General features: G+C 51.4%; 64 protein-coding genes, 1 tRNA gene and 3 pseudogenes (2 of these 68 cut by a window edge). 15 read left to right on the top strand and 53 right to left on the bottom strand.

The window, feature by feature from the left end; all coding sequences use genetic code 11:
* The 3 genes from rpsU to rpoD form a co-directional block, all read left to right on the top strand.
* Positions 1-145, top strand: the 3' portion of a protein-coding gene (gene rpsU, locus K5Y30_RS10015; RefSeq protein WP_008103436.1) for a 30S ribosomal protein S21. The gene continues 71 nt to the left of window position 1, outside the view; 145 of the gene's 216 nt are visible here — the last part of the coding sequence; its start codon lies beyond the left edge, outside the window; it ends in the stop codon at positions 143-145.
* 118 nt (positions 146-263) lie between these two features.
* Positions 264-2,009 carry a DNA primase gene (dnaG, locus tag K5Y30_RS10020; RefSeq protein WP_222211231.1) on the top strand — a complete coding sequence of 582 codons (1,746 nt, stop codon included), beginning with the start codon at positions 264-266 and terminating at the stop codon, positions 2,007-2,009.
* 379 nt (positions 2,010-2,388) lie between these two features.
* A complete protein-coding gene (gene rpoD / locus K5Y30_RS10025) occupies positions 2,389-4,230 on the top strand; it encodes an RNA polymerase sigma factor RpoD (RefSeq protein WP_064738465.1) in 1,842 nt (613 codons plus the stop codon).
* Between the two features lie 63 nt (positions 4,231-4,293).
* On the opposite strand, the gene mug is transcribed toward rpoD, so the two are convergent.
* Both mug and K5Y30_RS10035 read right to left on the bottom strand, forming a co-directional pair.
* Positions 4,294-4,809 carry a G/U mismatch-specific DNA glycosylase gene (gene mug, locus K5Y30_RS10030; RefSeq protein ID WP_222211233.1) on the bottom strand — a complete coding sequence of 172 codons (516 nt, stop codon included), beginning with the start codon at positions 4,807-4,809 and terminating at the stop codon, positions 4,294-4,296.
* Complete coding sequence (locus K5Y30_RS10035) at positions 4,806-5,393, bottom strand: TetR/AcrR family transcriptional regulator (protein WP_222211399.1); 588 nt, start codon at positions 5,391-5,393, stop codon at positions 4,806-4,808. Before K5Y30_RS10035 ends, mug begins: the two co-directional genes overlap by 4 nt.
* A gap of 134 nt (positions 5,394-5,527) precedes the next feature.
* Here K5Y30_RS10035 and K5Y30_RS10040 point away from each other — a divergent pair, with 134 nt between their 5' ends.
* Together K5Y30_RS10040 and K5Y30_RS10045 are read left to right on the top strand one after the other, a co-directional pair.
* Positions 5,528-6,310 carry an SDR family oxidoreductase gene (locus K5Y30_RS10040; RefSeq protein WP_222211235.1) on the top strand — a complete coding sequence of 261 codons (783 nt, stop codon included), beginning with the start codon at positions 5,528-5,530 and terminating at the stop codon, positions 6,308-6,310.
* Positions 6,311-6,499: 189 nt separating this feature from the next.
* Positions 6,500-6,575 (top strand) — tRNA-Ile (locus K5Y30_RS10045).
* A 176-nt stretch (positions 6,576-6,751) separates the two neighbouring features.
* Here the strand turns inward: K5Y30_RS10045 and K5Y30_RS10050 are convergent.
* The 14 genes from K5Y30_RS10050 to K5Y30_RS10115 all read right to left on the bottom strand — a co-directional run bounded on the left by K5Y30_RS10050 (position 6,752) and on the right by K5Y30_RS10115 (position 18,402).
* Positions 6,752-6,970 (bottom strand): ogr/Delta-like zinc finger family protein, encoded by a 219-nt coding sequence (locus K5Y30_RS10050; RefSeq protein WP_101762977.1) that lies wholly within the window; start codon positions 6,968-6,970, stop codon positions 6,752-6,754.
* Positions 6,971-7,029: 59 nt separating this feature from the next.
* Positions 7,030-8,130, bottom strand: coding sequence for a phage late control D family protein (locus K5Y30_RS10055; protein ID WP_222211237.1), 1,101 nt, complete (start codon positions 8,128-8,130; stop codon positions 7,030-7,032).
* On the bottom strand, positions 8,127-8,612 hold the full coding sequence (locus K5Y30_RS10060; protein ID WP_222211239.1) for a phage tail protein: 486 nt from the start codon (positions 8,610-8,612) through the stop codon (positions 8,127-8,129). Before K5Y30_RS10060 ends, K5Y30_RS10055 begins: the two co-directional genes overlap by 4 nt.
* A complete protein-coding gene (locus tag K5Y30_RS10065; protein WP_222211241.1) occupies positions 8,609-11,761 on the bottom strand; it encodes a phage tail tape measure protein in 3,153 nt (1,050 codons plus the stop codon). Before K5Y30_RS10065 ends, K5Y30_RS10060 begins: the two co-directional genes overlap by 4 nt.
* Positions 11,754-11,873, bottom strand: a complete 120-nt coding sequence (locus K5Y30_RS10070) for a GpE family phage tail protein (protein WP_071531062.1) — start codon at positions 11,871-11,873, stop codon at positions 11,754-11,756. The genes K5Y30_RS10065 and K5Y30_RS10070 overlap by 8 nt, the downstream gene beginning before the upstream one ends.
* A 14-nt stretch (positions 11,874-11,887) precedes the next feature.
* Entirely contained in the window at positions 11,888-12,190 is a 303-nt protein-coding gene (locus tag K5Y30_RS10075) for a phage tail assembly protein (RefSeq protein ID WP_179452110.1), read from the bottom strand.
* A 61-nt stretch (positions 12,191-12,251) separates the two neighbouring features.
* Positions 12,252-12,767, bottom strand: coding sequence for a phage major tail tube protein (locus tag K5Y30_RS10080; RefSeq protein WP_222211243.1), 516 nt, complete (start codon positions 12,765-12,767; stop codon positions 12,252-12,254).
* Positions 12,768-12,779: 12 nt separating this feature from the next.
* Positions 12,780-13,949 carry a phage tail sheath protein gene (locus tag K5Y30_RS10085; RefSeq protein ID WP_222211245.1) on the bottom strand — a complete coding sequence of 390 codons (1,170 nt, stop codon included), beginning with the start codon at positions 13,947-13,949 and terminating at the stop codon, positions 12,780-12,782.
* Positions 13,950-14,080: 131 nt separating this feature from the next.
* Positions 14,081-14,542 (bottom strand): tail fiber assembly protein, encoded by a 462-nt coding sequence (locus K5Y30_RS24920; RefSeq protein WP_304623899.1) that lies wholly within the window; start codon positions 14,540-14,542, stop codon positions 14,081-14,083.
* 4 nt (positions 14,543-14,546) lie between these two features.
* Positions 14,547-15,968 (bottom strand): phage tail protein, encoded by a 1,422-nt coding sequence (locus tag K5Y30_RS10095; RefSeq protein WP_222211249.1) that lies wholly within the window; start codon positions 15,966-15,968, stop codon positions 14,547-14,549.
* Positions 15,965-16,573: a phage tail protein I gene (locus K5Y30_RS10100; protein WP_222211251.1), complete on the bottom strand. Its 609-nt coding sequence runs from the start codon at positions 16,571-16,573 to the stop codon at positions 15,965-15,967. The genes K5Y30_RS10095 and K5Y30_RS10100 overlap by 4 nt, the downstream gene beginning before the upstream one ends.
* Entirely contained in the window at positions 16,570-17,484 is a 915-nt protein-coding gene (locus tag K5Y30_RS10105) for a baseplate J/gp47 family protein (RefSeq protein ID WP_222211253.1), read from the bottom strand. Before K5Y30_RS10105 ends, K5Y30_RS10100 begins: the two co-directional genes overlap by 4 nt.
* On the bottom strand, positions 17,471-17,824 hold the full coding sequence (locus tag K5Y30_RS10110) for a GPW/gp25 family protein (RefSeq protein WP_222211402.1): 354 nt from the start codon (positions 17,822-17,824) through the stop codon (positions 17,471-17,473). Before K5Y30_RS10110 ends, K5Y30_RS10105 begins: the two co-directional genes overlap by 14 nt.
* The gene (locus tag K5Y30_RS10115) at positions 17,824-18,402 is read right to left on the bottom strand and encodes a phage baseplate assembly protein V (RefSeq protein WP_222211255.1); all 579 of its coding nucleotides are present in this window, start codon (positions 18,400-18,402) and stop codon (positions 17,824-17,826) included. Before K5Y30_RS10115 ends, K5Y30_RS10110 begins: the two co-directional genes overlap by 1 nt.
* A 97-nt stretch (positions 18,403-18,499) precedes the next feature.
* Between K5Y30_RS10115 and K5Y30_RS10120 the strand changes: the two genes are divergently transcribed.
* Positions 18,500-19,423, top strand: a complete 924-nt coding sequence (locus tag K5Y30_RS10120; RefSeq protein ID WP_255606616.1) for a hypothetical protein — start codon at positions 18,500-18,502, stop codon at positions 19,421-19,423.
* 105 nt (positions 19,424-19,528) lie between these two features.
* On the opposite strand, the gene K5Y30_RS10125 is transcribed toward K5Y30_RS10120, so the two are convergent.
* The 11 genes from K5Y30_RS10125 to K5Y30_RS10170 all read right to left on the bottom strand — a co-directional run bounded on the left by K5Y30_RS10125 (position 19,529) and on the right by K5Y30_RS10170 (position 25,022).
* Entirely contained in the window at positions 19,529-19,978 is a 450-nt protein-coding gene (locus tag K5Y30_RS10125) for a phage virion morphogenesis protein (RefSeq protein ID WP_222211256.1), read from the bottom strand.
* Positions 19,971-20,411 carry a phage tail protein gene (locus tag K5Y30_RS10130; protein ID WP_222211257.1) on the bottom strand — a complete coding sequence of 147 codons (441 nt, stop codon included), beginning with the start codon at positions 20,409-20,411 and terminating at the stop codon, positions 19,971-19,973. Before K5Y30_RS10130 ends, K5Y30_RS10125 begins: the two co-directional genes overlap by 8 nt.
* Entirely contained in the window at positions 20,374-20,622 is a 249-nt protein-coding gene (lysC, locus tag K5Y30_RS24855; protein ID WP_255606643.1) for an Rz1-like lysis system protein LysC, read from the bottom strand. The genes K5Y30_RS10130 and lysC overlap by 38 nt, the downstream gene beginning before the upstream one ends.
* Positions 20,507-20,935, bottom strand: a complete 429-nt coding sequence (gene lysB, locus K5Y30_RS10135) for an Rz-like lysis system protein LysB (RefSeq protein ID WP_222211258.1) — start codon at positions 20,933-20,935, stop codon at positions 20,507-20,509. Before lysB ends, lysC begins: the two co-directional genes overlap by 116 nt.
* Positions 20,932-21,447 carry a lysozyme gene (locus K5Y30_RS10140; protein ID WP_061720351.1) on the bottom strand — a complete coding sequence of 172 codons (516 nt, stop codon included), beginning with the start codon at positions 21,445-21,447 and terminating at the stop codon, positions 20,932-20,934. Before K5Y30_RS10140 ends, lysB begins: the two co-directional genes overlap by 4 nt.
* Entirely contained in the window at positions 21,428-21,640 is a 213-nt protein-coding gene (locus K5Y30_RS10145) for an HP1 family phage holin (protein WP_039390631.1), read from the bottom strand. Before K5Y30_RS10145 ends, K5Y30_RS10140 begins: the two co-directional genes overlap by 20 nt.
* 3 nt (positions 21,641-21,643) lie before the next feature.
* Complete coding sequence (locus K5Y30_RS10150; protein ID WP_061720352.1) at positions 21,644-21,847, bottom strand: tail protein X; 204 nt, start codon at positions 21,845-21,847, stop codon at positions 21,644-21,646.
* Positions 21,847-22,311, bottom strand: a complete 465-nt coding sequence (locus K5Y30_RS10155; protein ID WP_222211259.1) for a head completion/stabilization protein — start codon at positions 22,309-22,311, stop codon at positions 21,847-21,849. The genes K5Y30_RS10150 and K5Y30_RS10155 overlap by 1 nt, the downstream gene beginning before the upstream one ends.
* Positions 22,312-22,409: 98 nt before the next feature.
* The gene (locus K5Y30_RS10160; protein ID WP_222211261.1) at positions 22,410-23,060 is read right to left on the bottom strand and encodes a terminase endonuclease subunit; all 651 of its coding nucleotides are present in this window, start codon (positions 23,058-23,060) and stop codon (positions 22,410-22,412) included.
* Positions 23,061-23,062: 2 nt separating this feature from the next.
* Positions 23,063-24,124 carry a phage major capsid protein, P2 family gene (locus K5Y30_RS10165; RefSeq protein WP_222211263.1) on the bottom strand — a complete coding sequence of 354 codons (1,062 nt, stop codon included), beginning with the start codon at positions 24,122-24,124 and terminating at the stop codon, positions 23,063-23,065.
* 46 nt (positions 24,125-24,170) lie between these two features.
* Positions 24,171-25,022 carry a GPO family capsid scaffolding protein gene (locus tag K5Y30_RS10170; protein ID WP_222211265.1) on the bottom strand — a complete coding sequence of 284 codons (852 nt, stop codon included), beginning with the start codon at positions 25,020-25,022 and terminating at the stop codon, positions 24,171-24,173.
* A 142-nt stretch (positions 25,023-25,164) separates the two neighbouring features.
* Between K5Y30_RS10170 and K5Y30_RS10175 the strand changes: the two genes are divergently transcribed.
* Together K5Y30_RS10175 and K5Y30_RS10180 are read left to right on the top strand one after the other, a co-directional pair.
* Positions 25,165-26,931: a terminase ATPase subunit family protein gene (locus tag K5Y30_RS10175; protein WP_222211267.1), complete on the top strand. Its 1,767-nt coding sequence runs from the start codon at positions 25,165-25,167 to the stop codon at positions 26,929-26,931.
* Positions 26,932-27,960 (top strand): phage portal protein, encoded by a 1,029-nt coding sequence (locus tag K5Y30_RS10180; protein ID WP_222211269.1) that lies wholly within the window; start codon positions 26,932-26,934, stop codon positions 27,958-27,960.
* A gap of 28 nt (positions 27,961-27,988) precedes the next feature.
* Here K5Y30_RS10180 and K5Y30_RS10185 read toward each other — a convergent pair whose 3' ends face one another.
* The 14 genes from K5Y30_RS10185 to K5Y30_RS10250 all read right to left on the bottom strand — a co-directional run bounded on the left by K5Y30_RS10185 (position 27,989) and on the right by K5Y30_RS10250 (position 37,708).
* Positions 27,989-29,731, bottom strand: coding sequence for an AIPR family protein (locus K5Y30_RS10185; protein WP_222211271.1), 1,743 nt, complete (start codon positions 29,729-29,731; stop codon positions 27,989-27,991).
* Positions 29,732-29,961: 230 nt separating this feature from the next.
* Positions 29,962-30,219: a hypothetical protein gene (locus K5Y30_RS10190; RefSeq protein ID WP_222211273.1), complete on the bottom strand. Its 258-nt coding sequence runs from the start codon at positions 30,217-30,219 to the stop codon at positions 29,962-29,964.
* A gap of 106 nt (positions 30,220-30,325) precedes the next feature.
* Positions 30,326-31,147 (bottom strand): DUF2971 domain-containing protein, encoded by an 822-nt coding sequence (locus K5Y30_RS10195; RefSeq protein WP_222211275.1) that lies wholly within the window; start codon positions 31,145-31,147, stop codon positions 30,326-30,328.
* 126 nt (positions 31,148-31,273) lie between these two features.
* A complete protein-coding gene (locus K5Y30_RS10200; RefSeq protein WP_222211276.1) occupies positions 31,274-31,507 on the bottom strand; it encodes a DinI-like family protein in 234 nt (77 codons plus the stop codon).
* A 17-nt stretch (positions 31,508-31,524) separates the two neighbouring features.
* Positions 31,525-31,716: a hypothetical protein gene (locus K5Y30_RS10205; protein WP_370634192.1), complete on the bottom strand. Its 192-nt coding sequence runs from the start codon at positions 31,714-31,716 to the stop codon at positions 31,525-31,527.
* Between the two features lie 202 nt (positions 31,717-31,918).
* Positions 31,919-34,237: a replication endonuclease gene (locus K5Y30_RS10210; RefSeq protein WP_255606619.1), complete on the bottom strand. Its 2,319-nt coding sequence runs from the start codon at positions 34,235-34,237 to the stop codon at positions 31,919-31,921.
* On the bottom strand, positions 34,234-34,986 hold the full coding sequence (locus tag K5Y30_RS10215) for a hypothetical protein (protein WP_222211280.1): 753 nt from the start codon (positions 34,984-34,986) through the stop codon (positions 34,234-34,236). Before K5Y30_RS10215 ends, K5Y30_RS10210 begins: the two co-directional genes overlap by 4 nt.
* Complete coding sequence (locus K5Y30_RS10220; protein ID WP_222211282.1) at positions 34,983-35,846, bottom strand: DNA adenine methylase; 864 nt, start codon at positions 35,844-35,846, stop codon at positions 34,983-34,985. Before K5Y30_RS10220 ends, K5Y30_RS10215 begins: the two co-directional genes overlap by 4 nt.
* Positions 35,843-36,070, bottom strand: a complete 228-nt coding sequence (locus K5Y30_RS10225; RefSeq protein WP_101762944.1) for a TraR/DksA family transcriptional regulator — start codon at positions 36,068-36,070, stop codon at positions 35,843-35,845. The genes K5Y30_RS10220 and K5Y30_RS10225 overlap by 4 nt, the downstream gene beginning before the upstream one ends.
* Positions 36,070-36,300, bottom strand: a complete 231-nt coding sequence (locus K5Y30_RS10230; protein ID WP_222211284.1) for a DUF2732 family protein — start codon at positions 36,298-36,300, stop codon at positions 36,070-36,072. The genes K5Y30_RS10225 and K5Y30_RS10230 overlap by 1 nt, the downstream gene beginning before the upstream one ends.
* A gap of 68 nt (positions 36,301-36,368) precedes the next feature.
* Entirely contained in the window at positions 36,369-36,686 is a 318-nt protein-coding gene (locus K5Y30_RS10235; RefSeq protein WP_240632915.1) for a hypothetical protein, read from the bottom strand.
* Between the two features lie 67 nt (positions 36,687-36,753).
* Positions 36,754-36,936, bottom strand: coding sequence for a phage filamentation protein Fil family protein (locus K5Y30_RS10240; protein WP_222211286.1), 183 nt, complete (start codon positions 36,934-36,936; stop codon positions 36,754-36,756).
* A gap of 10 nt (positions 36,937-36,946) precedes the next feature.
* Positions 36,947-37,456, bottom strand: a complete 510-nt coding sequence (locus K5Y30_RS10245) for a phage regulatory CII family protein (protein ID WP_222211288.1) — start codon at positions 37,454-37,456, stop codon at positions 36,947-36,949.
* A gap of 30 nt (positions 37,457-37,486) precedes the next feature.
* Complete coding sequence (locus K5Y30_RS10250) at positions 37,487-37,708, bottom strand: regulator (RefSeq protein ID WP_222211290.1); 222 nt, start codon at positions 37,706-37,708, stop codon at positions 37,487-37,489.
* A 114-nt stretch (positions 37,709-37,822) separates the two neighbouring features.
* Between K5Y30_RS10250 and K5Y30_RS10255 the strand changes: the two genes are divergently transcribed.
* From K5Y30_RS10255 to K5Y30_RS10265, 3 genes are all read left to right on the top strand, one after another.
* Entirely contained in the window at positions 37,823-38,407 is a 585-nt protein-coding gene (locus K5Y30_RS10255; protein ID WP_222211292.1) for a phage repressor protein CI, read from the top strand.
* A gap of 1 nt (position 38,408) precedes the next feature.
* Complete coding sequence (locus K5Y30_RS10260) at positions 38,409-39,440, top strand: tyrosine-type recombinase/integrase (protein ID WP_222211294.1); 1,032 nt, start codon at positions 38,409-38,411, stop codon at positions 39,438-39,440.
* Positions 39,441-39,729: 289 nt separating this feature from the next.
* Complete coding sequence (locus K5Y30_RS10265; protein ID WP_255606620.1) at positions 39,730-40,596, top strand: benzoate transporter; 867 nt, start codon at positions 39,730-39,732, stop codon at positions 40,594-40,596.
* Between the two features lie 633 nt (positions 40,597-41,229).
* On the opposite strand, the gene K5Y30_RS10270 is transcribed toward K5Y30_RS10265, so the two are convergent.
* Positions 41,230-41,730, bottom strand: a complete 501-nt coding sequence (locus K5Y30_RS10270; RefSeq protein WP_255606621.1) for a hypothetical protein — start codon at positions 41,728-41,730, stop codon at positions 41,230-41,232.
* A gap of 7 nt (positions 41,731-41,737) precedes the next feature.
* A pseudogene (locus K5Y30_RS10275) lies at positions 41,738-41,926 on the bottom strand (GPO family capsid scaffolding protein); the annotation flags it as partial.
* 142 nt (positions 41,927-42,068) lie between these two features.
* Here K5Y30_RS10275 and K5Y30_RS10280 point away from each other — a divergent pair.
* Positions 42,069-43,835 (top strand): terminase ATPase subunit family protein, encoded by a 1,767-nt coding sequence (locus K5Y30_RS10280; protein WP_222211296.1) that lies wholly within the window; start codon positions 42,069-42,071, stop codon positions 43,833-43,835.
* Positions 43,836-44,867: a phage portal protein gene (locus tag K5Y30_RS10285; RefSeq protein WP_222211306.1), complete on the top strand. Its 1,032-nt coding sequence runs from the start codon at positions 43,836-43,838 to the stop codon at positions 44,865-44,867.
* 37 nt (positions 44,868-44,904) lie between these two features.
* Here the strand turns inward: K5Y30_RS10285 and K5Y30_RS10290 are convergent, their stop codons facing one another.
* The 7 genes and pseudogenes from K5Y30_RS10290 to K5Y30_RS10320 all read right to left on the bottom strand — a co-directional run.
* Complete coding sequence (locus K5Y30_RS10290; RefSeq protein ID WP_222211308.1) at positions 44,905-45,900, bottom strand: GTP pyrophosphokinase family protein; 996 nt, start codon at positions 45,898-45,900, stop codon at positions 44,905-44,907.
* Positions 45,901-45,960: 60 nt separating this feature from the next.
* The gene (locus tag K5Y30_RS10295; protein ID WP_222211310.1) at positions 45,961-47,895 is read right to left on the bottom strand and encodes a hypothetical protein; all 1,935 of its coding nucleotides are present in this window, start codon (positions 47,893-47,895) and stop codon (positions 45,961-45,963) included.
* The gene (locus K5Y30_RS10300; protein ID WP_222211312.1) at positions 47,814-48,341 is read right to left on the bottom strand and encodes a DUF4062 domain-containing protein; all 528 of its coding nucleotides are present in this window, start codon (positions 48,339-48,341) and stop codon (positions 47,814-47,816) included. The genes K5Y30_RS10295 and K5Y30_RS10300 overlap by 82 nt, the downstream gene beginning before the upstream one ends.
* 249 nt (positions 48,342-48,590) lie before the next feature.
* A complete protein-coding gene (locus K5Y30_RS10305) occupies positions 48,591-48,848 on the bottom strand; it encodes a hypothetical protein (RefSeq protein WP_061720362.1) in 258 nt (85 codons plus the stop codon).
* Positions 48,849-48,960: 112 nt separating this feature from the next.
* Positions 48,961-49,149 (bottom strand): hypothetical protein, encoded by a 189-nt coding sequence (locus K5Y30_RS10310; RefSeq protein WP_049850574.1) that lies wholly within the window; start codon positions 49,147-49,149, stop codon positions 48,961-48,963.
* A 101-nt stretch (positions 49,150-49,250) separates the two neighbouring features.
* Positions 49,251-49,970: pseudogene (locus tag K5Y30_RS10315) on the bottom strand (replication endonuclease); the annotation flags it as partial.
* Positions 49,964-50,467 (bottom strand): annotated as a pseudogene (locus K5Y30_RS10320) (phage regulatory CII family protein); the annotation flags it as partial. The pseudogenes K5Y30_RS10315 and K5Y30_RS10320, both read right to left, overlap by 7 nt.
* A gap of 12 nt (positions 50,468-50,479) precedes the next feature.
* Between K5Y30_RS10320 and K5Y30_RS10325 the strand changes: the two are divergent.
* Both K5Y30_RS10325 and K5Y30_RS10330 read left to right on the top strand, forming a co-directional pair.
* Complete coding sequence (locus K5Y30_RS10325; protein ID WP_255606644.1) at positions 50,480-50,743, top strand: hypothetical protein; 264 nt, start codon at positions 50,480-50,482, stop codon at positions 50,741-50,743.
* 8 nt (positions 50,744-50,751) lie between these two features.
* A complete protein-coding gene (locus K5Y30_RS10330; RefSeq protein WP_222211314.1) occupies positions 50,752-51,765 on the top strand; it encodes a tyrosine-type recombinase/integrase in 1,014 nt (337 codons plus the stop codon).
* A 96-nt stretch (positions 51,766-51,861) separates the two neighbouring features.
* On the opposite strand, the gene K5Y30_RS10335 is transcribed toward K5Y30_RS10330, so the two are convergent.
* The 3 genes from K5Y30_RS10335 to K5Y30_RS10345 form a co-directional block, all read right to left on the bottom strand.
* On the bottom strand, positions 51,862-52,530 hold the full coding sequence (locus tag K5Y30_RS10335; RefSeq protein ID WP_222211316.1) for a hypothetical protein: 669 nt from the start codon (positions 52,528-52,530) through the stop codon (positions 51,862-51,864).
* Between the two features lie 64 nt (positions 52,531-52,594).
* The gene (locus tag K5Y30_RS10340) at positions 52,595-53,509 is read right to left on the bottom strand and encodes a hypothetical protein (protein ID WP_222211318.1); all 915 of its coding nucleotides are present in this window, start codon (positions 53,507-53,509) and stop codon (positions 52,595-52,597) included.
* 397 nt (positions 53,510-53,906) lie between these two features.
* Positions 53,907-54,577, bottom strand: the 3' portion of a protein-coding gene (locus tag K5Y30_RS10345) for an MgtC/SapB family protein (RefSeq protein WP_222185374.1). Its footprint extends 34 nt past the window's final position; only the last 671 of its 705 coding nucleotides appear in the window; the start codon falls outside the window, past its right edge; its stop codon occupies positions 53,907-53,909.

A 54,577-nucleotide genomic window follows, 5' to 3' on the forward strand; every position in this document is an offset into this window, starting at 1 on the left:
GAAAGCAGGTGTTTTGGCAGAAGTTCGTAGCCGTGAGTTCTACGAGAAGCCTACCACTGAGCGTAAGCGCGCTAAAGCATCTGCAGTTAAGCGTCATGCCAAGAAACTGGCTCGCGAAAACGCACGCCGCACTCGTCTGTACTAATTTCTTGCGGAAGCTTGCTTCCGCCGCGTGATAAACGCAGACAGAGTCAAGTAAAAGGCCGTGCTTTCCGAAAGGAAGCGCGGCTTGTTGTCGTTTATGAGCTGAAAAATCGGGGCTTATGGCTGGACGAATTCCACGCATATTTATCAACGACTTACTTGCCCGCACGGACATCGTGGATATTATCGATGCCCGCGTTAAGCTGAAAAAGCAGGGTAAGAACTATCACGCGTGCTGTCCTTTTCATAACGAGAAAACCCCCTCTTTCACCGTAAGCGGTGAGAAGCAGTTCTATTACTGCTTCGGCTGTGGCGCCAAAGGCAACGCCATCGACTTCCTGATGAATCACGATCGTCTGGAATTTGTTGAGAGCGTTGAGGAGCTCGCCACGCTTCATGGCTTAGAAGTGCCGTATGAAGCGGGCAACGGTCCTAGCCAGATGGAGCGCCATCAACGTCAAAGTCTTTATCAGTTGCTGGATGGCCTGAACGGCTTCTATCAACAGAGCCTGCGTAATCCACAAGCGCAATCTGCGCAGAACTATCTCGCCACGCGCGGTCTTAGTCAGGAAGTGATCGATCACTTCGCTATCGGCTATGCGCCTGCGGGTTGGGATAATGCTCTGAAGCGCTTTGGGCAGCAGAAAGACGATCGCGAATCGCTGATGGAAGCGGGCATGTTGGTCAGCAATGACTCTGGCCGCACCTACGATCGCTTCCGCGATCGTGTGATGTTCCCTATTCGTGATAAGCGTGGCCGCGTGATTGGTTTTGGTGGCCGCGTGCTGGGCAACGATACGCCGAAGTATCTGAACTCACCGGAAACACCGATTTTCCATAAAGGCCGCCAGTTATACGGGCTTTATGAAGCGCAAAAAAATCATCCGCAACCCGCGCGTTTGCTGGTTGTCGAAGGTTATATGGACGTGGTGGCGCTGGCGCAGTTTGGCATCGATTATGCCGTAGCTTCGTTGGGCACGTCGACCACCGCTGAACACGTTCAGCTGCTTTATCGCTCAACGGATACCGTGATTTGCTGTTACGACGGTGACCGCGCCGGACGTGAAGCAGCATGGCGTACGCTCGAAACCGCATTGCCTTACATGAATGATGGTCGTCAGCTACGCTTTATGTTTTTGCCCGATGGCGAGGATCCGGACACGCTGGTACGCAAAGAGGGCAAAGAAGCCTTTGAAGCGCGGATGGAGCAGGCTACACCGCTCTCCACATTTTTGTTCGACAGCCTGATGCCGCAAGTGGATTTGAGTACACGCGATGGCAAGACCAAGCTGGCGACCTTGGCGTTACCGCTGATTAGTCAAATTCCCGGTGAAACGCTGCGCATTTATATGCGTCAAACCTTGGGTAATAAACTCGGGATTCTTGACGATAACCAGTTAGACAAGCTGATGCCGAAGCTGGCAGAAAGCGGAGTGCTGCCAACTGCCCCACCGTTGAAGCGCACCACCATGCGCGTATTGATCGCGTTATTAGTGCAGAATCCGCAATTTGCCTCCATCGTGCCTACACTGGATGGACTGGAGCAGTCAAAAATGGCGGGTTTACCGCTATTTGTGGAGTTAGTCAGCCGTTGTACAGAGAATCCTGGCCTGACCACCGGACAGCTACTAGAGTTATATCGCGGAACAAATTTTAGCCAGCCCCTTGAAACACTGGCCACCTGGAACCACATGATAGTGGATGAAGAGGCGGAAGAAGTGTTCCAGGATTCACTGGCGAGCATTTACGATTCCGCACTCGAACAGCGCCTTGAAGCGCTGATCGCACGCGAGCGAACTGAAGGCCTAAGCGCCGTCGAACGCCGTGAATTCTGGGCTTTAAGCCAGGCATTAGCGAAAAAATAAGATTTTAACGGGATCAGAACTGCAAGTACGTTAAAAACAGCATTCTGGTTCAGTGATTTCCGGAATGATAGACGCGATAAGCGAAGCCGGAAACACACAGCACAAATTTAGAGGCGTCAACGTCGCAGCCAGTTTCAGTGCTGCCAGCGCACAGCAACCGGAGCGTACTGAAGTACGTGAGGATTGCGAGCACTGCCAGCACTGAAAATGGCAAGTAAGTTAGCCTCGGAAAGAACACAAGCGGCTTAAGTGCCGATTATAGATGGGCTTCAGCCCTGGCCGCGATGTAGGCAGCGGCAAAAACACAACGCCTTCACTGTTATAGTTGGCTCGCGCCGACCGACACCAATCTAATTAACAGAAGTGTGGATACCGTCTTATGGAGCAAAACCCGCAGTCACAGCTTAAGCTACTTGTCACCCGTGGTAAGGAGCAAGGCTATTTGACCTATGCTGAGGTCAATGACCATCTGCCGGAAGATATCGTCGACTCCGATCAGATCGAAGACATCATCCAGATGATTAATGACATGGGTATTCAGGTTGTTGAAGAAGCGCCTGATGCTGATGATCTGATACTGAATGAAAACAGCTCCGATACTGACGAAGATGCCGCAGAAGCCGCCGCTCAGGTTTTATCCAGTGTTGAATCTGAAATTGGCCGCACCACCGACCCGGTGCGCATGTACATGCGCGAAATGGGTACCGTTGAACTGCTGACGCGCGAAGGCGAAATTGACATCGCTAAGCGCATCGAAGACGGTATCAACCAGGTCCAATGCTCTGTAGCCGAATATCCGGAAGCGATCACCTATCTGCTCGATCAATACGATCGCGTAGAAGCGGGCGACTATCGCCTGTCTGACTTGATCATCGGCTTCATCGATCCTAACGCCGAAGAAGATATCGCGCCGACCGCCACGCACGTGGGTTCTGAGTTATCTCAGGAAGATCGTAACGACGATGAAGAAGAAGATGAAGAGGATGACGACAGCTCTGACGACGATAATTCTATCGATCCAGAACTGGCTCGCGAGAAGTTTGGCGACCTGCGTACGCAGTATGAAACCACGCGTACCGTCATCAAAGCTAAAGGCCGCAGCCATGCTGACGCCGTAGCCGAAATCCAGAATCTTTCTGAAGTGTTCAAGCAGTTCCGCCTGGTACCGAAGCAGTTCGACTACCTGGTAAACAATATGCGTGAAATGATGGAGCGCGTGCGTACGCAAGAGCGCCTGATCATGAAGCTGTGTATTGAACTGTGCAAAATGCCGAAGAAAAACTTCATCACGCTGTTCACCGGCAACGAAACCAACCCAAGCTGGTTCAAAGCCGCGCTGGCAATGAACAAGCCATGGTCTGAGAAGCTGCTGGAAGTTGAAGATGATGTAAATCGTTCGCTGTACAAACTGCAGCAGATCGAAGAAGAAACCGGCTTGACCATCGAGCAGGTGAAGGACATTAACCGTCGCATGTCTATCGGCGAAGCGAAAGCGCGCCGTGCGAAGAAAGAGATGGTTGAAGCAAACTTACGTCTGGTTATCTCTATCGCCAAGAAATACACCAACCGTGGTCTGCAGTTCCTCGATCTGATTCAGGAAGGCAACATCGGTCTGATGAAAGCCGTTGATAAGTTTGAATATCGTCGTGGTTATAAGTTCTCAACTTACGCCACATGGTGGATCCGTCAGGCTATCACCCGCTCTATCGCTGACCAGGCGCGCACCATCCGTATTCCGGTGCATATGATTGAGACCATCAACAAACTCAACCGTATTTCGCGTCAGATGCTGCAGGAGATGGGGCGCGAACCGACGCCGGAAGAGCTGGCTGAACGTATGCTGATGCCTGAAGATAAGATCCGCAAAGTGCTGAAAATCGCTAAAGAGCCGATCTCTATGGAGACGCCGATTGGTGATGATGAAGATTCGCATCTGGGCGATTTTATCGAAGACACCACGCTTGAGCTGCCGCTGGATTCCGCAACCTCGGAAAGCCTGCGCTCAGCAACCCACGACGTGTTGGCTGGCCTGACCGCGCGTGAAGCGAAAGTGCTGCGTATGCGTTTCGGTATCGACATGAACACCGACCACACGCTGGAAGAGGTTGGCAAACAGTTTGATGTAACGCGTGAGCGTATTCGTCAGATCGAAGCCAAGGCGCTGCGTAAGCTGCGTCACCCAAGCCGCTCCGAAGTACTGCGTAGCTTCCTCGACGATTAATCGTTGTCGAGACGAAAAAACCCCGGCTTGCCGGGGTTTTTTATTGCCTGAAGAGTCGCTCTATCATGCGTTGCGCTGCAGCCAATCATTCAGTTGGCGATAGGATGCAGCCATCTCTTCCAGCGTCGCACGATTTAACCCGCTCGGATTAGGCAGCACCCACAAGCGCGTTTCACCCAGCGTTTTCGGCTGCTCGCCCCACTCAACTTTGCGCTGACGAAACGCTTTCTGAAAGGCATCCTTGCCCAACACCGCCAGCGCACGCGGCTGATAATGCAGAATCTTTTGCTGCAGGCGTGAACCACCGTCGCGTAATTCATCGCCGTCCAACTCGTTAGCCTGCACCGTCGGACGCTCCACCAGCATTGTGATGCCACAGCCGGTTTCCAGCAGCCGCTGCTCCTGCTCGGGCTTAAGTAACTCGCGCGTAAAGCCGGCCTGGTAAATCACTTTCCAAAAGCGATTGCCGGGATGCGCAAAGTGAAATCCGGTGTGCGCCGACGACTTGCCCGGATTGATGCCACAAAACAGCACCTGTAAATCAGGCGCAATAATGTCGCGGATATCGTGCTCGCTCATGCCATCTCCAGTCCGGCGCGTTGTTTTACCGACCGACGACTGCTCGCCAGCATGGTGCGTGCTTCCTCGTCGTCCGGACAAGCACGTGCCATTGCCACCGCGCCAACCATTTCAGCCAACATGGTGGTCGCGGCGTCATCCGCATGCGGATGGTTAAGTTCGCGCAGCGTCAATGCTAAACGCTGACGCATCGCTTCACGCCGCTGCGAAAACAGCGTGCGTGCTTCCACTGGCAAATGCGCCATCTCACTCACCAGCGCAGGCAGCGGACAGCCTTCACCCGGCATACTGCAATGCTGCTCGGATAAATAGCTATCAATCAATTGATTGAGTCGTTCAGCGGGATCTTCAATTGAGGTGATATCCGCAAAGCGACGCGCCGAATCGGCAAACATCTCAGCGATCACCGCTTGCACCAAATCTTCGCGCGAAGCGAAGTGGGCATAAAAGCCGCCGTGCGTTAATCCCACTCGCTTCATCAGCGCCGCGACGCCGATGCTTTCAGTGCCGTTCTCGCGCATCACTACAGAGGCTTCATCCAGAATGCGCTGTCGTGTGCGCGCTTTATGGCTCAGCTTTTCCATCTTCATTGACTCCGACATCGTTGATGGCAATCAGTGTAATTATTACAACCATCATATTCTAGCTTGCCGATAAATATTATGACCGTCATATTAAACCTCGTAAATATGATAACCATCATTTAGAGGAACATACCATGTCACAACAACTGGCTTTGATCACCGGCGCATCAAGCGGAATTGGCGCTACCTATGCAAAACAGCTGGCAGCACGCGGCACAAACCTGATTCTGGTGGCGCGTGATGAAGCCCGGCTCAATCTGTTGGCGCAATCTCTGCGTGAAGCGCATAACGTTGAAGTCAGCGTGTTAGCGGCCGACCTCACCAACCCCGATGATTTGCAAAGAGTCGCTCACGAAATCGAGCAAAATAAAAAGATTACTCTGCTGGTAAACAATGCGGGCATGACTGTAGAAGGTGAATTCATCGACGGTGACATCGCGAAAATTCAAACGATGCTGACGTTAAATATCGTGGCACTGACGCAGCTGGCCCACACTGCTGCGCAGGCATTTCGTGCGCGTCGCAATGGTACGATTGTGAATATTGCTTCAGTGCTAGCGCTAGTAAACGAATCGGCCAATGGCGCGTACAACGCCAGCAAAGCGTATGTGCTTTCACTGACTCGTAATCTTCATCGAGAATTAGTTGAAAGCGGTGTGCGTATGCAAGCTGTGCTGCCCGGCTTAACGCGTACCGAGATCTTTGAGCGCGCAGGAAAATCCATCAACGAACTTCCCGCTGAGATGCTGATGGAAGTGAATGATTTAGTCTCGGCAGCGCTACGTGGGCTTGATGCCGGCGAGTTGGTGACCATCCCGTCTGTGGAAGATGTGCAGCTTTGGCAGAGTTACGAAGAGGCACGCATCGCCATATTGCCTTTCATCTCTCTCAATAAGCCCGCCTCGCGCTATTTGTAGCATCAGCAAACTTTCGAATGAGCCTGGTCTCAAAAACCAATGATGATTGGGCGCTTAATAAGTGATAAAGCGTGGGATAATAGATTTTTCTTTTTGAGATCAAAGAGTCAGCTATTGCTGTAATTTTCACCATCCAAATGGCGAACTCTGGATCACCCTAACAAGATACTCTATAATCCCCGCTCCGCTGGCCCCTTAGCTCAGTGGTTAGAGCAGGCGACTCATAATCGCTTGGTCGCTGGTTCAAACCCAGCAGGGGCCACCAAATTTAGTTATTAGAATCATGTATTTAAGCCACCTTTCAGGGTGGCTTTTTTGTTGTCCAAAGTGGCAGTGTCGCAAAAGTGTCGCACGACTTTTAGGGTTGCGACACTCTCAAGTAAAGCGGGCGACCATTAGGCATAAAAAAACCCGCCTAAGCGGGTAATGGAAATACAACGCTCACATCCAAAGTGAGCCCTGCAGCGAACGATCTGGGTGAGGAGGAACGGGTTTAACTTTTCCGGGACTCATGATTATTTCTGAAACCGTTTCGTGAGATTTAAACGTACAACTGCAATTGATGTTCTGGCATTGGTTGTAACGCTCTTTTGTTTCCTTTGATACCTGGAAACTACTTCGGGTATGTGCAGCATTGCCACACAAAGGACAGTTCATCATACGCGCCTCCGGCTTAGCTTTTTTGCTAATGCTACAATTAAAATTAGATTAAACCTAATTTATTCCATCTCTAATGAGTCAATTTGAACTTCAAGCTCAATACTTGTTGTAAATCCGTTCTCTGCAGTTAGTCCATGCGTCAGCGTCGTGATAATCCACTCCCCCGCATCAATCTGCTGTTTGAACCCGCTCACCTTCACCGGCATTTCCGTGTAGAGATCCGCACGGCCACGCGCCAGCTGAATAGAGAATGTCGCCACCCCGCGCTGCAGCCGCTCCCACTGCATTTTGGCAGCCCGCTCAGCGTTGGCCCGGTTCGCATAGGTGCGGCTCAGCACCAGGACGTTTTCATCTGTTCCGATCAGGTAGTCGCCCTGCTTCGCCTCCGGCTCCTTCTTCTGCGCAGCAGGCTTGGGGCGCTTGCGCTTCACCGTGGTTTCTGGCTTTTTCTGCGGCTCGCGGGTGTGCAGCCAGCTCGCGATCACGCCGGTGTAGGCGTCGCGGTCAGCCAGCGTAAAGCGATGGCCGTCGCCGTCTTTACGCACGAGGGTGATGGCGGGCAGCACTTTGCCGCTGGCCGTTTTGCCCTGCCCCTGACGGATAAACAGCAGATTGCCGTTTTTGATGCAGGCCACCGCGCCGCACTGTTTCGCCAGCCGCATCAGGAAACTGGCGTCTGACTCGTTGGTCTGGTCGATATGGTCCAGCGCCATCTTCGCCACGTCGTCGCCTATCGCCGTTTTGAGCTTGTGCCGCCCGGCAATCTCTTTCACCACCGCGCCCACGCTGGTCTGATGCCACGACTTTTCGCGCTTCGTGTTCAGCGTCTGGCGGAAGTCCGCGCTGCGCGCGCGCAGGGTCAGCCGGTCCGGCGTACCGCTGTGCTCGATTTCGTCCACGGTATAGGTGCCTTTCGGGAAAAGCGCCTCCCCTTTCCAGCCCAGCGCCAGCGACAGCTCAACGCCCCGGCGCGGCATCATCAGCTGCCCGTCCGCGTCGTCCAGCTCAATGTCAAGCTGGTCCGCTTCAAAGCCGCGGTTATCGGTCAGCGTCAGGCTGATAAGCCGCTGCTCTATCTTCTGCGTAACGTCCGCACCGGCAAGCGTCAGGCGAAACGCGGGCGCGTTTGCCTGGCCGTTAATCCAGCTGCCCGCCATCATGAGAACAGCCCGCAAACTGCCGAGCCGACTTTACCGGCGGCGTCGGTGGCCGCGCCCTGCATAGCCGACAGCTGATCGCTGAGGCTGCCGAACATTTCACCCAGCGATTCATCGGTGCGCTTCAGCGTCAGCGTGAACTCAATGCGCCGGCACACGCCGTCGCTGAAGAACTCCGCTTTGGTCTGGCTCAGGCTCTCGATCACGAACATGCCGTAAATCGTGCCGCTGCCCTCAATCAGCGGCCACGCGCGGCCCAGCTCGGCAATCTGCTCCAGCGCGAACAGCGACAGCCTGCCGCCGGTGATTTCAGGCAGCAGCACGCCCGATAGCGTGATCGTATCGTTATCCGGGCCGAGGAACTGCAGCGCGGGACGCACGCCCACGCGGCTGTTCGACGGGAAGCGCCAGCTGCGCTGCAGCTGCAATTCCTGATACGGCACCGTCTTGAGCATGAAAACAAACAGGCCCAGCGTCATCATCATGATTCAAATCCTCCACGGTCTCGGTAACTGCTGCGGGCGCGGGACTGCGCCTGCCGCTCTTTCGCCTCCAGCCTGCGCATCACCTCGTCCACCACTTCCTGCGCGTTCTGTCCCGGCTGCTGCACGATGGTGATCGGCGCGTGAATGCTTACGGGCGCGGTAGTTGCTGCGGACTGCTGGCGCGGCGCGTCCTGCCGGTAGCTCTGTGCGGGCAGGCTCAGCGGGTGCAGCGGCTTCGCCTCCGCCGTTCCGGCCGCCATGCCAAGCGTCATTGCCGCCATCGCCGCCAGCTGCGCGGTGCGCCTGCGGCTGGTTACGCTCACCGGGCCGCCGACGATTTCCGGGCCGTTCTCACCCACGACGCCAAACTGGCCTGCCGGAATGTTGCCGCCGGTGTCGTACATGCCCGCAAACGCCGGGAAGCCGCCCGCAGGCAGCGTGACTTTTCCGCCTGGACTGACGCTGGCGGCCTGCGGCGGCACCGGCAGCTTCGTGCCCGCCGCAGCCTTATTAACGAGGCCGAACTTATCCAGCAGCTCGCCGATCCCGGCCTTCAGGCTGTCCAGCGGATGCATCACCATGTTCAGCCCCTCGGCCAGCGCCTGCCCGAACGCTTTACCCTTCGCGGCGGCGCTGTCCAGCTCGGCCGCCGTGGAATGCACCGGCGTCAGCAGCTCTTTAAACCAGCCGAACAGCGCCTGCACTTTGTCACCGATCCACTGGAAAACCGGCTGCAGCGGTGAAAACGCCTCGCTGATGGGTCCGGCTGCCGCCCGGAATCCGTCCACCACGCTGCCTAAATACGCTTTAATCGGCGCCCAGTATTTCCAGATAACCAGCGCCACACCGGCCAGTGCCGCCACGGCCAGCCCGACGGGACTCAGCAGCGCGCCGAGCGCCCAAATCACGCCCGTCAGCACCGTGCGCAGCAGCGCAAACGGCGACTTCACCAGCCACATCAGCGCGCCACCGGCATCGCGCACCGACGCAGCCAGCGGCGCAAGGGCGGCACCGGCCAGCCCGCGCACCTGCGCGCCCAGCGCCCGCACACCGGCCATCGGATTACGGAATGATGCAACCAGCGTCTGCCCGGCGTCCTGCGCCTTCTCCTTGATTTTCTCCAGCGCGCCCTCGCGGAAGGCGTTCAGAATGCCGCCGCCCTCGTCCTCATCGTCACCACCGCGCAGGGACGCCAGCGCGTCGCGGATTTTCTCCAGCCAGTTCACTGACTCCCCGGCCTCGCCGCCGCTGAACAGTGAGAACAGCTTTTTGATGCCATCGCCGGATGACACTAAACCGGGCGCCAGTTTGGAGAATGCCTTACCCAGCCCGCCCAGCAGCGGCGAGAGCTTCGCCAGCCCTTTCAGGCCGAGCATGCTTAATCCAAAGCGCAACATCAGGATCGGACCGAGCACGGCGGCCATGCCCACGGCAAGCGTGCCGAGCGCCAGCGTTACCGTTGCCACCACGGCGGCGATTTTCATCAGCCTGCCTACCAGCTCCGGGTTGGACTCCACCCAGCGGCGCATGGTGCCGGTGACGCGCTTCACCGCGTCCATGATTTCCATCAGCGGCGCGCGCAGCGTGTCGCCCAGGCTGCTCAGCGTGTTGGCCGCGCCGGTTTTCACCAGCAGCCACTGCGCGGACAGCGAGTCCTTGTTGATGTCCGATTCTTTCTGCATGGAGCCGCTGGCCGCGTTGCCCTGAGTCAGCTGCAGCTGGCGTCGCAGCTCCGGCATGTTGTTGGCGAGCTTCGCCGCGTCCTTGCCGAACTCCTTGCCAAACACCATGGTCATCGCGGTAAGACGTTTGTCGGCGGGCAGGTTGTTCACTTTCTCCAGCACGCGCTGGATGGTGCCCATCGCATCCGTGGTCATCTGCTTTTCAATGGCTTTCGGGTCCAGCTTCAGCATCTCCATGCCGCCCATAAAGGTCTTGCCCTGCATGGTGGCGACGGAGAGTTCACGCACCATGGCGTTTGCCGCGCTGGCGGCGGTTTCCGACGTTGCGCCGAGGCTCAGGAACGTGGAGCCGAGCGCCGCCGCCTTGCGGTAGTCCAGCCTGTCCGCCACGCCGCCCATGCGCTGCAGCACGTCGATAATGTCCGATCCCTTGGACATCGCGTTGTCGTCCAGGTAGTTCAGCGCGTCGCCCAACTGCTCGATGTTGCGCGTGGGGATTTTGTAGAGCTGCGCAATCTTGCCCAGCCCCTCGGCCAGCTCACCGGCGGGCAGTTCAAACGCCGTGGACGCCTTCGCCGCCGTGGTGGCAAACGCCAGCAGGTCGCGCTTCTGGTCCTCGTAGGAGTCGTTCTGGTTGGTCACGCCCATGCGCGCGCCGCCCTCAACCAGCGCGGCGTAGTCAATCGCGCCGTTGTCCATCGGCAGCTGCTCGCTCGCGGCCTTGATGGCGGCCTGCATGTCGTAGAACTGCGCCGTGCGGTTGCCGTCGTTGTCGCGCAGGCCGTTAACCTGCTTTGCCACGCCCTTCATGGCGTCTTCCATATCCGCAGAGGATTTTACGGCGGCCAGCACCGGCGCACCCATCGCCAGCCCGGCGACGGTGGTCGCCGCACCGGCACCGGCAATTTTATCGCGCACCTCAAGCGAACGGGCGTGACGCTCGCGCAGCGCATTGATTTTCGCCTGCTGCTCGCCGAGCCGCTTCAGCGACTTTTGCTGGCGGTCAATCGCTGCTCGCGCGTCGTCCGCGCGGCTTTTAAGGTCACGCTGCGCCTGACTGAGTTTTTTAGTATCAATGCCGGATTCAGTGAGCGCGGCGCGCTGGCGCTGCACCGAACCCAGCAGGCCGTTGTAGCTCTGCTGCAGCTCGCGCACGCGGTTCTTCGCCTGCTCCAGCACCCTCGCCTGCGCGGCGGTGGGCCGGTTGGTGGCGCTGAACTGCGTCGCCAGCTTCGCCGCCTCTTCGCGCGCGCCCTTGAGGTTGTTCGCGGTGATGGCAAGCTGCGAGCGGGCTTTACGGAAGCCGTCGATGCGCGCGGCCTGCGCGTCGAGGTCCTTCAGGCTGGCGCGCGCGGTGCGCAGGGAGTCGGCCAGCTCGCGGGTGCTGGCCCTGGCAGAACGGAAGGGGCGGGTCAGTTTGTCTACCGCGTTAAGAACAACCTGCAGGCGCAAGTCTTTATCACTCATCGCTGGTCCCGTGTCGCATTATCGCCTTATGCCGCCACTCCAGTACCTCGGTCAGCGTCATGAACTCGGTAACGGACGGCGGCCAGTGAAAGACGGTGGCGATGTCCGCCACCAGATCGTCAACCGTCAGGCCGTCGCTAAATCCGACAGCACCGACTTCTTCAGTAAAAAAGTGACCACCTCAACGGACAGGCTCACCAGATCGGCGGGGTCCATCTCGGTGATTTCCTGCGTGGTCAGCGCCGGGGTGGTGACGCGCGGCAGGACGGTGATCATGGCGTTCACGTCCATGTCCATCAGCGCCTGAAGGCGGGTGCCGCGCAGCGCGCCGGACTGCGGCTTGCGCACGACGATGCTTTTAATCTCGGTCTTACCGCGCAGGATCGGGGTGTCCAGCTCAACGGTTTTTTCGGTGGTTTTGTCGGTCATGATGATGTCTCGCTAAAAGGGTTAAGGCGGCAGGGAATCCCCTGCCGGTTCACTGGTTCAGTTACAGGCCCAGCGCGTTGCGGTGCGCTTCCATCAGGTCCGTGCCGTCCACGATGTGGATCATGTTCACCAGGTCAATCTCGTAGAGCACTTCGCCGTTAATGGTCAGCTTGGCGTAGCTGTTGGTGCCGGACACCTTGGTGGTGCTGGATTCGCCGGTCTTCCACTCGCCGGAGTCCAGCTCCTTGTGGCGGCCACGCGTCACCAGTTCAACCGCCTGCACCTCGCCGGTGTCGTCGCGCTGAATGGAGCCGGTAAAGCGCAGCTGCACGCCGTCCACGGTCAGGGTGCCCATCTGCTTGAACAGCAGCGCCTCAACGCCGCCGCAGGTAAATTCCGTGTCCAGCGCGCCGTCGTCCAGGCCCATGTCGATGTCCACCGCACCGGCCATGCCGCCGCCGCGATACTTCTCGAACTTGCGGGTGACTTTCGGCAGTGTCACGGACTCGATCAGCCCCTGCCAGTTGTTGCCTGCGTTGAACAGGTTCAGGTGCTTGAGCTTGCGGGGTAATGCCATGATTCAGTCTCCTTATGCGCTGACGCGGCTGGCGAAATCGACCAGGTACTGATCGGTGATGCGCTGGCGCAGCAGCAGATTTTCCAGCGGCGGCACCGGCGTGTAGTCGTAATCGATCAGCAGCTTGCCTGCCTTGAGCGTGTCCTTGTCGTTAACGCTCTCGTCCAGCCAGCAGTCCGCGCCGATGAGATAGCCCTGACTTACGAGGCTGCGCAGCTTGGCGCGGATGCCCTCGATAATGTCGCGGGCCAGCGACGGATTCAGCGCGCCGTCCACCGCCCACATGTGCGCCTCGGCCATGGTGTCGGCCAGCACCTGCGCGGTGCGGGTGTAGCACTCAAACGCAAACAGCGGGTCATCACTCAGGCAGCGCGAACCCCAGAAGCGGAAGCCGTCTTTACGAATCAGCGTGGTGATGTCGTTCTGGTTCAGCAGGCCGGAGTCGGTGGCCGGATCCTGCAGGTCCCAGAACACGTCTTTGGAAATGCCGGTGACGCCGTTCACGCCGACGTTCGACAGGGATTTATGCCAGCCGGTTTGCTCGTCGATTTTGGCGCGCAGGCCCAGCGCGCGGGCGGTGGCGAAGGCCGTCGCGTCCGCCTTCAGCACGGTGTCGAAGTTGATGAAGTCCGGCCAGATGAGCATGCCCTCGCGCTGGCTGAAGTTCGCGCGGTAGGCAATCGCCTCTTCCACGCTCTGACAGCCGTACGCCGACAGGTAGGCAAAGCCGCGCAGGCTCTGCGCCACGCTCAGCAGCTCGGTAGCCACAGCCTGCGTATCGTGACCGGGCACGCCGAGAATGCGGGGCTTAACGCCGCACACCGCCTGCGCGGCCAGCAGCGCCTTCATGCCGGTGCGCTGGCCGTTACTGACGCCGCCAATGATATTGGCGGTGGTTTCAGCTTCGGTTTCGCCCTGCGGCACGCGCACGACGACGGTGACGGGTTTCGCCTGGTCGGCGATGGCGTCCAGCGAGCGCGCCAGCGTGCCGGACTCGCCCGCCTTGCCGCTCGCGGTGAGTACGTCGGTCAGCAGTACCGGACGGTTTAGCGGGAACGTGGCCGCGTCGGCGTCATCGCCGGTACAGACCATGCCCACAATCGCCGTGCTGACGGTGGTGATGGTTCGGGTGCCCTCGTTGATTTCCTCAACGCGCACGCCGTGGTGATAATCCTGTGCCATATGGCGGTTCTCCTGTGAAGGGGTTCCGCTATGGTGAAAGGTGAAGGTCGCACGCGCACGCGCCGGGTGTTGTGTGAGAAATGGCACAACGACGGGCAATAAAAAACGCCCGCTAAGGGCGCTTTAACTGGTCAGGTTTTTGGCTGCTGCGGCCACTCTTCAGGGGGCTGAGTTTCGGGATCGACTCTGCTCAGCAGCACGCGGTACCTCTTCCACGCCACCAGACTGGACTTTTCCTCATCGGTTGCGATGTCAAGATCGACCGCATCCTGCAGCGTCTGGATTTGTGTAGATGCGTCGCGTAGTCGCGCAGCCAGAATCGCCAGCTTTGCCTCAGTGTTGAGCACGGGTATTCTTGGCTCACCCTCAACAATGACTCCATTGATGAGACGACTTGCTGGACCGGTTGCTTCAAATTCCGCCTGATTAAGCTCAGTCAGTTTTTGCGCTATATAACTTTCGGCGTCCGCATCAGTGAAGGCAATTAACATTCCGTTGACGTAGTTTTCCGCGTCAGTTGAAACGAAATAGCGAAGAGAATAGCCACGGAGGTCAGTATCAGGGGTCTGAAAAGTTTTATTTTCATCAGTCATATAGTCACCAGAATGCCAGCAGGTTAACGTTAAGTGGCCCATCATTATTGTTATAAACTCCGCAGTTATTAGGTCCAACACCCGTAAGCCATGCCTGCGGCGAACCATTAATTGCGGACAGTAAAATGCATGGAGCATTAGGGAAACCAGCTGGAAATGTCCAGGTTACCCCGCTCTTCGCGCCAATCGTCATGTTCGTTCTGCACCACTGACCGCCAGCAGGGATTTTTCCCCACGCACCATTGCCATTGCTGCCTGACTGAAACTGCCAGTAAGCAACGGCACTGTTAGCTGCCGTACCGCCCGCAACCGCAAAACCCTGCCCCGGATCGCCGCCCCGGTAAGCGAATCCGCCCAGCACGTTCCCGAGTCGGGTGTTATTAACCGCCGCGCCAGCAATATCACTGGTCTGGGCATAGAAGGTCTGCCCGGAATCACCGTTCAGCCCGGCTTTTTTTGCCAGCTCCGACGTTAGCAGGGAAACCGGCACGGCGGCGTTCGCATCGCCAGGTGCACTTTGCACCCAAAACTTTTGTGTCGGAGAGCCACTCAGCAGGGCATGCAGGGCCAGCGCGGTATTCATCTGCCCCCGGTTCACCACGTGACCGTCCTGCGTGGCGTCTTTCGCCGAGAACTGCTGATTCACGTTACCGGCCAGCAGCGCCCGTGCGGCCAGCTGATTTGTCATCGTGGCGGCAAAATTCGGATCGTTGCCAAGCGCAGCCGCCAGCTCGTTCAGCGTGTCCAGCGCCTCCGGAGAAGAGGCAACCAGCTGGGCAATGGCTGCCTGAACAAACGCCGTATTTGCCAGCTGCGAGGAGTTGTTTCCCGCTGCTGCCGTCGGTGCTTTCGGCGTGCCGGTAAACGTCGGGCTGGCCTTCGGTGCGTACTGCGTGTGCGGGTCTGCCGCCTTGATGTGTGCATCCAGCAGGCCGTCGGCGTACTGGCGCACCTCAATCGATTTATCATCCACGTACTGCCGGGTCGCCAGCACCACGGAAGGGTCGATTTTCAGCGTCACCGCGCTGGTGCTGTTCACGATGATAATCATGCGCACCGTCTGCGTGCGCCCGCTGCCCTCGGCGAGCTGCGGCTTGTAGGTCTCGGCGCAGTTAGCCACGGCAATCATGACGCCGTCGGCGTCAAACAGGCCAATCTCGCGGATCCAGAAACCGCCCTCGCCCTCCGGGATAATCTGCTCGGCAATAATCTGGCTGCCGTTAGCGGCGTCAATCGTCAGCGAGTTAAGCGACGCGCGCCGCTTCTCGCCGATAAGTTTCGTCTGTGCCGGGTCGGGCGTGGGCAGCGCGCCGCCGCCGTCACCTACCGCCATCTGCGTGATGTTCACTTTGGTGCCGAGCGCGGCAGCGTTGGCAAGCTTAGCCGCGCCCTGATTGGTCAGCAGGGCAAAATATTTTGTCGTCATGCGCTCACTTCCGTCAGGTCGATAAGATGCACCGTCGCGCCGGAATACACCGGCCCGCCGACGCTGATTAGTTCAGGGGTGTAGGGGTAAACGGTCAGCTCGTCGCCGCTGTAGCTGGCAACGGCCACCGGCACCGTGCCGTTTGCGTCCAGGGTGATCGAAAGCCCGGTTAGATGGCGGCTGCACGGCTTGGCGTCCGCAATCACGCGCTCCAGCTCGTGATACATTTCCTCGGTAATGCCGGTATCCAGCACGCCCACGTCAAGCCGGAACGTGCCCGGCTCATCGTTGGTTTTCCACCACTCAATCACGCGGATGAGATAGCCCAGCGGCTCGACCACGCGCCGGATCGCGCTGATGGTGCCCTTGTGCTGATGGATGTAAAACGCGTCCTTCACCACTTTGCGCTTCACGCTTTCCGCCCAGCCTTCGTCCCAGCGGTCCACCGAAAACGCCCATGCAAGATAGGGCAGAAAATTCACCGGGCAGGTCTCCGGGTTCCACAGGTCGCGCAGCGGCACGTTCAGCCCGGAAATGCCGCTGCACGCCTGCGCCAGACAGCGCTCCAGCGCGGATGAGCCGGGCGGCAGCAGGCTGTTACTCATGGCGCCACCCCGTCGTCCGCCACCGTCACGTCGGTGCCGGTGCAGTTGCCCGCCTGCGTGCGGTCCATGATGATGTCGGCTGCCGGTTCAGTGATTTCCACCCAGTCCACACCGGCCACGCGCAGCACTGCGCCGTAAGACTCGCGGCGCACGCTGCGGCCCAGCTTTTTCTGTTCGATAAGGTAGGCGGCAAGCCGCTCGTTTGCCGCCTCCAGACAGGGCGCGGCGGCCACTCCGTCAAACAGGTGCAGCTTTGCCTGCACTCTGTAGTCGTTGATGGTTGCAGGCTGCACGGACACGCGGTCCGCCACCGGGCGCACGCTTTCGTCATTCAGCGCTTTGTCCACTGTATTCAGTAAATCAGCGGCTGCCGTGCCGTTGCCCTCGCGGCTCAGTACGGTGACAAGCACCGTCGCCGGTGACGGGCTGATGGCGGACACATCCTGCACCCGTCCATCCGCGCTGCGGGCGTGAAACTCATAGGCCGCCGTCGGACCGGCAACCGATAAGCCCTCAAAGGCTTCCGGCACGCGTACGCGCAGCGCGTCGTCCGATTCCATCACCGCCTCAACCGGCGGCACGGCGTCCAGGTTGGCCGGGGTGATGGTCAGGCGCTCAACGTTACTCCGCGCGGCCAGCTGGTCGAGGTCGCTGCCGAGCGCGTAAGCCACCATCACCGCCTGCGCCGCCTCGTTGATGCGCTGGCGCAGCAGGATTTCGCGGTAAACGCTTTCCTGTAAGCACTTCACAATCGGATCGGACTCCAGCGCCAGCACGCGGCGCATGGCGGCCTGTTCGTCCGTCGGATAAAGCGCAATCAGGGCTTCCTTACGCTCGGCCAGCAGCGTTTCAAAGTCCGGCACCTCGATCACTTCCGGTGCGGGCAGCTGCGAAAGGTCAATTACTGCCACTGTTCACCCCCGTAGGCACAGACATTGCGAGCGGTGAGCCGTCGGCGCGCTGGCCGGTCAGCTCAACCACCATGGAGCCATCAAAGGCGCTGGTTATGCCCAAAGAACTGAGGCGGATACGCGGCTCCCAGCGGCTCAGCGCCGTGTACGCCGCCGCCATCACCTGAAGGCGCACCACGTCGTTCTGCGGCTGGTCAATCAGCACCGACAGCAGAGAGCCGTATTCCCGTCGCCCGATGCGGCTGCCTTCCGGCGTGACCAGAATGTCGCGCACGCTCTGTCGAATGTGCTCGGTGTCGGTGATGGCTGCGCCGGTGTCGCGGTTCATGCCGAGATACATCAATGCGGACCTCCTGACATATCGCCGCCGGATTTCACACCGTCATGGGCGTGAGCATCTACCACTACGCCGTTTGAACTCATCTTGCCGCCGCTCTGCGTCACGTCGCCGTTCATCACGGTCTGGCTGTTAATCAGCGTTCGGCTGGCATCAAAGCCCAGCTGGTCGGTTATCAGCTGAATGCCATCGGCGGCCTCGATGCGCACGCTTTTGATGTTCTTAATCAGCAACTGGCCGGTGTCCGGCTCGTACTGGAACCAGCCGCCGTCGTTGAACACGGTGGTGCTGCCGTTCTCTGAATAATCAGGCGGCGGGAAGGCATCGGAATAAATGGCGGGCAGCGCAAACGCGGTTTCGAGATTGCCGCCGAGGCTGAGCAATACAACCTGCTCACCAATAGAGGGTTGCCACCACGTGCGGGTATTACCGGCGCGGCAGGTGAGCCAGTTGATCCAGTTGGTCTCAAGTTCGCCCGTTTTCACCCGGCACAGCCAGTTGACCGTATCCACATCGGATACGGTGCCGGTGCGGATCAGGTTGGTGATGAGGCGCATGATTTCAGTGAGTTGCGTATCCATACTTTTAATTTAAACGTTATGTTCGTATATTAATCTCTCCCCCTATTGTGGCAGGCACCACACAATCTATTCTTGAAAAGGCCTTACTGGTAAAAAAATGTCGAACATAAACCAAGCTAGAAATGATGGTACAGGCTTCCCTCCGATTGAAAGCTCTAATGATGCTGCTGATAATACTGCGGAACTAATTAAGCAAGATGAGTATAAAAAAGCGCAACGAGAACGTATAGCCAGCTTCAAAGTTGGTGGCATAGATATGGCAGGAAATACTATTAGCAAAGTGTATTCTCGAGGCGATGAGTACGTCATTTATGAAATAGCCAATCACCCTCCACATGAGTCTATGCGGGTTATCATTGACTCTGAGATAGAAAGTGACATGACAAAAATCCTTCTATTTCAGGACTGCAAAATCCATTTTGATGAATTCATATCCACCTGTTACAAATATAACTGCTCATCAATTTACAAAAAAAGAGCCGCAACCATTTTATCCTCAATTATTCTTGGCAGAGGAAACTTAACAACCAATCCATTTAAGAATATTATTGATGAAATTGAGTCTGACTATAAAAGTACAATGTTTGGTAGAAACATTTATCAACTAGGGGCCATTACTCTCTCTCTTATAATAATAACCTTTAGTTTGGTCGCGTATTTATGTCGTGAAACTGAATTCTTAAAGCACAATCATTTCCTTACGATTGTTTTTTACGTTGCTGCCTTTGCTTCAATGGGCGGATTCATTTCTGTTTCTCTTAAAATAAAGAGTCTTCACACTGACAGAGAACTTAATGGGTGGGCATATTTTTTCAATGGCGCAGAGCGAATTTTATTCTCAGTAATTGCAGGTGTATTAGTTTTTTTTATGCTCAAAAGCAACATGATATTTGGATTCCTGAACACTAGCAGTGATATTTCATTCTCAATTTATGTTATCTGCGCCTTATCAGGATTCAGTGAAACCTTGATACCGAACACACTAAGAAATCTTGAAACAAAAGCGGAAAACCCATCTTAAACCTTAACTATAATTGTGATGGGGAACTTTCATTACTTACCCATCACAATAATCAATAAATTTATCAAACCTTAATTAATCATTTAAAATAGCAAAAAAAATCAATCACTTTCGAGCTAACCATTCGTTTAGTAACTCAATGATTTTTTCTTTGGTGAACGTATCAATTCCCAGTAGAGGACGCTCAGCGTATTTCACTTCCGTGCCGCGTCGGTTAACCCTATCGCGCAAGCCGTAATGATGAACGCGGACCAGCTTCTGCACGTCGGGCACAAACGCAATTTCAGCCATATTTGCGTTTGCCTGCGCTTTGAGGTACTTCGCCGTCTTCAGCTTCGCAAACATCTTGCGGCGTATGCGGCCCGGCTTGGTTCGCGCAGTGACGCGTCGCGGCTCCCACGCCGTGCCGTCCGGACTGCGCTGCAGCGTAATATTGTTCTGCTGAATGCGTCGCACATCGCGCGCCACTTCGCGCAGCATCTTTGTGCGCATGGCCGGTTCGAGCTGCGACAGCAGCGCACCCAGCCACTCCTCAACGTCATGCAGCTCAGCCACGGCGCACCGTCCAGCCTTCCTCTGCATCGTCTGGCGCTTCCGGATCCGACACGGCCTCAACTGACATCACGCCGTCAACTTCCTTCACGATCACACGTTCCGTCAGCTTCAGGTTCATGCTGATGTCGCAGCGATCATTGCCGAGAATGTCCGCCTCAAAGGTGAAAAGCCGCTCGCGCTCGATGGCGTTCTGCAGCGCGTCCGGCTGGTTGACGCCGAGCCAGAATAAAACGGGCGCCATCAGCAGATTCTGGTCGCCGGTGAAGTCCGTCACCACCACGTTCAGGGTGTAGCGGTACTCCCATGAAATCGACGCGGCGGATGTGGCAACCACTGCGCCATTGTCAACGAACAGGTGCAGGCGGTCCGGGTTGTCAGCAACGTAGGGCACTGCTTTATTCAGGGCGTTTCGTAAGGACTGCGGCTTGTTCATCGTCTTTATCCTGACAGCTGATGATGGTGTCTACCTTGTCGGCGCAGGCCGCCCAGGCGGCCTCGGTGTCGTCCAGCAGCGCCAACATGTCGCCATTACGGCGCGGCGCGGCTTCGTCCAGGCGGCACGGGGTGATTCGAGGACAGCCACTCACGGTAAGACTGACCTCCGGTGAGGGCCGGTCGCTGGCGCAGCCGGATAACAGGATCAGGCAAAGGGGCATCAGCCCAGCGGCGAAGCTCGTCATTTTCACGTTTGAGTTCCTCAATGGTGCGCTGCCGGTCACGCAACAACGTGCCGTTCTGCTCGGCGGCGGCGTAAAGCTGCGTCTGCGCCCGGCTGCTGGTCTGCGTCAGAATGTTGAGGGCAATCAGCTGGCCGTTTTTCTGCGACAGCTTTTTGCCCTGCGCGGCTAAATCTTTCACCTGCGCGTCAATTTTGTTGTGGGCGGTACTGAGCCGCCACGACTGCACGCCTAGCGCGGCAATCAGAACGAGCACTATCGCCGCCAGCGCGCGCATCATGCTGTTACTCCTTTTAAGCACCATGCCAGCTCACGCTGTCGCCGGTTATCCAGCCCCTGATTAAATATGCCCTTCACGTACACCCAGCGCGGCAGCTGATAGCAGGCATCGCGCCAGCGCCCCTTTTTGATAAGCGCCACCATGGTTGAGCCGCAGGCGTTGCCGGTGCCGACGTTAAACGCCAGCGACACCAGCGCGTCGTAAAGCGACTGCGGCATAGAAACCGCAGCGCAGCGCGCCAGTGCCGCCTCAACGCGTAACACGTTGGTGATGAAATTCCCCGCCGCCTGCCGCTCGGTGATGATCCGGCCTGGCACCACACCGACGGTGTTACCAATGCCGTCGGTCCATTTTCCCGCGTCGCACAGGTACGGCTTCAGGCGGCAGCCCTCATAATCGGCGATCAGCTTCAGCCCCTCGACGGAGGTGTGCAGCTGCTGGAAACCCGGCATCGTCGCGGCGATAGCCAGCACCATGCCGACGGTGCAGCGCTTAACGGTTTGCAGATTCATACTCCTCCCGCGTGATGCGCCCGGCGGCCAGCAGCTGATAGGTTTTGCGCTTGTAGTACCAGCTGATGATTGCCATCAGCAGGCCGATTAATACCCCGGCCACGGTTGAAACGTCTTTTAGCGACAGGTCGCCCAGCCATGCCATACCGACGGCAATAAACCAGACGATCCCGGCGCGGATTCTTTCCCACATGATTCAGTCCCATAGCTGGACGGCCTGCACGGTGGCCGCCGCCGTCACGTCCGGCAGCTCCACCTCCAGCCCGTGCGGTAAAATGGGGCCGTGCTCCGCCAGCCCCGGATTGGCCTGCAATACCTGCTCCGTCATGCCCTGCGTACGCCCGTAGTGACGCCAGCAGATTTCGTCCACTGTGTCGTACTGCTGCGCGCGCACCTTCATCAGATAAGCTCAACGGTGCAGTGCGGCGCGTTCTGTACGCGGCTGATGGCCCAGCGAGCGTCGCGCCACAGGTCGCCGGTGGCGTCATCCAGCTCTTCCCCGCGCTTCGCTGCGGCAGCGGTGGCGTCAAAGTCCTGATAACGCTCGTTCAGCACCGCGCGCGCCCAGCACCACACCGCATTCTCATAGTGATGCAGGCGCACGCTGCGCCCGGCCAGCTGCTCCGCCGGTACATCGGCCAGCCCGTTAAAGCCGCGCAGCTCCTGCTGTTCGCGCCACGTGTACAGCTCAGCGTTCACTTCCGCCATCGCGGTGAGCACAACCTGCTTCAGACGCTGCGGCGTCACGGTGCCGTCAACGCGCATCACGCTGCGAAACGTCGCCAGATCGATGTCCGGCCAGAATGAATTGTTGGGGATAATTTCCGGCGTTCCCGTCGCCTTTTCCGGCGCTACAAACTGCATGCCTTATTTCTCCTGAATAGGTGGGCGGTGGACGGGGTTTTGATGCGGCGCTGCCTGTCGCCACCCCGTGCCGCCCCGCGCGTGGGCACGTCCGGTTATCAGCTGGCGTTGCGAATTTTCCGCTCCAGCTGCTCAATGTCTTTTTTCACCCCGCAGCGTTCGTCGAGCTGCATGGCCTGCTGCAGATGGTTCAGCGCGGAAACCGGCTGGCTTTCGCGCAGCACCCAGCCGAGCGACTTGTGCAGGCGGGCGCGCGACTGATCGGGCATATCCAGATCGCCGATCACGTCGAGCGTCTGCATCAGCAGGTCGGGGTCAAAGTCGGCTTTTGCCATGAGGGCGTTTTTCGCGGCGTCGGCCATCTCCTCGGCCAGCAGCGTCTGCACGTTGCGGCTAAAGCCCTGCGGCATTGACCAGCCGTGGCGGATAGCGTGGCGGCCAATGGTGAGCGCCCCGGCATAATCACCGGCATCAACGCGCCAGAGCATTACGTACATCAGCACGTCGTCCTGCTGCGCGCCGTCGGCGGCCAGCACGCCGTCCACCCACGGCACGTATTTAGGCAGGACACCCACCTTGATTTCGGCCTTCTTCACGGTGGACTGAATGCCCTTGAGGCGGCGGCGGTCTTCGCCAAGCTGCATCAGCATCAGGTCATAACCCTTTAAATGGCTGCCACTGCCGCCCTTGCGGGCGGCCTCCTGTGCCAGAACATATTGCGTGTGCCGCTGAAAAGGACTCATCGCCATGCCTATGCCTCTGCGCCGCTTGCCGCAGGTGCGGCGAATTCGCCCATTTCAATGTTTTCAACCAGGCAAACGCATTCGTAATCCTCAACCACGTACGCTTCGTTGACGGACTCAAAATTCTCAACACGATCGCGTTTTGGGTTGTCAATGACGGCGCGACGGCGGCTTTCGTCCTGCCAGTAAATGGAGAGGTTATCGAGGCGGGTGATCAGCAATGCGTCAGCCGGGAAGTAAGGCGCACGCACAGCCTGTAAGCCGCCCATGCGTTTCTGGCTGATGATGAGGTCAGCGGCCAGAGCCTCGGTGTTTGGCTGCTGCTGATTCACCAGTGGGAAATATTTATCTGCCAGCAGACCGCGACCACAAACCACTACCAGATCGGTGTCGTCCTGATACTGAACGCCAATTTTGCGGTTAACCGCATCCATCACCAGGGCGTCCAGATTCGCAAAGTCACCGTTTTTGCCGACGCGGACTGAAGCAGACAGGCTGCCGTCATCCTGCGGAATGCCCTTAATGACATGCACCGGTGATTCCTGGCGGATTTTTTCCAGCCAGCCAATATTGACGTCCTGCAGCAGAGGGTTTTCTACGCGGTTTGAGGTTTTCTCACGCTTCACGCCGTTGAAACCGATCATGATGCGGTCCAGCGCCTGACGCTGGATGATGGCGTCACGAATGCGGGTCTGAAAGTCCTGGAACTTCGCCCACAAATCCAGCTTTGCGTAAGGTAACGCGGTATCGAAATTGGTCTGGGTGCACTTGTAGCCAGTGCCGTCAATGTAAGTCGGATCGGTTGGCTGGCGCTCCTGCGAAGAAGTATCTGTGGTGCCTGCAATGGTCGAACCCACGCCCAGCCCCAGCACTTCACCGGATTGCTCGTCCACCGGGATGATGTTAATCATCTTCAGGAAGGCGGCAGACTCCTGAATTTTGCTTTCCAGCTTCTGCGCTACGGACGGCTCGACGGTGAATTTCGCGCTGATGTCCGGCACTTCCACATCGTTAAGCTTCGCCAGCTGCGTGAGGAAGGCATTGAATTTGAATCGGGTCGTTTTTTTCATCGTTCAGTTTCTCTGAAATCAGTTATGTAAAGTGGAATGGCCTGTATCAGCAGTCGGTCAGGTTCTCACTGGCGCCGCTTCCACCCGGTGCGCGCTGGCGGTAATCGGTGCGGCTGTCTTCGCGGCCCAGCAGCTCCTTCAGTTCGGCAAAGTCTTCTTTCTGCCCTTTCAGGTCGGCCAGCTGCGTTTCCAGTTCGGTTTCCAGCTTGCTCAGGCGTTCCGCCTGTTCATTCAGCGCCTTGTCGGTGCGGGTGCCGTAGTCCTGCTGTTCGGTAGCAATAAGCTCAACCGCCTGATGCACGTCAGAAAAGCGGGCGTCGTCAGACAGCTGCTTTTTTCCGAACAGCGCGGTGATGCGGGCAAACAGCGCGGGCTTGTCCTCCACCTCTTCCAGCTCGATCACGGTTTCGGTGGCGGCGGTGAACAGGTTTTCCGGGTGCTGCTTGCGGTTCGCCAGCGGATTCAGCTCGGCTTTCGCGCTGAAGGCCAGCATCTCGGTGCCGAGGCTTGCCGGGTCGTCGGTGGCAGCCAGCCCAACCAGATAGGCTTTGCCGGTGTCGGCAAACTTGGTGCTGACTTCCATGGAGGTGAAAAGCTTCTGGCCCTGCTTTACCAGCGCCACAAGGGAATCTGTCGGCAGGATGTCGGCATATAGCGCCAGCTTTCCGGCCAGCGGACCGTCGGTGATCTCCTCGGTGCCCAGCGCGCTTACCGTGCCGTAACGGTTAAAGGTGCTGTCTGGCGAGTACGATTTGATGTGTTCAAGATTGATGGTCGCGGTGTAAACCGCCGGGTTGTAGGCGGCGGCCATCTGCTCCAGCCACTCGCGGGAAATTTCGCGCCCGTCCGTGGTGGCACCTTCCACCCCGATACGAAAACGCTTTGCTTTAACTGCCATAGGTCAGGCTCCGTTGGGTAAATCGCTTTGAGGCCTTATGTTTGCGGTTCAGAGGGGATCGAAACAACGCGGGCACGTTGTGCGGGCAGCCACACAACGGCAGACGGCAGAAAAGGGATCGGCGGGGCCGTATTTTGGGGCCATGACAACGACACTCGCCCCCGAAGACCTCGATCCCCGCAGGCAGGCCATGCTGCTGTACTTTCAGGGATACCGTATCGCCCGCATTGCTGAAATGCTGGGAGAGAAACCCGCAACCGTTCACAGCTGGAAGAAGCGCGACAAGTGGGGCGACTACGGCCCGCTTGACCAGATGCAGCTGACCACCGCCGCGCGCTACTGCCAGCTGATCATGAAGGAGACAAAAGAAGGGAGAGACTTCAAGGAGATTGACCTGCTGGCGCGTCAGTCCGAGCGCCATGCCCGCATCGGCAAGTTCAGTAACGGCGGCAACGAGGCGGATCTCAATCCTAATGTAGCGAACCGCAACAGCGGGCCGCGCAAGCCGCCTGAAAAGAACGTGTTTACCGACGAACAGGTGGAGAAATTACAGGAGATTTTCCACGGCTCGATGTTCGGCTACCAGCGCCAGTGGTGGGATGCGGGCAACAAGCACCGCATCCGCAACGTGCTGAAGTCGCGCCAGATTGGCGCCACCTACTATTTTGCGCGTGAGGCGCTGCTGGATGCGCTCACCACCGGCCGCAACCAGATTTTCCTTTCAGCGAGTAAGGCACAGGCGCACGTCTTCAAGCAGTACATCATTGAGTTCGCTAAAGAGGTGGACGTAGAGCTGAAAGGCGACCCGATGACGCTCAGCAACGGCGCGTGCCTGTACTTCCTCGGCACCAACGCCCGCACCGCGCAGAGCTATCACGGCAATCTGTACCTGGATGAATACTTCTGGATCCCGAAATTTCAGGAGCTGCGCAAGGTGGCGTCCGGCATGGCGCTGCATAAGAAGTGGCGACAGACCTATTTTTCAACGCCTTCCAGCCTCACGCACAGCGCCTATCCGTTCTGGTCCGGCGGCCTGTTCAACCGGGGCCGCGCCAAGGCGGACCGCGTGGATATCGACCTGTCGCACATGAACCTTTCACCTGGCCGCTTCTGCGATGACGGCCAGTTCCGCCAGATTGTCACCGTTGAGGACGCCGTGCGCGGCGGCTGCAACCTGTTCGACCTCGACCAGCTGCGACTCGAATACAGCCCGCCGGAATACCAGAACCTGCTGATGTGCGAATTTGTAGACGATCTGGCGTCCGTGTTCCCGCTGCAGCTGCTGCAGAAGTGCATGGTGGACAGCTGGGAAATCTGGAGCGACTTCGAAGCGCTGGCGCTGCGGCCATTCGGCTGGCGCGAAGTGTGGATCGGTTACGACCCGGCGAAAGGTACGCAGAACGGCGACAGCGCCGGGTGCGTGGTGATCGCCCCGCCTGCGGTGCCGGGCGGTAAGTTCCGCATTCTGGAGCGCCACCAGTGGCGCGGCATGGACTTTCGCGCGCAGGCCGAGTCCATCAAGAAACTTACGCAGCAGTACAACGTGACCTATATCGGCATCGACTCCACCGGCGTCGGCCTCGGAGTGTATGAGAACGTGAAGATGTTTTTCCCGGCGGTGAAGGAGTTTGTTTATAACCCGAACGTGAAAAACGCCCTGGTGCTGAAGGCGTTCGACATCATCAGCAGCGGGCGTCTGGAGTTCGACGCCGGGCACCTCGACATCGCGCAGTCATTTATGGCAATCCGCCGCGCCACCACGGCCAGCGGCAACCGCCCGACCTACGAAGCCAGCCGCAGCGAAGAAGCAAGCCACGCCGATCTGGCGTGGGCGACCATGCACGCGCTGGCAAACGAACCGCTACAGGGCGAAGCCGCCCACACCGGCAACATTATGGAGATTTTTTAAATGAGCAAACGCAGGAACCGCACGCGCACGCAGCCCGTGCAGCAGGAACAGATGAACGGCGGCCCGGCGGCAGAAGCGTTCACCTTTGGCGACCCGGTGCCGGTGCTGGACCGCCGCGAGCTGCTGGATTACGTGGAATGTGTGGTTATGGACAGGTGGTATGAACCTCCGGTGAGCTTTGATGGGCTGGCGCGGACGTTCCGCGCCGCCGTACATCACAGCTCGCCAATCAACGTGAAGCGCAACATTCTGACCAGTACCTTCATCCCGCATCCGCTGCTGAGTCAGCAGGCGTTTAGCCGCTTCGTGCAGGACTATCTGGTCTTCGGCAACGCTTACTTGGAGAAGCGCACTAACAGGCTGGGCGGCGTGCTGGCGCTTGAGCCGGCACTGGCAAAATTCACGAGACGCGGCACCGAATTAGACACCTACTGGTTTGTGCAGTACGGCATGAACACTCAGCCCTACGAGTTCACTAAAGGCAGCGTGTTTCACCTGATGGAGCCGGATTTAAATCAGGAAGTTTACGGCCTGCCGGAATACCTTTCGGCGATCCCGTCCACCCTGCTAAACGAGTCGGCAACGCTGTTCCGCCGCAAATACTACCTTAACGGCAGTCACGCCGGTTTCATCATGTACATGACCGACGCGGCGCAGAATCAGGAAGACGTGAACAACATCCGCCAGGCAATGAAAAGCGCCAAGGGGCCGGGCAACTTCCGCAACCTGTTTATGTACTCGCCGAACGGTAAGAAGGACGGTATTCAAATCATCCCGCTTTCTGAGGTGGCGGCTAAGGATGAGTTTCTGAATATCAAAAACGTGAGCCGTGACGACATGATGGCCGCGCATCGCGTGCCGCCGCAGATGATGGGGATCATGCCGAATAATGTTGGGGGATTTGGGGATGTTGAGAAGGCTAGTAAGGTATTTGTAAGAAATGAGTTGAATCCATTACAAAAAAGACTAAAGGAATTTAATAGTTGGATTGGTCAAGAGATAATTAAATTTGATGATTACAACTTTTAAAATTAAGGCCTCAAGTGAGGCCTTACAATTAAAAAGATGGTTTAACTTTCTCTTCGAACCCTTCATATACAGGGCGGTTCATTTGTGCTGTAGCGGCAATTAATTGAGAAAAATTTGATATACACTCTCTAACCTTAGTAGGGCTTTTCAATCCCCCATCAACCAACGCAGGTAAAAGCTGATTACTTAGAGCTAAACATATATCTACAATTGGTGCCCAAATTCTTTCAGCATCTGACGGAGAAACATTCTGTCCAAATGAAACTCTGAAAAGATTTGGCACGGTACGACCTAAGAAACTTTCAAGGCATTCAGTAATTGCCGAACATAGTAATGGAATCGCACCACGATACCTGAGGTATCCTAACTGTGCAGAATCGTTCTTAGACAACCCATCTTTCTTGGCTAAATTTATCTTCTTATTTTCAATACAACGCATAAGTGAGTAAGCACAAATAATGTGTGATGCTTTAGTGCTATCATTAAAAATTTTTGAGTAGTGTGAGTCATTCGTCCAGATTGCAGATCTCTGATTATAAGCCACTGTTGGCTCACCATGAAAACTCATCAGAGCTTGCCCTACAGTATAAGAAGGTAAAAGGTTAGGTTTTCTTCGTATGACACTCTCTGCTCCTCCTCTTCGACCACCTTCATACTCTGCATCAGGAAACGATTTAAATTCTATTTTTAATCTTTTCTGAATCTTATCCGTACTTCTAAAATCAGAAGCCTCTACTTTATTCTGGCTATTATTATATTGAATTATATTTTGTATTAAATCAGCATCACCATCTTTCACTTTGATAAATCGAGCTTGCACTTTCACTTCGTCAGGCGGTAATCTCGGTAATGAACCAAGTGCCCCAGTAGTTTGGGCACCATTAACAATCGACATACCTCTGACCTCAAGGTTATTCGCTTTGCTATTATGCTCATATTCATGTACTAATATTGTCACACCATTATTAAAAGCCCAAAACTCAGAAGAAGAGTTTTCCGCACTATTCCTAATGCTATTGTTAATATTTGAATCTGAAGATCTTGAACCTAAATAATCCCTTACGTTTGCAGAAAAAATCTTCAGTTTATGTTTCTTATAAGCTCGAGAAAGATCTTTACCTTGTATCGTCGTGCAGAATGCACTCCAATTCCCCCCCTTTACCTCGTACCCACCATCATTAACTTTAATATTGAACACCTCATCAACTAGAATTGGCGACAAAGACTCGCTATACCATTCCGTCAACCTATCAGCTCCAACTTCAAGGGCATGTACTTGGACTTTTGATTCTTTAAATTCATGTTGAAGAATTGTATTTGCTGTTTGTTGTACGGTGACAAGCTCCTGTGAAACATTTTTTGACAATGGGAGGTTGTGTACATACCAAACATATAAAGTTTTAATTTTTGATTGACTTATTAATGTTCTAATTTGCTGGGCTGAAGACCTTATTCTTTCAGGAACTTCCTGCAAATCTCTTTGTAATAACCATGCTAACGCTATATTTAGGTCGCTAGCCTTGTTTGCAGGTGCTTCTGGTCTATCTTTTGTTGAGTAATAACATTGAGCAAGAACGGCAAACTCTTCCTCTTCGTTAATAAATACTAAATCACATTTTTTATCATCATGCCCATCAGTAATAGATTCAGCTGCAACGCTGTCAATATCATCTATACGAAAATGCAAAGCTAATGCAAATAATGCTAATCCGTTATCGCCGTATGATTTCAAGTCTTCCCTGCTTTCATAAGCCTGCGTCCAAGTACTCATTGTCAATCCTTAGTAATGAATGTTCTTGAGAGACTATCTCCGTCACTCTACATGATCAACTGCATTTTATGTCGAAGCGCGCGCTCGTACCCCCGCCACGCCTGCGCGCTTTACGATGTGGTTTTCATGCACCTGCAGGACATAAACGAAAGCCCGCCAGAGCTGGCGGGCCGGCGCATAAACGATCCTTTTGGGATCATGCGATTTCATGCAGCATAGTCATGCACTAGTCACTCAAGCTTGAAGTCATCCACAGAAGGTAGTTTGAAAGTGCCAATTCCTTCTGCTGCGTCCATAAAATCCATACCTTGCCGTAAAGAAACAGGATAAGGAATTTCAAACAAAAAAACGAAATCGTAAGTTTTGCCGAGCCAGTAACCGCCGCCACATTCTTTCGGCCTCTGGAAAAATACCCACTCGCCGGGTTTGTAATAACTCAGTACATCACCACGGTAAACGATCTGAAATTTATCAGGAGCTTTAGCCATAACTAACGCCTCGCGGTGCTCGTTGTTCAACTCTGATGACAAAAAACAAGTTTTTATGTCATCAAAGTTTTAATGTTTATTAGCAAAAAAATTGAAAAATATAATCTCAATATAAATTTTCTATTTGAATTTTATAGTTATTAAAGTTCGCCTTTGCAACTAATAAATAAATATCATTTCTCTTAGAATAGTCTTCAAGAAAAGTCCGCATATCACCATGAAGCCTCTCTCCTACTATTATAGCGTCAACACAATTTTCATTTAACAAAATAGATTCTCCGGGATTATTTTTATATACATCATCCCCTTTCAAATACTTCAAACTCCTTACCTCCTCTTCCTTTTCCCAATCCTTGTGCTTGCAAACTGCAAAATCCGCATCTATTGTTAATTTAGCGCCACTGAGACTCTCAGCTAAATGCTTATATATATTTACTTTTGGCGCTTCATCAACATATTTTACATCTGTGAACTCAAGGCCAGAATTGCTTAATTTTTCTTTATTATAGGCAAAGCAAATCCCCTTCATACCATTGCCGTAATACCCCCACATCAAACGACTATCAAATGTTTTTGTGAAGCAGGCTACAGCGGTTTTCTGGCGAAATTCACTGATCATTTCTCCAACAAACTCCTCATTCCAGTGCTCCCTTATCATATTATATATAGGCTCTAACTCGTTTCGTACAAAGCAACGTCTAAAGAAATTGGGTGATTGTCTAAATGCAGCATTATTTTTTATTATTCTGGCTATATCATCTTTCCCCAACTTCGACAAACCATCAGCATCTAAGTTAAAAAACAACTCTAATGGATCATTCAAGCCATCAACTTTGGAGTGCCAAATAGATTTATTTACCAGTTCGCTTATAGTGTTCACATTGTCACCACGAAAACGAAACAAATGTTTATCTCTCGAAACAATCATAAAGCCACCAATATTAAATATAAATCACAAAGGTTTTATCAAATTATCGGTTTAAGTGCGAACGAAAAAATTCCAGCAAACAAAACATTCTGAAGCCAAAAGCAAGTTTTGCCGGCAGCACGGTTATCAGTGTAACCAGCTGTCGTCTTCCCAGACGTTCTGCAGGAGATCATTCAGGCGGCGCTTATCGTCATCGAGTTTGAATCCCAGCATTTCAATACTGGTATAACTGCCCTGCCGAACTCGTACAATGGTTTCAGGAAACAGCGCGTGAACACGCTTACTTACTTCATCTTGAAAGGCACTCAAAATGGATTGGCTTAGTTTTTGATTTTTATCGAGCATGATCTCGATTCGCATCGCAGCAACCCCAAGGATTATTTATCAAGTGGCACAGCCGAAAACACGACTGAAAATTGTTTGTTTGCCATCGAGGTATTGCTCGCGATCTCAGCGATAAGACTAAGCGCAATCTCCCTGTCACGTTCTTTGCAAATCCCTTCACTAGTAAGCCGAGCAATTAACTCGACACGTTCAAGCATTACCCGCTCTTGTAAATCGTTATCCACGCGCCCTCCCCAACAAAAATCACTGTACATCTATACAGTAGCATAGCATTCGGATTAAGCGGAAGAAAAATGTTGCGGTTGAAACAGGTTTTTATCTTCATGATATGAAACGTCTTTATCAGCATTAACCCAGCGGCTAACAACATCTTAAAATCACTAAAATTTACCTAACAATATTCTTCGCTTAACTAACCTCAGACCATTAATGAGCGTTTTTTGTTCTAACCGTTTCGGCCAATCGGTTAAATCTTGCTAATACACCACTCATTGAAGCCTCATTTTTTGGCCTCAAAAGGTCACCATAAGCAGAGCTGCGGACATTCTTTCCAGCGATTTCTGCTTGCGCGCCACTGATTAGGCGCACAGCCAAACCACGACTGATTGTTTCTCCGCATAAATCTTTCACCTGGCTGATTACGTTGTCGCAAGCAGCTTCAATTTTGCCCGATCGCCTCAACTTAAGGTGCCGCTTTTTAGGTTGTTCAGCCCTAATCCGGGCCAGAATTTGCCGCCGCTCTTTCGCACTCAAGCCATTAAGGTCGATTTTTTCCAAACTTTCCCGGAGATTCAAATCCTCAGATCTCAAACCTCCCGTACAGTTATTGACAGAACTCCGAGAGGACGCAGACGCGTCCAAAAATTCAACGGCCAAATCAAGGTCAACATCCAGTGCAGAAAGCGGCTTCGGTGCGCTTTCATACATGGCATCGATTGAACGTTTTGGGACGATCTTCCACTGTGCCAAACGAGTTAGTATTGGCGTGTCTGCTCCGACTTCAGTAGCAAAGACTCCTTTAATGCGCACGGTTTCTTCGCCGTACTCATTAACGTCCTCGCCTGGCTGATACCATGTCCGCACAGCCAAATCATCACGACGAACAAACGGACCACCCTGTGCGTTAACGTAACCAGCCCAATCACCGGCGTCGGCTGCATCATGTGCTGCAGCAAACTCAACACTTAAACCGTGCGCCGTTTCGCTGTCAGCCATGCGACGCAGCTCGCGGTATACAGTTACCGGCGCGCCGCCAACAAACTGGAACTGGCGAATGTGCCAGCGTGCAGCCCACGCAGAAACTGCTGGTGCAGTCTCCTTAAGTTCTTTTCCGCTTTCGTCGTCCAGCTCGCCATCGAGAGCGTAGCCATCGATATTCTTGGAAATATATTTAGCTACGTACCCGGTGGCGCTGCCTTTTTCCGGATCGATAGCTTCAGCATGAAAACGTGCTTTGCGTGCTTTATCTGTTGTCAGCTCGCCACTGTCTTCCTGATATGCGTAATCGCGGGTAATCCGACGAACTTGATCCACGTCTTCAGGGCGCATAAACATCAGCATATGCCAGTGCGGTGTGCCGTCGTGGTGCGGCTCGGCTACGCGAATACCGAAAATGCGAATATCCTCGCGGTGCAATTTGGCGCGGATTTTTTGCCAGACGTTGCAAAGGTAACGCTGCGTATCCGCCGGGCTTGCACCACTCCATTTCCGATTACGGTGTCCGGTCTTGATTGTTGCGTGAAAGCGAGCCGGGGCGGTCAGTGTGTAGAACTCACCAACAAAACCCATTTCATTGCAGATATTTTCAAAGCCACGGATGCGCGTCATTAACTCGCAGCGACGGATCGCTGGATTGGCCACACTTCCGTCGTATTTGTCGATCAGGCTGATGCGGTTGCCTTCTTCATCTTCCAGCTCAAGCGACTTTAGAAATTCGCGCGTGCGGCGCTTTTGCTCGCGCCATTCCGAGACATTCATATTGCTGGCGTAAGGGGTGTGTTTTTTGCTTACGTTCGCCAGCGCGATCTGTAAATGTTCGCGCCATGAGGCGGCGACGCGGCGCAGTCGGCCTTTCCACCACTTTTCAGTATGCATGCGCCGGATCGCAGGGGTGACTTCTTCCGGGTCAAAAAGTCGGGATGTGACTTTCTCCCACAGTGGCGGGGTTTGGCTAAACTCGCGTGTGATGGTTGCTGCTGTCATGTAAACGCGATGAGTGTATTTGTAATCTGACTCATCTTTTGCCTGATGGTGGGCCTGCACCAATTCAGCGAGGATTAGATTAGCAATATCGCCTGCCAGCAAATCAACATCAGCGCGCGCCATATCTGGAAGGCGATTAAAGCGGCGCATCAAATTATGTAATTGCCCGCCAGCAACAGCTGTGTTTTCACGATCAGTAGCATTTCCGCCAAGGAGATTCAGGGTGCTACCTTTCATTACACCAAGGCGATATTGAGCGCTGACAATCTCAACGCGTGGCAATGTGCGCTCTACGAAAGTCTTCGTAAAGTATGCATTGGCACGGGCTGTACCTTGTGTTTTTTCAAGCTCACTGGTGCGGCGCTTTACGTCGAGCTGAACCAGTGCCGGCTGTTGTTCAAGTAATTCCTGCGCACGCACTAAAGCCGCAATCATTTGATTGCGGCTGTGCGTTTCCTCGTAGGTAGGATAAGGGCTGGCGATCGCGCTCTTAGGTTTATTCCATTCATAAGCCCATCCAGACCGGATTAAAGACTCCATCATATTTCGAAGGCCAATTGAGGCGTAAACAGATCACGCTCAGGGTCATAATTAAGTGAACTGGCGCTATTCATTGACTCAATACGCTCAACCAGTACCGCAGCTCTGGTTTCCTTACTTGCAGGCGCATAAGCGCTTTTGTTCCAGGCTTTGTCTATTCCGATATTTCGAGCAACGTTAGTACTATCTGCTGATGAAAGCGGCACACGTTTGAACAGGTCTTTATTAAGCATCCGAAGCCCGTGCAACTTCGTGATTGGATACCCATTAGCATCAACAACATGACGTATAAGGTCACGCAAACGGGCTGCGCATTGTTTGGGTCTACAGGCGTCATACTCCCCCATTGAACCCAGCGCCACACGGGGAAACTCATTGCAAAGACGTATGAAACGTTCGTCTGATTCGTTCATATGCCACACAGGCACCCCGGCCACTTTCCCATGAGGCCATTCAGCTATTAATGCGTCGTTTTCATCACCACTACCGCCAATCACGTCGGGAATAATGGCGAACGCAAACCGAGGATGATTCGACCAACGAGCCACAAAGTCGTAATAACTATCCCAATCAACCACGCGTTTTTTAGTCCAGAAACTAAACGCGCCGTTATCAAGAGCAAAACTCTGGCAAACCTCAGAGGCCAGCAAAAGCTGACCTGGGTTAGCAAAACTGATAAACGCATGCCGGCCTTTCCATGCCTTGAGCGCACACGATTCAGGCGTAATAGGCCCGCCGTGGAAATGGATCATTGCGGCAACTCCATAAAAGCGGAGCTATTGAGCCCGGACGCCATATCCCATCCGATCAACGATTGATGGAACTCTGGCTTGCGCACAGCGATGATTTCCGTTGCACGCTTACCTTCACCGGCTTTAACGCCAACCGAGCGAGCCACAGTGATTTTGGTAATGTCGAAAGCGCGATAAATACTGCGAGTGAAAAGCGTATCGCTATTAGAAAGAATCACCGAGTTACGCTCAGAAATTCCCAGCAGATAACAGGCCAAAGAGTGCTGGTCATCTTCACTAAATCCGCCTGTGTGATATTCGGTGAATGTGCCGTGATATGGCGGATCGCAATAAACAACATCACCGGCCTTCACCATGCCCAGCGTTTCCTGATAGCCAGCACAAATAAACGTTGCACGCTGCGCCTTCTCAGCAAACATTTCGATTTCGTAAAGCGGGTAATAGGGTTTCGCGTAATGTCCGAAAGGAATGTTAAATTCGCCCTTGAGGTTGTAGCGGCAAACTCCGCGATAACCGTGGCGGTTCAAGTACAGAAAATGTGCCGCACGCTCCAGAAGCGGCATTGATGCATTTTCATTAAATTCTTTGCGCACACGGTAATAGCTTTCTTCAGTCGTGTTTTGGCTGAATAAAGCCATCGCCACCACGATAAACGGGCGCGTATGCTCTTTAATCTGGCGGTACATATTGATCAGGTCGGGATTGATATCAGCGACCAGATATTCGGGGTAATCGGTATTCATCATAACCGCGCATGAGCCTGCGAACGGCTCAACAAGGCGATTACCAGCAGGAAAATGTGCCGACAGCTCAGTCATTACGCGGACTTTACTTCCCGGCCATTTCAAAATGGTATTCATAAGGCAGCCCCTTTGTAATGAGCGCTTTTAAGCTCGCTGACTTCCTTGCATGTCACGCAAACAGAAACGCCCGGCAGCGCACGGCGTCGGGCTTCAGGAATTACGGCATCACACGACAGGCAGAAAAATTCGCTGGCGCCGGTAGGGTGCTGTTTAGCGTTTGCCAGATTGCGCGCCAGTTCTTCTTCAACTCGCTGCTGCACCAAGTCCATTGAATCCGCCATTAGTGCAACGCCTCCTGCGCTTCGCTCTCATAACGCTCAGCTTCCTGACGCAGAAGCTCTGCAGCTTCTACACCGCTCAAGCCTTTTTGCTGGATGCGCATAGCAAGATCAGTTAAACGTCTAGCTACCTGCATGCCCCGCTCGGCACGTTCTTCTGCGCGGGCGGATGTGATGATTGTGGAAAGCTGCTCGACATTTGCGTCGAATTTCCGTGTTTCGATATTTCGCATATTTAAATCTCCAGAATTTGGGCAAAAGAATGCCCGGCGGGTTTACGCCATTAATTTTTGAGTCTTATTTACTCAGGTAAAAAACAGTCAGCAGTTGAAAAGCGGCCAGGCAAAATTCGGCCCCAACGCGCAACTTTATTCATTGCGATGATTATTAACTCGCGGCGGCGTTCATCGAAATATTCAAAAGGCTTTCCGATTTCCTCCGGTTTGAATGTCTTGGGATTATCACGATTAGCCAAGGTCATTACGCAGAACTTAAATTCATCATTCTGGTTGTTGAAATAACGCAGTGCCGGGTTTGCGTTGTTATCACGCATCTGACGCCACTTTTTGCGAAATTCATCAAACGTCATTGGCTGAAGCTTATCAACACGTGCGCCCATCAAATGAATTTTGGAAAAACTGGCGGCTTCATGTTGCTTCGGTACTTCCCATAAAACTCGCGGCATATTAACCACCGATAAGTTTACGCAAGCGGATTAACAATCCGGCGCGCTTTGATGTTAGATCACGTAGCAGAGATTTCTGGTCAGCACATGGATTCCAGCGCTTGCCGTTCTCGCCCATAATCCAACCGTTGCCATATGACATAGACGGGCTTTGGCGCTTGAGGTGGGCTGCAAATGAAATCATCGCGCGCCCCTCAGTTCAAACCAACTGAAGCGCTTAGGCCGCTGATTGCATCAACGGTAGACGCCAAAGTGGGGTTGGAATGAATGCGGCTCTGCACTGCTATTGCGGCCAGCATCAGGCAGCGAATGCCAGTATTGGCCGCTTCGACAACACCACGGCGGCAGGTTGCTGTGATTGTCTCAGCGTTTGCCGCTTTAGCTGCCAACATGCCAACCTCGGCAGTTGCTTTCAGCACGTATGCTGAATACTTCTCGTCTGCTACTTCATTCACCGGCACACATGGAAGACATTGCAGTTGTGCTAACGCTCCATCTATCAACGTCGCGTCTTCTGTCAGATCAGTCAGCAGAAGCATTTCGGCCACAGTGAGTTGATGCACTTGATCGGGATTCAACTTATTACGCAAAGCCTGAACTTTCATATCGGCTTGCTGAGCCAGCTCTGTCATGTTGTGCGTTAGAGCGAACTTGCGGCAGGCTTCGTCAAAGTGGCTATGGGTGGAAACCTTAAAATCAAACATGATTAGTCCTTGTCTAATATCTAAGATTTATTACGCATTAAGCGAAATATCACATTCGCTCAGCGCTTGAATTGTTAGTGCGGCCATGTTGATTTCGATTAAGGCTTTTTTATGAGTTCCCTTAGGTTTAATGGGCAACTTTCCGTATTCAATCAGGTTTTTAGCTGTTTCGTACTTTGTTCCAGTGCGTCGGCAGTATTCTTCTAGCGGGAGATAAGGCTCAGGGATGACGATTGTAATGCTAGGTCGCATGATGCAAACTCCATTAGGTTTACCGATAGGTCAATATCGGTCAATGTAGGTCAATATGTTCACTTAAGCTAACTAGATGGAGACTATACCTCCATAAATGGAGAGTCAAGCTACATGAGTTCACATCTAAATTTTTCTTTCCCGTCTTCAAGCGCTGAAGCCCTCGACAGGGTTGTCGAGGCCTACGGATTCAACTTAAAAGTTGAACTCGCGGAACACCTTGGCATAGCTTCCAGCAGCCTGTCTTCGCGCTATAAACGTGAGGTTTTTCCAGCTGATATCGTTCTACAGTGTTCGATAGAAACCGGTGCCAACATTGATTGGTTAATTTCAGGAAAAGGTGAGAGCTTTGGAAAAAGCGCACCAATGGGCAGTAGCATAGATAGACTAAAGCTAATTGATGGCCGACTTGAGGATGCAGGCAGTCTAATTTTTGATTTTTCTTTGCTTAATGATGATGTGGCTAGCGACCAAAATTTGGTTAGTGTTAAAGATAAAGACGTGAACTACATAGTCGCGCGTCGATTGGATGAGATTCAGGATGGGCACTGGTTAGTGGAGATCGAAGGAAAAGTCGGTTTTCGCTCCCTTACGCGAATCCCTATTAGAAAATTACGCGTAGGCTCAGGTGAAACAAGCTTTGAATGCGGAATTGATGACATCAAAGCAATTGGTAAAGTCGTTCTGACAATAAGTTGATATGACGGTACGAAAACTCCCCACAGGCCAATGGGTCGCTGACTTCTACTCTGTTAACCGGAGTGATGGAAAGGAAGGAAAGCGAGTCCGAAAAAAATTCGCCACCAAAGGCGAAGCTTTGGCATTTGAAAATTACACTCTTCAAACAATAGAGGACTCACCTTGGCTCGGTGATGGAAAAGATCGCCGCCGCTTAGCTGATTTGGTTCATTTGTGGTTTGACCGACACGGCATCACATTGTCTGATGGTGAAAAGCGCAAAAGCACTATGCTATGGGCTGCCGAGTGTATGGGCTCTCCTTTAGCTACAGAATTCAGTGCGCCACTATTTACTGCTTATAGAGCAAAGCGCCTTAAAGGGGAGTTTGCGCGTACCAAGCGTATTGCTCAAGTATCTCCTCGTACCATGAATCTTGAACACGCCTACTTTCTGGCCGTTTTTAATGAGCTTAAAAGGCTGGGTGAATGGTCTCCACCCAACCCACTCGAAAACGTGCGCCAATTTCGCATTGATGAAAGTGAGATGTCTTATCTGACTGATGAGCAGATAGATCGACTATTGGAAGAATGTCGAAACAGCAGCGCTAAAGATTTAGAAGCGATTGTGAAAGTGTGTTTATCCACAGGTGCGCGCTGGGGTGAGGCTGAGACTCTGAAACGCTCGCAGATCACGCCGGGTAAAATTACCTTCATTAAAACCAAAGGTAAACGTAACAGAACCATACCCGTTGACTCAGCCCTGCTTGAACAGTTACCAAAGAAAACAGGCGCAATTTTCACACCTTGTTACTACGCCTTCCGAAATGCTCTGGAGCGCGCTGAAATTGAATTACCTCCTGGACAACTGACGCATGTTTTACGCCATACCTTCGCCAGCCACTTTATGATGAATGGCGGCAATATTCTCGTGCTGCAGAAAATCCTCGGACACACCGACATAAAAATGACAATGCGCTACGCTCACTTCGCTCCAAACCACTTGGAAGAGGCGATCAACTTAAACCCATTAAAGTGTCGCAAAAGTGTCGCATGAAGTTAGGATTATTGACCTATATTGCCCGATATTGATTTTATAACCCATTGATTATTATCTAAGTCATTGATTATTAGTTGGCTTTTATGGTTCTCATAATCGCTTGGTCGCTGGTTCAAACCCAGCAGGGGCCACCAAATTTAGTGATGTAAATCATACAGTTAGGCCACCTTTTTCAAGGTGGCTTTTTTGTACCTGGTTTTCATTGTCCCCTTTTTGTCCCCCCAAGATTCAAAAGCTGGACATCAGCATCTATCATTTGTGAACATAAGACGCTGGAACTAACTCAATGCGTAAGGAATACCCAATGATTTATGATTGTTTTTTATACTACGACGAAGATATGCTACTTGATATCAGACTAAATACTCTGGACGATGTCGTAGATTATTTTGTCATTGTCGAATCTACTCATACATTCACTGGGAAACCTAAGAAATTAAATTTCGATATAGATAAGTATGAAAGATTTAAAGATAAGATTGTTTATGTTGTCTTTAATGAGTTACCAATCCTAAAAGATGGTAAAGCAGGTAATTATGATGCTTGGGCAAACGAGGCTGCAACACGAAACGCCATTATGCGGGGATTAAAAAAGGCCAAGGATGAAGATTTGATTTTAGTATCCGATGTTGATGAAATTTTCAATCCAGCAATTATAAAAAAAATCAACCCTAAGAAATTATGTACAATATTGCACATGCCTTTTTATAATTATCAGTTCAATCTTCAAGTGTTTAATACTGATGGCTCAGAACGTCAATGTCGATTGCCACGAGCTACCAGTATGCGCAACCTTAAACATTCATTTGATGGCAAGCCAGAGTCGTTCCGAAATATAAAGAAATCAGAATTATATAATGATTTTATTTCGAGAAACTGGTTTAAGTTACGCAGTAAGGTTGTAAAAAATTCAGGCTGGCATTTTTCATGGATTATGACACCTGAACGAATCTCAGAAAAAATGTCGTCAATTTCTCATACCGAATATGATTTACCTCATTTAAACAATAGAGAACACATTATTGATGCACTGAAAAATGGTAAGGATTTATGGAATAGGGAAAGAAAACTTGTCATGCAAGAATTAACTAATGATAAGTTCCCACCTTACCTTGTTGCGAATAAAGAAAAATTTAAAGAATTTGTCTTGTGACAATTGTAGGTTGACAAAAAAAGTTAATTCTTAGCGTCATGGAAACTGTTGAAAAGCACAACCCACGTATAATCGTGCTAATTTTTTATGACGCCTGACACTGTTTTCATTACTCAGTTTTTCAGTCCACTCGAATAAGTAAATTTCACCGCAGCCCTTACCAATCATGGCGTGATGGGCATCGATTACGCTCAAGCAGCAGATCCAATTAAGATCCAACACTGTACAAAAATACAACATTATCCTTATTTTTCATATTGTTTCGCAATTACCAAGATCCAATTTTAATCCGTCAAACTGAAAAGCACTGAAATTCTTTTCAATATTTTCAGTTGCCGAATTACATCAGAAAGCCAGCAGTAGCGTGCTCTGGCGTACCGATTTGTAGAAAAATAAAACTGAAAAATTTTTATAATGCAAAACCCGCAGGCGGGTGCGGTGTAGCGCCGTTTTTGTCAGTGAGGCGTTTATTTTGTCGGGCTGTGGCTGCGCCAGCGCAACGCTGTACGTGCGATCCAATTAAAGGTAAACGTTGAATGGTTGCGCGGCTGCGGCGCTCTGAAGGCGTTCTATGCGGTCTGGTGACAGGCATAAAAAAACCCGCTGAGTTAGCGGGTTAAAAAGTGATGGTGATTAACCGATTACGGGGGAATATTTCGCGGCCAGTGCAGTGGCCTGCGTGGCACTTTGTTCGATTGCGGCGCTGTTGGTTGGCTGGCCAGTAGACGGATGCGTATGGCTGGCCAGTTGTGTCGCCAGCTGCTGCACCAGTGCAACGGTGTCCAGCATCAGCTGCGCCACGTTGATTTGCTCTGAACCAATCCACACAACCGGCGCGATAATCTCCTTACGCGTTCCGGCAACGCTTTGCCTGAGTTGGCCAATCTTCTCAATCAGTTCCTTTCCTACGCTAAACGCGGCTTTTCCTGTGATATCAGATTCAGCGTTACCGCCCACTGTAGTCAGCTGATCGCCCTTAATGCCTATAGTGAAACTTCCTGTTGTTACCTGCTGAATAGCACCGGCAAGCAGCGTGGCGGTGCCGATCACGGTAGTTTTATCGGAGGCCTTCACCGTCGTTTCGCGGCTGACCAGCTCACGCTTTTCACTGTCTGCCTTCACCTCGCGCGCCATAGAGGTTTACCGTGCCGTAACGGTTAAAGGTGCTGTCCGGGGCATAGGACTTGATGTGCTCAAGATTGATGGTCGCGGTGTAAACCGCCGGGTTGTAGGCGGCGGCCATCTGCTCCAGCCATTCGCGGGAAATTTCGCGTCCGTCCGTGGTGGCACCTTCCACCCCGATACGAAAACGCTTTGCTTTAACTGCCATAGATCAGGCTCCGTTGGGTAAATCGCTTTGAAGCCTTATGTTTGCGGTTCAGAGGGGGTCGAAACAACGCGGGCACGTTGTGCGGGCAGCCACACAACGGGAGACGGCAGAAAAGGGATCGGCGGGGCCGTATTTTGGGGCCATGACAACGACACTCGCCCCCGAAGACCTCGATCCCCGCAGGCAGGCCATGCTGCTGTACTTTCAGGGATACCGTATCGCCCGCATTGCTGAAATGCTGGGAGAGAAACCCGCAACCGTTCACAGCTGGAAGAAGCGCGACAAGTGGGGTGATTATGGCCCGCTTGACCAGATGCAGCTAACCACCGCCGCGCGCTACTGCCAGCTGATCATGAAAGAGACAAAAGAAGGGAGAGACTTCAAGGAGATTGACCTGCTGGCGCGTCAGTCCGAGCGCCATGCCCGCATCGGCAAGTTCAGCAACGGCGGTAACGAAGCAGATCTCAATCCGAACGTGGCGAACCGCAACAGCGGGCCGCGCAAGCCGCCAGAAAAAAACGTGTTTACCGACGAGCAGGTGGAGAAATTACAGGAGATTTTCCACGACTCCATGTTCGGCTACCAGCGCCAGTGGTGGGACGCGGGCAACAAGCACCGCATCCGCAACGTGCTGAAGTCGCGCCAGATCGGGGCCACCTACTACTTTGCGCGTGAGGCGCTGTTGGATGCGCTTACCACCGGACGCAACCAGATTTTCCTTTCAGCCAGCAAGGCGCAGGCGCACGTTTTCAAGCAGTACATCATTGAGTTCGCAAAAGAGGTGGAAGTTGAGCTGAAAGGCGACCCGATGACGCTCAGCAACGGCGCGTGCCTGTACTTCCTCGGCACCAACGCCCGCACCGCGCAGAGCTATCACGGCAATCTGTACCTGGATGAATACTTCTGGATCCCGAAATTTCAGGAGCTGCGCAAGGTGGCGTCCGGCATGGCGCTGCATAAGAAGTGGCGGCAAACCTATTTTTCCACCCCGTCCAGCCTCACGCACAGCGCCTATCCGTTCTGGTCCGGCGGCCTGTTCAACCGGGGCCGCGCCAAGGCTGACCGCGTGGACATCGACCTGTCGCACATGAATCTGTCGCCGGGCCGCTTCTGCGATGACGGCCAGTTCCGCCAGATTGTCACCGTTGAGGACGCCGTGCGCGGCGGCTGTAACCTATTTGACCTCGACCAGCTGCGACTCGAATACAGCCCACCGGAATACCAGAACCTGCTGATGTGCGAATTCGTGGACGATCTGGCGTCCGTGTTCCCGCTGCAGCTGCTGCAGAAGTGCATGGTGGACAGCTGGGAGGTGTGGGCCGACTTCGAAGCGCTGGCGCTGCGCCCGTTCGGCTGGCGCGAAGTGTGGATCGGTTACGACCCGGCGAAAGGGACGCAGAACGGCGACAGCGCCGGGTGCGTGGTAATCGCCCCGCCTGCCGTGCCGGGCGGTAAGTTCCGCATTCTTGAGCGCCACCAGTGGCGCGGTATGGACTTCCGCGCGCAGGCCGAGTCCATCAAAAAGCTGACGCAACAGTACAACGTGACCTATATCGGCATCGATTCCACCGGCGTCGGCCTCGGCGTGTACGAGAACGTGAAGATGTTTTATCCGGCGGTGAAGGAGTTTGTTTATAACCCGAACGTGAAAAACGCCCTGGTGCTGAAGGCGTTCGACATCATCAGCAGCGGGCGTCTGGAGTTCGACGCCGGACACCTCGACATCGCCCAGTCATTCATGGCAATCCGCCGCGCCACCACGGCCAGCGGAAACCGCCCGACCTACGAAGCCAGCCGCAGTGAAGAAGCAAGCCACGCCGATCTGGCGTGGGCGACCATGCACGCGCTGGCAAACGAACCGCTACAGGGCGAAGCCGCCCACACCGGCAACATTATGGAGATTTTTTAAATGAGAAAACGCAGGAACCGCACGCGTACGCAGCCCGTGCAGCAGGAACAGATGACCGGCGTCCCGGCGGCAGAAGCGTTCACCTTTGGCGACCCGGTGCCGGTGCTGGACCGCCGCGAGCTGCTGGATTACGTGGAATGCGTGGTCATGGATAAGTGGTATGAACCACCGGTGAGCTTTGACGGGCTGGCGCGCACGTTCCGCGCCGCCGTGCACCACAGTTCGCCGATCAACGTGAAGCGCAACATCCTCACCAGCACCTTCATCCCTCACCCGCTGCTGAGTCAGCAGGCGTTCAGCCGCTTCGTGCAGGACTATCTGGTTTTCGGCAACGCCTATCTGGAGAAGCGCACCAACAGGCTCGGCGGCGTGCTGGCACTTGAGCCGGCACTGGCAAAATTCACGCGCCGTGGCACCGATTTGGACACCTACTGGTTCGTGCAGTACGGCATGAACACGCAGCCCTATGAGTTCACCAAAGGCAGCGTGTTTCACCTGATGGAGCCGGATTTAAATCAGGAAGTTTACGGCCTGCCAGAATATCTTTCGGCAATCCCGTCCACCCTGCTAAACGAGTCGGCTACGCTGTTCCGCCGCAAATATTACCTTAACGGCAGCCACGCCGGTTTCATCATGTACATGACCGACGCCGCGCAGAATCAGGAAGACGTGAACAACATCCGCCAGGCGATGAAAAGCGCCAAGGGGCCGGGCAACTTCCGCAACCTGTTTATGTACTCACCGAACGGGAAGAAAGACGGGATTCAGATCATCCCTTTGTCAGAGGTGGCGGCTAAGGATGAGTTTCTGAATATCAAAAACGTTAGCCGTGACGACATGATGGCCGCGCACCGTGTGCCGCCGCAGATGATGGGGATCATGCCGAATAATGTTGGAGGGTTTGGGGATGTAGAAAAGGCGAGCAAAGTTTTTGTGAGGAATGAACTCATGCCACTCCAAAAAAGATTTACTGAGCTAAACGAATGGTTGGATGAGAAGATTATAAGCTTTAGCAATTACAAATTCGATTAAAAATAAATATCGGATAGAATTCCTATCCGACTTTAAATCACTCATCATTGTCGGTGATGATATAATCATCACCCATAACGTTAGACATCGCAATTCTAATCAAACCCACATGTGAATAATATACACCTCTACTCACCCGACTCCACTCAATATCATCAAGCTCGCCATCTTCATTATCTTTTGTTTTTAGCACCCTAACCCGACGTTTATCATCCGCTAGAGCTTCAGCAAGCCCTTTATTTAATTTTTCTTTAAAATCACTAGCACTTTCAATACCATTAAATATTAACTCAGAAAGTAGCTCATCGAAACTTTCATCATCTAATTCGTTCTCTATTGGAAGTGTAGTTTTTGCAATAGACTTTAATACATCTACATCTAAAGCAATATCATTTTCCATAATGGAAACGTCACTAATTTTATCAATGTATTCTTCTCTTTCAATTAACACCCTTTCAAATTCAAGGTCAACAACTTCTAATAATGCCGATACTCGATGTATAGCTCGCCTTAAAGGCAATGGCACACTTTTCTCTTGCTTATACTGGAGCTTATGAGAGGTTGCAGCCCATATATGTTGTGACAATGTTCTAACTTGAACTTCGGCTTTGAAATCACTGTATTCTGATAAAGTTGGAACTTTTAGCCATTCGTCTGGCATTTTAAGTATTAAGTGATATGACTGATAACCAAATTTGTCTTCGCTAAGCATTTCAAGTTTATCTTCGGATTTTATTATATTGAAATTTTCATGTAAGCATTTCGTTACTTTTTCCATATCACGTTTAAAAAGCAAAATCACCCTCAGTCCTATAAAGTCATCTAATTCCAGAAGGGAATTAATCGTCAATGATTTTCTACTATCTTTATCAATGATAGAATTCATATTCTTTATTCGACTTTCAATAGGTACACCTAGAGTAACATCATTTTTTGAGAGGATAGATTCAACTTGACCTATTAACTCTTTTTTAAAAGTCTCAGCTTTAATTCTATGAGCAGCATACTGCTCTTTTAATATATCTAATTTCATCAAGAAACCTTGTTTTTCATAAAAAGTTTTAAAAAATCATCACTAACAAACTATTATTTTTTAATCTCTAAGAATCTGTTTGACCGCTGACTGATAAACTGATTGCTTAACTGCCATGCCAAGATCAAGCCAATGTACTACATTGTAAAAATAAGTTGTACCGGTTGTAACAGCTTCAAGCAGTTTTTTTATTCGCTCTTTACTAAATGACTCTATAACTCTTAATGCCGTTTTTTCCCTGATCAAATGATGACTATCGTTTAAAAGTTCTATAACTTGAGAATCATTTAGATCGGAAAAAGCCCTTATAGAAACCTTAGTTATAACTCGATATTTAGAAGAATTATTAATTGGTGTAAAGATCAACTCCTCCTCTCTACCTTTAGCTATTTTTAGATAAACTTCAGTTAAATCTTCGTATACATCTTCATTCTCCAGGAAAGAACCTAGCAACGTCTGGTTATTTGTAACCTTAGCCTCATTTAATAGATAAATATCTTCCCACTCACCATATCGTTTAAAATAATCAAAAACCGGCTTGTAAACAGTAACAGTTCCACCATTAACGGTTCGTCTAATTAACTCAATATCTTCTTTTAACATACATGATGCAAGCCAATTGACGCAGTCCGACAACATATTATTTGTTATAAAGCCACGAATTTCACCTGTAATAAATGGGCTATCCGAACTACCTGGGGGCAATATTACCTTTAGCCTTTCCAGATAAAAAGAATCACACTTATCGTTTAGGTAAGCTCTTATCGTTCCCAAATAATTTTTCTTATCTTTATAAGCAAGAGCTATTAGTACCTTCGCATCAATTAGAAATTCAGTAGTAAGCTTTTTATTTAAAACTTCAATATTTTCATACTGTATACTTAAAGAAGAATACTCATCAAAATATTTATCTTTATTGTTAGTATCTTTTGGTAGCTTAAGTATTTCCTCACCCTTAGCTTTATAATACATCTTATTCTTGTGAGAAAGGTATACCAACACCCTTAATCTAATCCTCACATCATCATGCTCCAATAGAACTTCGGCTTTATCATCAAATAAATTATTTCTTGAAATTAACAACTCCAAGCATGACAACCTCACTTCTTGATTATTGCACTCTAATCCTATAAATAGTCTCTTTGATTCAATACCACTTCCACTTTCGTTCAATTCTTTAATTATCTTTTTATTTAGAATGGTAGGTTGCAACTCAAGAATAGCATCAAATCCTTTCGAAACACTCTCCCTAAACTTTATAGCAACAATCCCTTCAAGAGAAGCATTGAGCGTTCGATTGTTTTTTCTTTCATATTCCATCATTAATAAATCAACATTCTCTGAACCGCCCAACTTTGCCAAGTACTTTATTGCAGATATTCTAACTTCATCTGACTCACTTACATCGAACCATTCAGAGATAGTTTCATCTCCGAGCACATGACTTTTAATTGATAAAAATGTAATTGCATCAATGAACTTGGCTTTGACCTTATCATTAAAATACATAGAGTAAAATTTAAGTCTATGGGGTTCTAATGACAACCATTTCCAAAGTGGAATATTTTGATTTCCATAACCGTTTAGCCCAGCCCTAACCAAATTAAGCTCTAAACGATTATCAAAATTATATTTTTTTTCATTCAAATAAATCAGATTTGCATCATGAGCCTCTAAAAATGTTTGATCGTTACCGCCTTTATTTAGCGAGATTGCTAACAACTTGAAATATGCCACATCTGAAGCTGAGAAGGATGTCCACAATTCATCATTAACGGTATCTGTAATCTCACTTAAAAATTTAGCTACGTCTGTTTTGTCACGATTGGTATCTGCAGTTGACATCGATTCCAAAACAGTATTGTCAAAGGAGTCTTCTGTTCCTTCGCTAATAGAATCTTCTCTTTCTTTCTCTATAAGCCCATTAACATAAAATGTAACCCAGCGCCTAAGCTTTTTCTCGAATTCCTTCTCATCTTTGAAAACTTCATACAAAACTTTTTTTCTTTAATTAGTTTTTCTTTAAAATCAAGTACCTTTTTGAGCCCTTCCCCCGGATCCTGTAATAATGTTTCGTCTACATCTTTGAAGAGCATTAGCATTTGAGGGATTTTTTCTTTATCATATCGATTAAAGGAGATTTGGAATTCCTCCTCGAATCCTGATGTATATATTCCTTTAGTATCAGGAGCTGTTCCCCAACGTTTCCATAGCATCCCAACAAATAACTCACAACGCGCCAAGTCTTTATTTATAATTTCCTGAGGACGTCCAACGCCTCCAATAGTTTCTTCCCATCCGACCATATCAATTTGATAGCCAGTAAGATCGGAGTTATTAGAATTATATTCATCAGCTACCTCCCTCGCTATTCTTCTTTCATTACTCAAATCGCCAGGAGAAGCAATAAAGATCTTGATTATTTTCCTTACTTTACTCATTGGATAACTCCTTATCTTTTCCTTTTTTATTATCATAATGTAAAGATAAATTAAATAGATTTTGTAAGATTTATACTTCTCAGGTTTCCTTCTCTGCGCGCGCTCGTACCCCCGCCACGCCTGCCCGCTTTATGATGCGGTTTTCATGCACCTGCATGACATAAACGAAAGCCCGCCAGAACTGGCGGGCCGAGGGTAAAGCGATCCTTTTCGGATCATGCGAATTCATGCGGCATAGTCATGCACTCTTCACTCCAGTTTGAAGTCGTCCACAGAAGCTGATTTGTGGATGCCAATTCCTTCTGCTTCATTCAGAAAATCCATGCCCTGCCGTAAAGAAATGGGATATGGAATCTCAAGCATGAAAACGAAGTCGTAGGTTTTACCGAGCCAGTAACCCCCGCCGCATTCTTTCGGCCGTTGGAAAAACACCCATTCACCGGGCTTGTAGTAAGTGAGTACCTCACCTCGGTAAACGATCTGGAATTTTTCGGGATTTTTAGCCATGGCTTAACGCCTCGCAACTCTCGTTATGTTCGGACTCACCTTTCGTAAGCATCCCGGCGTGATATGTAGCTTCCATCCGATCACATCTTGCTACGCGTGACATCTGAAAAAACTAATCTGAAGCGTGCATCATGCGAGAATATTCGTGGCTTCTGACTTTCCGCATCAGCTCATCGGTCAGTTCAGAGACCCACTGAATGGCAAGCTGCTTCTCGTCATCCGTGCAATCACTAGCAGCAACAAGTTTCATAAATAAATCAATACGCTGGAGCTTCATCGACTCCAAAAAATAATCCTGCATATTCCCTCCGCACAATGAACAACTGGTTATACGTACAGTATATTATGAGTTTCGAAATGTGAAATGTTTTTTTACCTTCCGTGAGAAATCCTCTGGACTAATCAGATGGTTATCTTTTGTTCCTGGAGTCTGCCGTTTCGGTAAAACAGCCGCATTCGCGCGCCGGAATTTATACTGCATCCCCTGGAAAGGAGGATAATTTCCTCCTCATGCCCCTCAAAACCACGGGCTTTTAGTTCCAGCTCTAACCGCCGGCGCTCCGGCCCCGTACAGTTATTGACAGAACTCCAAGGGGCGGCGATGCCGCCAGAAGGACCAGCCTCCACTGATGCGTCGGCTAATTTGGCAACGGCTTCCCACTTCACCAGACGCGTGAATACTTCAGAATCTTGATAGTGAGGCGAGTAGATGCCCTGAACGCTCTGCACGTCCTCCGCGTACTCGTTGCCCATTTCGGTGATTTCGTAGCAAAGGCGGATCACCAAGTCATCACGCGCGACCAGCGGGCCACCCTGCGCCATGGTGTAAGACGCCCAGCAGCTGGCAACGGAAGCAGACGCCAGCACGGCGTCCATCTTCTCGTTTGGTAGGCGCGTATCGCCGAGACGGCGCAACTCGCGCCATACAGTGACCGGCGCACCGCCAATCTGCTGAAACTGGCGGATGCGCCAGCGAGACGCCCACGCACAAACGGCTTTCGCCATATCACGCATGTTTGAGCCGGTTTCATCATCCTTTTCGCCGTCCATAGCGAAGCCGTCGATATTTTTGGAGATGTATTTAGCGATGTAACCCGTGGCGCTGCCTTTAGTGGGATCGATATCGATGCGTCGATCCCGCTTAACACATCTGCATTGCCAGCCATTGCAGGGTTTGAATGCACACGAGTTTGAACGGCTATCGCAGCTAACGTCAGACAACGAATGCCGGCATTAACGTTCTGCACAAATTCACGCCGACAGGCCGAGGTAAATTTCTTCTGACTAACAACGCCCGCGGCTAACTGCCCGACTTCGGCGGTAGCTTTGAGGACATAAGCCGGTAAGTTCTCCTGAGCGATTTCGTTTACCGGCACGCATGGTAGGCATTGCAGTTGAGCCAATGCGCCATCAACCAGCGTTGAGTCTTCCGTCAGGTCGGTCAGGATTAGCATTTCACGAATGGTAAGCTGATGGACCTGATCCGGGTTTAGCTTGTTACGGATGGTTTGCGGATTAAACCCCGCCTTATTAGCCAGCTGGATGATGTTGTGCTTTGCGGAAAACGCGCGGCACGCTTCATCAAAATGGCTATGTGTGGAGACACTGAAATCAAACATGCTTAATACATTCTGGATAAAGCATCACTACCTGAAGGCTTAAACGCCCCGTTTGTGATCAACGCAGACAGAAGCACTTATTTGGTTGATACCTATGAAGGCGAGATCGTCGATGGGTTATGGCTTATCGAGATTGATAAGTTAGTCAGCATTCGAGAACTGGTACGTTTTCCCGGTGGAAGAATACGTGTCGAGAATGGGAAATCGTCATTTGAATGCCAATCAAGTGACATCGTAGTTTTAGGCAAAGTGATCACCCGAACCGAATACCTTTAAGGCATGGAATGGCAATAAACAAATTACCCAATGGGAAATGGCAGGCACAGGTTTTCCCAAACGGCCGTGATGGCAAAAGGATTCGCCGCCAGTTTGCTACGAAGGGCGAAGCACAATCCTATGAGAAGTTCGTAAAAGAACAGGCTCAAGATAAGCCCTGGCTGGGAGAGAAAGCAGATAAGCGGCGGGTGATTGAGCTGGTTGAACAGTGGTTCAACACGCATGGCATTACGTTGGCGGATGGCGAGAAGCGGCGAACCACAATGGCGTTCGCTTGTGAGGCGATGGGAAACCCACTCGCAACCGAGTTTAACGCGAAAATTTTTGCGTCTTATCGCGAGCAGCGGTTAAGCGGGAAGATCACCCGCTCCAGCCGAGTGAAAACGGTAACGCCTCGCACTGTTAATTTAGAGCTGGCGTATTTTAGGGCGATGTTTAACGAGCTACGCCGATTAGATGAATGGCCCGCTCCGAACCCCCTAGAGAATGTACGCGAGTTTAAAATCAGTGAATCTGAGATGGCGTATCTCACCATTGAGGAAATTAGAACGCTCCTCGCCGAATGTGAGAACAGCCGATCTAAAGACCTAACTGCCATTGTGAAAATCTGCCTGGCAACTGGCGCACGGTGGAGTGAAGCCGAAGGCTTGAAGGGTAACCAGATTCGCGCCGGGCAAATCATCTACGTGAAAACCAAAGGTAAGAAAAACCGAGCGGTGCCGATCAATGAAAAATTGCAGGCTGAACTTCCATCCACCAGGAAAGCGCAGGTGCTCTTTAAACCATGCTATTCAGCCTTTAGGAAGGCCATGCAACGCGCTGGCATCGAGACACCTGCTGGACAGCTTACGCACGTTTTGCTCCATACGTTCGCGTCTCACTTCATGATGAACGGCGGAAACATCTTAGTGCTTCAGCGGATATTGGGGCATACAGATATTAAGGTGACGATGCGGTATGCGCATTTTTCACCAGATCACTTATTTGAGGCTACGGAATTTAACCCTCTGAATACATTATAAAAACAGCAACCAAACAACCAAATATTCATTTTATATTTCTAAGTGGCTTTAAGAATGAATTAAAGCCACATTGATTTTATTTCACCCGCATAAAAATCAGGGATTGTTAGTTAGTATAGCTGGCAGGTTATTTTTAATTTGTTCAATAAAAGGTTCCATTCGGAAATATGCTCTCTTTGATAATTCCAGCTGATATACCAAGTCTTTTTTTATCTCAGCATGAATGTGGATCGCATTTCTCGCCTCGTAGAATTCAACAATATCTTTTTTAAGACTATTATCAATTAGACCCAAGCTTGCAGCACACTCAGCCTTTTTATCAAACCTGACTTTAGTAATATCAGTTTTAGCAACATCATTATAAGTAGGAATAATTTCCCTTCCATTATGAGAAAGAGCATCTTTTAAAGCTTTTCGCTTATGAGCTGGAATTGAAATTTCTTTTTTTGTCGTATAATCCGTTAAGGACTTCACATAAGGGTTTGATGGCAACCTATCAAATAAAATATGATGCAGCACTGCTTCATAAATTGAAGCATAGGATAATACCTGTAAGCGAATTTGTGCTCTTAAAAGCCATTCTTCAGCAGAAAGTCCCTCAAGAACTTTATAGAGGTATCTTGTTGACATAAATTCATCTGCAAGTCTCAGCTTGAGCGTAGAATCTGTAATGAAATCAAATACTTCTTGATGCCAAGATAAATCAGCAAGATGCCCACTAACATAACTATCTATTGCTTGCTTTATATCTTTTGAAAAAGCCATAAACCCTCCCTTTTAATACCTATGAATTTTTATAGAGAAACCCTAAAAGTTAAATTTAAAAAACTTATTGATTGTATAGAGTACAGATTAAAACCTTTCTCCTAAAAGGAATGCTTTTTTTAAATGAAATTCTATTATGAACAATCACTTCATACATCTTTTTTTCAGGCAGAATGATTAAGTCCATTTTATCTGCCTTGACATTATTAACTAATGACATTTCAATTTCTTCTATGTGCTTAATTTCATTTAAATATGCACAGTAGACGCTATAAGGAATGCTTTTATATTCTATATCATTCAAAGTTAAGTTAACAAGTAGTGTGTGTTGAAACTTATCGACATGAGCTATAACCTCCCCCTTACCATTCTTTATTGGAGTGGAGTTAGCTTTATTAAATTGGAGTTCCGGGATGTTAGCCTGTCTTTTAAAGAAACCTTGATCAAATTTATTATTTTTCTTTGAATTCAATTCATAATCATAAATTTCAGTAGGCCATGCATCATAAGCTCGGCCTATCAATTCATCAGGTTTATATATATCATTGTGACCACCGACGCAAATTGCATAGAAACAGTCATGGGTGAAAACACCAAAAACAAGTTCGTTTCTAATACCGCCTTTTTTATCTTTATGCAGATGGAAATGGCTAACATTATAGGTGTATAAAAGATAGTCCACTGCCTTCCATTCATTAATAGCCTTACTCATATAACAGTTAATGTCACCCCCTTCTTCTATAAGATCTTTTAATTTAATCCAGCGCTCATCGTTATACCAATTGCTCTCCAAAAAAGCTTTGCTATAAATTATTTTACGCTTTTTATTAATTACCCTTCTATTAAGCAAGCAACAATAAACTATGGGGGATAAGTCAGGTTGGTAATTTTCAATATCACTCACAACGATTCCAAAATCATTCAAAATCCTTTTTGAAAAGTAATCAAACCATTGTGATCTTAAAACCATCTCTGACATCCTTATCTCCTTCAATAATCCTGATATTTGAAATATAATGATCGGTTAGTGGGTAAATTTCACTCAGTTATCATCAAGATTATAAACGTTCTTTTACACCACTAAAATCTCGCATCTGACATAATTTTGGCAGCAAAGTGGCAGCAGAGCTCAACGCTATGTGCCACTTTTCATCACTATTCGGCCTAAAGAAAACATTAAAATCAGTAAGTTACTGATTTCACTCATTTCAAATTGGGACTTATAATCGCTTGGTCGCTGGTTCAAACCCAGCAGGGGCCACCAAATTTAGTGATGTTATTCATGCTATTAAGCCACCTCTTTCAAGGTGGTTTTTTTGTTTGTCATTCATAGTGGCGATTAAATGGCGACTGGTCTTCTAAAGCACATCTGAATATTAATCACGCTCCAACTCACTCACCTGCCATCGCACCGAACTCACACCTTTCTCCAGACTGATGCGGCTCACCAGACTTTCCAGCTGATCGGTTAACGTTGGATTGCCAATCACCTCCGCATTGACCTCCATGCGATGCGGCGGATCCATGTCTTCACTGTGTAGCGATTGCAGGCGTAAGCCGCTGCCACCCAGCGTGTGCAGCATCAGGCTGCGAACCTGAACCTCATCCTGCGCGAGGCAGATGATTTGTACTTTATAGTGTTGCATCGCTTCGGCTGCTGAGACGATGGTTTGGCGGTTGATACCCAAAGCCAGTTCACGCAGCAGTATATTCGCGCACAGGATCACCATGCAGCCGAGGGTCGCCTCCAGCAGCAATCCCATGCTGCACAGCACGCCAATGGCGGCGGTGCACCATAAGGTGGCAGCGGTATTCAATCCGCGGATGTTCAAGCCATCGCGCATGATGACTCCGCCACCGAGGAAACCGATACCGGAAACCACATAAGCCGCAACGCGTGACGCATCCGTAGCGATGCCGGGAACGCTTTGTGTCATCAGAACGAAGAGACAAGCGCCGGTGCTCACCAGCGCATTGGTGCGTAATCCGGTCATGCGTTGACGTAGTTGGCGCTCACTGCCGATCAGCGCGCCCAAAACCAGCGCGA

It is taken from the genome of Pantoea sp. DY-5 (genome assembly GCF_019795955.1).
Taxonomy (GTDB): domain Bacteria; phylum Pseudomonadota; class Gammaproteobacteria; order Enterobacterales; family Enterobacteriaceae; genus Pantoea; species Pantoea leporis.

What these genes read in the sequence shown, in the direction of transcription:
- K5Y30_RS10035 (WP_222211399.1), bottom strand. Translation starts at nt 5,393, where the DNA reads ATGGAAAAGCTGAGCCATAAAGCGCGCACACGACAGCGCATTCTGGAT.
- K5Y30_RS10250 (WP_222211290.1), bottom strand. Translation starts at nt 37,708, where the DNA reads ATGCGACCTAGCATTACAATCGTCATCCCTGAGCCTTATCTCCCGCTA.
- K5Y30_RS10155 (WP_222211259.1), bottom strand. Translation starts at nt 22,311, where the DNA reads ATGCAGTTTGTAGCGCCGGAAAAGGCGACGGGAACGCCGGAAATTATC.
- K5Y30_RS10110 (WP_222211402.1), bottom strand. Translation starts at nt 17,824, where the DNA reads ATGTATCTCGGCATGAACCGCGACACCGGCGCAGCCATCACCGACACC.
- K5Y30_RS10065 (WP_222211241.1), bottom strand. Translation starts at nt 11,761, where the DNA reads ATGAGTGATAAAGACTTGCGCCTGCAGGTTGTTCTTAACGCGGTAGAC.
- K5Y30_RS10235 (WP_240632915.1), bottom strand. Translation starts at nt 36,686, where the DNA reads ATGGGCGCACGTGTTGATAAGCTTCAGCCAATGACGTTTGATGAATTT.
- K5Y30_RS10175 (WP_222211267.1), top strand. Translation starts at nt 25,165, where the DNA reads ATGACAACGACACTCGCCCCCGAAGACCTCGATCCCCGCAGGCAGGCC.
- K5Y30_RS10120 (WP_255606616.1), top strand. Translation starts at nt 18,500, where the DNA reads ATGTCGAACATAAACCAAGCTAGAAATGATGGTACAGGCTTCCCTCCG.
- K5Y30_RS10140 (WP_061720351.1), bottom strand. Translation starts at nt 21,447, where the DNA reads ATGAATCTGCAAACCGTTAAGCGCTGCACCGTCGGCATGGTGCTGGCT.
- K5Y30_RS10305 (WP_061720362.1), bottom strand. Translation starts at nt 48,848, where the DNA reads ATGGCTAAAAATCCCGAAAAATTCCAGATCGTTTACCGAGGTGAGGTA.
- lysB (WP_222211258.1), bottom strand. Translation starts at nt 20,935, where the DNA reads ATGATGCGCGCGCTGGCGGCGATAGTGCTCGTTCTGATTGCCGCGCTA.
- rpoD (WP_064738465.1), top strand. Translation starts at nt 2,389, where the DNA reads ATGGAGCAAAACCCGCAGTCACAGCTTAAGCTACTTGTCACCCGTGGT.
- K5Y30_RS10160 (WP_222211261.1), bottom strand. Translation starts at nt 23,060, where the DNA reads ATGGCGATGAGTCCTTTTCAGCGGCACACGCAATATGTTCTGGCACAG.
- K5Y30_RS10310 (WP_049850574.1), bottom strand. Translation starts at nt 49,149, where the DNA reads ATGCAGGATTATTTTTTGGAGTCGATGAAGCTCCAGCGTATTGATTTA.
- K5Y30_RS10080 (WP_222211243.1), bottom strand. Translation starts at nt 12,767, where the DNA reads ATGGCATTACCCCGCAAGCTCAAGCACCTGAACCTGTTCAACGCAGGC.
- K5Y30_RS10220 (WP_222211282.1), bottom strand. Translation starts at nt 35,846, where the DNA reads ATGAATACCATTTTGAAATGGCCGGGAAGTAAAGTCCGCGTAATGACT.
- K5Y30_RS10150 (WP_061720352.1), bottom strand. Translation starts at nt 21,847, where the DNA reads ATGAAGGTGCGCGCGCAGCAGTACGACACAGTGGACGAAATCTGCTGG.
- K5Y30_RS10145 (WP_039390631.1), bottom strand. Translation starts at nt 21,640, where the DNA reads ATGTGGGAAAGAATCCGCGCCGGGATCGTCTGGTTTATTGCCGTCGGT.
- K5Y30_RS10095 (WP_222211249.1), bottom strand. Translation starts at nt 15,968, where the DNA reads ATGACGACAAAATATTTTGCCCTGCTGACCAATCAGGGCGCGGCTAAG.
- K5Y30_RS10190 (WP_222211273.1), bottom strand. Translation starts at nt 30,219, where the DNA reads ATGGCTAAAGCTCCTGATAAATTTCAGATCGTTTACCGTGGTGATGTA.
- K5Y30_RS10260 (WP_222211294.1), top strand. Translation starts at nt 38,409, where the DNA reads ATGACGGTACGAAAACTCCCCACAGGCCAATGGGTCGCTGACTTCTAC.
- dnaG (WP_222211231.1), top strand. Translation starts at nt 264, where the DNA reads ATGGCTGGACGAATTCCACGCATATTTATCAACGACTTACTTGCCCGC.
- K5Y30_RS10340 (WP_222211318.1), bottom strand. Translation starts at nt 53,509, where the DNA reads ATGTCAGAGATGGTTTTAAGATCACAATGGTTTGATTACTTTTCAAAA.
- mug (WP_222211233.1), bottom strand. Translation starts at nt 4,809, where the DNA reads ATGAGCGAGCACGATATCCGCGACATTATTGCGCCTGATTTACAGGTG.
- K5Y30_RS10230 (WP_222211284.1), bottom strand. Translation starts at nt 36,300, where the DNA reads ATGCGAAATATCGAAACACGGAAATTCGACGCAAATGTCGAGCAGCTT.
- K5Y30_RS10285 (WP_222211306.1), top strand. Translation starts at nt 43,836, where the DNA reads ATGAGAAAACGCAGGAACCGCACGCGTACGCAGCCCGTGCAGCAGGAA.
- K5Y30_RS10180 (WP_222211269.1), top strand. Translation starts at nt 26,932, where the DNA reads ATGAGCAAACGCAGGAACCGCACGCGCACGCAGCCCGTGCAGCAGGAA.
- K5Y30_RS10100 (WP_222211251.1), bottom strand. Translation starts at nt 16,573, where the DNA reads ATGAGTAACAGCCTGCTGCCGCCCGGCTCATCCGCGCTGGAGCGCTGT.
- K5Y30_RS10085 (WP_222211245.1), bottom strand. Translation starts at nt 13,949, where the DNA reads ATGGCACAGGATTATCACCACGGCGTGCGCGTTGAGGAAATCAACGAG.
- K5Y30_RS10115 (WP_222211255.1), bottom strand. Translation starts at nt 18,402, where the DNA reads ATGGATACGCAACTCACTGAAATCATGCGCCTCATCACCAACCTGATC.
- K5Y30_RS10290 (WP_222211308.1), bottom strand. Translation starts at nt 45,900, where the DNA reads ATGAAATTAGATATATTAAAAGAGCAGTATGCTGCTCATAGAATTAAA.
- K5Y30_RS10335 (WP_222211316.1), bottom strand. Translation starts at nt 52,530, where the DNA reads ATGGCTTTTTCAAAAGATATAAAGCAAGCAATAGATAGTTATGTTAGT.
- K5Y30_RS10130 (WP_222211257.1), bottom strand. Translation starts at nt 20,411, where the DNA reads ATGAACAAGCCGCAGTCCTTACGAAACGCCCTGAATAAAGCAGTGCCC.
- K5Y30_RS10055 (WP_222211237.1), bottom strand. Translation starts at nt 8,130, where the DNA reads ATGATGGCGGGCAGCTGGATTAACGGCCAGGCAAACGCGCCCGCGTTT.
- K5Y30_RS10195 (WP_222211275.1), bottom strand. Translation starts at nt 31,147, where the DNA reads ATGATTGTTTCGAGAGATAAACATTTGTTTCGTTTTCGTGGTGACAAT.
- K5Y30_RS10165 (WP_222211263.1), bottom strand. Translation starts at nt 24,124, where the DNA reads ATGAAAAAAACGACCCGATTCAAATTCAATGCCTTCCTCACGCAGCTG.
- K5Y30_RS10270 (WP_255606621.1), bottom strand. Translation starts at nt 41,730, where the DNA reads ATGGCGCGCGAGGTGAAGGCAGACAGTGAAAAGCGTGAGCTGGTCAGC.
- K5Y30_RS10255 (WP_222211292.1), top strand. Translation starts at nt 37,823, where the DNA reads ATGAGTTCACATCTAAATTTTTCTTTCCCGTCTTCAAGCGCTGAAGCC.
- K5Y30_RS10300 (WP_222211312.1), bottom strand. Translation starts at nt 48,341, where the DNA reads ATGAGTAAAGTAAGGAAAATAATCAAGATCTTTATTGCTTCTCCTGGC.
- K5Y30_RS10075 (WP_179452110.1), bottom strand. Translation starts at nt 12,190, where the DNA reads ATGACCGACAAAACCACCGAAAAAACCGTTGAGCTGGACACCCCGATC.
- K5Y30_RS10170 (WP_222211265.1), bottom strand. Translation starts at nt 25,022, where the DNA reads ATGGCAGTTAAAGCAAAGCGTTTTCGTATCGGGGTGGAAGGTGCCACC.
- K5Y30_RS10280 (WP_222211296.1), top strand. Translation starts at nt 42,069, where the DNA reads ATGACAACGACACTCGCCCCCGAAGACCTCGATCCCCGCAGGCAGGCC.
- K5Y30_RS10200 (WP_222211276.1), bottom strand. Translation starts at nt 31,507, where the DNA reads ATGCGAATCGAGATCATGCTCGATAAAAATCAAAAACTAAGCCAATCC.
- K5Y30_RS10240 (WP_222211286.1), bottom strand. Translation starts at nt 36,936, where the DNA reads ATGATTTCATTTGCAGCCCACCTCAAGCGCCAAAGCCCGTCTATGTCA.
- K5Y30_RS24920 (WP_304623899.1), bottom strand. Translation starts at nt 14,542, where the DNA reads ATGACTGATGAAAATAAAACTTTTCAGACCCCTGATACTGACCTCCGT.
- K5Y30_RS10215 (WP_222211280.1), bottom strand. Translation starts at nt 34,986, where the DNA reads ATGATCCATTTCCACGGCGGGCCTATTACGCCTGAATCGTGTGCGCTC.
- K5Y30_RS10060 (WP_222211239.1), bottom strand. Translation starts at nt 8,612, where the DNA reads ATGATGATGACGCTGGGCCTGTTTGTTTTCATGCTCAAGACGGTGCCG.
- K5Y30_RS10330 (WP_222211314.1), top strand. Translation starts at nt 50,752, where the DNA reads ATGGCAATAAACAAATTACCCAATGGGAAATGGCAGGCACAGGTTTTC.
- K5Y30_RS10185 (WP_222211271.1), bottom strand. Translation starts at nt 29,731, where the DNA reads ATGAGTACTTGGACGCAGGCTTATGAAAGCAGGGAAGACTTGAAATCA.
- K5Y30_RS10245 (WP_222211288.1), bottom strand. Translation starts at nt 37,456, where the DNA reads ATGTTTGATTTTAAGGTTTCCACCCATAGCCACTTTGACGAAGCCTGC.
- K5Y30_RS10040 (WP_222211235.1), top strand. Translation starts at nt 5,528, where the DNA reads ATGTCACAACAACTGGCTTTGATCACCGGCGCATCAAGCGGAATTGGC.
- K5Y30_RS10225 (WP_101762944.1), bottom strand. Translation starts at nt 36,070, where the DNA reads ATGGCGGATTCAATGGACTTGGTGCAGCAGCGAGTTGAAGAAGAACTG.
- K5Y30_RS10265 (WP_255606620.1), top strand. Translation starts at nt 39,730, where the DNA reads ATGCGTAAGGAATACCCAATGATTTATGATTGTTTTTTATACTACGAC.
- K5Y30_RS10210 (WP_255606619.1), bottom strand. Translation starts at nt 34,237, where the DNA reads ATGATGGAGTCTTTAATCCGGTCTGGATGGGCTTATGAATGGAATAAA.
- K5Y30_RS10050 (WP_101762977.1), bottom strand. Translation starts at nt 6,970, where the DNA reads ATGATGAACTGTCCTTTGTGTGGCAATGCTGCACATACCCGAAGTAGT.